At 45.1% G+C, this 57671-nt stretch carries 45 protein-coding genes and 2 pseudogenes (1 of these 47 running past the window's edge); 29 read left to right on the top strand and 18 right to left on the bottom strand.

The features are described from left to right. The 4 genes from nirB to AB4482_RS16440 all read left to right on the top strand — a co-directional run. On the top strand, nt 1–520 hold the end of the coding sequence (gene nirB / locus AB4482_RS16455; RefSeq protein ID WP_048608691.1) for a nitrite reductase large subunit NirB. Its footprint begins 2063 nt before the window's first position; only the last 520 of its 2583 coding nucleotides appear in the window; its start codon lies beyond the left edge, outside the window; its stop codon occupies nt 518–520. 58 nt (nt 521–578) lie between these two features. Beyond that, nucleotides 579–923 carry a nitrite reductase small subunit NirD gene (gene nirD, locus AB4482_RS16450; protein WP_372181219.1) on the top strand — a complete coding sequence of 115 codons (345 nt, stop codon included), beginning with the start codon at nt 579–581 and terminating at the stop codon, nt 921–923. A 142-nt stretch (nt 924–1065) separates the two neighbouring features. Next, the gene (locus tag AB4482_RS16445) at nt 1066–2535 is read left to right on the top strand and encodes a NarK family nitrate/nitrite MFS transporter (RefSeq protein ID WP_372181217.1); all 1470 of its coding nucleotides are present in this window, start codon (nt 1066–1068) and stop codon (nt 2533–2535) included. 167 nt (nt 2536–2702) lie between these two features. After that, nucleotides 2703–4493 carry a bifunctional protein-serine/threonine kinase/phosphatase gene (locus AB4482_RS16440; RefSeq protein WP_136982141.1) on the top strand — a complete coding sequence of 597 codons (1791 nt, stop codon included), beginning with the start codon at nt 2703–2705 and terminating at the stop codon, nt 4491–4493. 33 nt (nt 4494–4526) lie between these two features. On the opposite strand, the gene cra is transcribed toward AB4482_RS16440, so the two are convergent. Next, on the bottom strand, nt 4527–5531 hold the full coding sequence (gene cra / locus AB4482_RS16435) for a catabolite repressor/activator (RefSeq protein ID WP_136982142.1): 1005 nt from the start codon (nt 5529–5531) through the stop codon (nt 4527–4529). A gap of 385 nt (nt 5532–5916) precedes the next feature. Between cra and fruB the strand changes: the two genes are divergently transcribed. The 3 genes from fruB to fruA are packed head-to-tail and all read left to right on the top strand — an operon-like array spanning nt 5917 to nt 9813. Further along, nucleotides 5917–7050 (top strand): fused PTS fructose transporter subunit IIA/HPr protein, encoded by a 1134-nt coding sequence (gene fruB, locus AB4482_RS16430; RefSeq protein WP_017067036.1) that lies wholly within the window; start codon nt 5917–5919, stop codon nt 7048–7050. Nucleotides 7051–7059: 9 nt separating this feature from the next. Beyond that, nucleotides 7060–8037: a 1-phosphofructokinase gene (gene pfkB, locus AB4482_RS16425; RefSeq protein WP_372155165.1), complete on the top strand. Its 978-nt coding sequence runs from the start codon at nt 7060–7062 to the stop codon at nt 8035–8037. 15 nt (nt 8038–8052) lie between these two features. Continuing rightward, nucleotides 8053–9813, top strand: a complete 1761-nt coding sequence (gene fruA / locus AB4482_RS16420) for a PTS fructose transporter subunit IIBC (RefSeq protein ID WP_372181214.1) — start codon at nt 8053–8055, stop codon at nt 9811–9813. Between the two features lie 165 nt (nt 9814–9978). Here fruA and AB4482_RS16415 read toward each other — a convergent pair whose 3' ends face one another. From AB4482_RS16415 to yghU, 3 genes are all read right to left on the bottom strand, one after another. Further along, nucleotides 9979–10302 (bottom strand): DOPA 4,5-dioxygenase family protein, encoded by a 324-nt coding sequence (locus AB4482_RS16415; protein WP_017060873.1) that lies wholly within the window; start codon nt 10300–10302, stop codon nt 9979–9981. Between the two features lie 204 nt (nt 10303–10506). Beyond that, on the bottom strand, nt 10507–14994 hold the full coding sequence (locus AB4482_RS16410) for an SslE/AcfD family lipoprotein zinc metalloprotease (protein ID WP_372181213.1): 4488 nt from the start codon (nt 14992–14994) through the stop codon (nt 10507–10509). A gap of 276 nt (nt 14995–15270) precedes the next feature. Continuing rightward, entirely contained in the window at nt 15271–16128 is an 858-nt protein-coding gene (gene yghU, locus AB4482_RS16405; RefSeq protein WP_372111645.1) for a glutathione-dependent disulfide-bond oxidoreductase, read from the bottom strand. A 284-nt stretch (nt 16129–16412) separates the two neighbouring features. Between yghU and AB4482_RS16400 the strand changes: the two genes are divergently transcribed. Further along, nucleotides 16413–16757: a YajD family HNH nuclease gene (locus tag AB4482_RS16400; protein ID WP_017060876.1), complete on the top strand. Its 345-nt coding sequence runs from the start codon at nt 16413–16415 to the stop codon at nt 16755–16757. Nucleotides 16758–16937: 180 nt separating this feature from the next. Here AB4482_RS16400 and AB4482_RS16395 read toward each other — a convergent pair whose 3' ends face one another. Further along, the gene (locus AB4482_RS16395) at nt 16938–17318 is read right to left on the bottom strand and encodes a hypothetical protein (RefSeq protein WP_017064770.1); all 381 of its coding nucleotides are present in this window, start codon (nt 17316–17318) and stop codon (nt 16938–16940) included. A 594-nt stretch (nt 17319–17912) separates the two neighbouring features. On the opposite strand from AB4482_RS16395, the gene AB4482_RS16390 reads away from it, so the two are divergent. From AB4482_RS16390 to AB4482_RS16380, 3 genes and pseudogenes are all read left to right on the top strand, one after another. Then, the gene (locus tag AB4482_RS16390; protein WP_017067032.1) at nt 17913–19151 is read left to right on the top strand and encodes an OFA family MFS transporter; all 1239 of its coding nucleotides are present in this window, start codon (nt 17913–17915) and stop codon (nt 19149–19151) included. 57 nt (nt 19152–19208) lie between these two features. Next, nucleotides 19209–20872 (top strand): annotated as a pseudogene (locus AB4482_RS16385) (VRR-NUC domain-containing protein). Between the two features lie 208 nt (nt 20873–21080). Then, nucleotides 21081–23435: a fatty acid cis/trans isomerase gene (locus AB4482_RS16380; protein WP_136974411.1), complete on the top strand. Its 2355-nt coding sequence runs from the start codon at nt 21081–21083 to the stop codon at nt 23433–23435. A 101-nt stretch (nt 23436–23536) separates the two neighbouring features. On the opposite strand, the gene AB4482_RS16375 is transcribed toward AB4482_RS16380, so the two are convergent. Further along, nucleotides 23537–24475: a LysR family transcriptional regulator gene (locus AB4482_RS16375; RefSeq protein ID WP_372130778.1), complete on the bottom strand. Its 939-nt coding sequence runs from the start codon at nt 24473–24475 to the stop codon at nt 23537–23539. 93 nt (nt 24476–24568) lie between these two features. Here AB4482_RS16375 and AB4482_RS16370 point away from each other — a divergent pair, with 93 nt between their 5' ends. Genes AB4482_RS16370 through AB4482_RS16360 form a run of 3 tightly spaced genes read left to right on the top strand, consistent with a single transcriptional unit; the run spans nt 24569 to nt 28609 of the window. Then, nucleotides 24569–25894 carry a cytosine permease gene (locus tag AB4482_RS16370; protein WP_017064775.1) on the top strand — a complete coding sequence of 442 codons (1326 nt, stop codon included), beginning with the start codon at nt 24569–24571 and terminating at the stop codon, nt 25892–25894. Nucleotides 25895–25899: 5 nt separating this feature from the next. Next, a complete protein-coding gene (locus AB4482_RS16365; protein ID WP_017064776.1) occupies nt 25900–27024 on the top strand; it encodes a DUF917 domain-containing protein in 1125 nt (374 codons plus the stop codon). A gap of 4 nt (nt 27025–27028) precedes the next feature. Continuing rightward, nucleotides 27029–28609, top strand: coding sequence for a hydantoinase/oxoprolinase N-terminal domain-containing protein (locus tag AB4482_RS16360; RefSeq protein WP_372181211.1), 1581 nt, complete (start codon nt 27029–27031; stop codon nt 28607–28609). A 135-nt stretch (nt 28610–28744) separates the two neighbouring features. On the opposite strand, the gene torS is transcribed toward AB4482_RS16360, so the two are convergent. Beyond that, the gene (gene torS, locus AB4482_RS16355) at nt 28745–31750 is read right to left on the bottom strand and encodes a TMAO reductase system sensor histidine kinase/response regulator TorS (RefSeq protein ID WP_017060885.1); all 3006 of its coding nucleotides are present in this window, start codon (nt 31748–31750) and stop codon (nt 28745–28747) included. Between the two features lie 64 nt (nt 31751–31814). Beyond that, nucleotides 31815–31979: a hypothetical protein gene (locus tag AB4482_RS16350; protein WP_240698147.1), complete on the bottom strand. Its 165-nt coding sequence runs from the start codon at nt 31977–31979 to the stop codon at nt 31815–31817. Between AB4482_RS16350 and torT the strand changes: the two genes are divergently transcribed. Together torT and AB4482_RS16340 are read left to right on the top strand one after the other, a co-directional pair. Next, complete coding sequence (torT, locus tag AB4482_RS16345) at nt 31924–32871, top strand: TMAO reductase system periplasmic protein TorT (protein WP_240698146.1); 948 nt, start codon at nt 31924–31926, stop codon at nt 32869–32871. The genes AB4482_RS16350 and torT overlap by 56 nt on opposite strands. A gap of 60 nt (nt 32872–32931) precedes the next feature. Continuing rightward, the gene (locus tag AB4482_RS16340) at nt 32932–33387 is read left to right on the top strand and encodes a methylglyoxal synthase (RefSeq protein ID WP_017064778.1); all 456 of its coding nucleotides are present in this window, start codon (nt 32932–32934) and stop codon (nt 33385–33387) included. Between the two features lie 120 nt (nt 33388–33507). Here AB4482_RS16340 and AB4482_RS16335 read toward each other — a convergent pair whose 3' ends face one another. Together AB4482_RS16335 and helD are read right to left on the bottom strand one after the other, a co-directional pair. After that, nucleotides 33508–33858, bottom strand: a complete 351-nt coding sequence (locus AB4482_RS16335; protein ID WP_017071128.1) for a VOC family protein — start codon at nt 33856–33858, stop codon at nt 33508–33510. A gap of 87 nt (nt 33859–33945) precedes the next feature. Next, entirely contained in the window at nt 33946–36021 is a 2076-nt protein-coding gene (gene helD, locus AB4482_RS16330; RefSeq protein ID WP_102332912.1) for a DNA helicase IV, read from the bottom strand. Nucleotides 36022–36198: 177 nt separating this feature from the next. On the opposite strand from helD, the gene yccS reads away from it, so the two are divergent. From yccS to AB4482_RS16305, 5 genes are all read left to right on the top strand, one after another. Further along, on the top strand, nt 36199–38382 hold the full coding sequence (gene yccS, locus AB4482_RS16325; protein ID WP_136982148.1) for a YccS family putative transporter: 2184 nt from the start codon (nt 36199–36201) through the stop codon (nt 38380–38382). A gap of 332 nt (nt 38383–38714) precedes the next feature. After that, a complete protein-coding gene (locus AB4482_RS16320) occupies nt 38715–38900 on the top strand; it encodes a hypothetical protein (RefSeq protein ID WP_017064780.1) in 186 nt (61 codons plus the stop codon). Between the two features lie 121 nt (nt 38901–39021). Continuing rightward, nucleotides 39022–39342 carry a hypothetical protein gene (locus tag AB4482_RS16315; RefSeq protein ID WP_102332914.1) on the top strand — a complete coding sequence of 107 codons (321 nt, stop codon included), beginning with the start codon at nt 39022–39024 and terminating at the stop codon, nt 39340–39342. Nucleotides 39343–39503: 161 nt separating this feature from the next. Continuing rightward, nucleotides 39504–40766: a hydroxymethylglutaryl-CoA reductase gene (locus tag AB4482_RS16310; protein WP_372058274.1), complete on the top strand. Its 1263-nt coding sequence runs from the start codon at nt 39504–39506 to the stop codon at nt 40764–40766. 75 nt (nt 40767–40841) lie between these two features. Further along, complete coding sequence (locus tag AB4482_RS16305; protein ID WP_017060895.1) at nt 40842–41753, top strand: LysR family transcriptional regulator; 912 nt, start codon at nt 40842–40844, stop codon at nt 41751–41753. A 58-nt stretch (nt 41754–41811) separates the two neighbouring features. On the opposite strand, the gene AB4482_RS16300 is transcribed toward AB4482_RS16305, so the two are convergent. From AB4482_RS16300 to AB4482_RS16290, 3 genes are all read right to left on the bottom strand, one after another. Then, a complete protein-coding gene (locus AB4482_RS16300; RefSeq protein WP_372181210.1) occupies nt 41812–42726 on the bottom strand; it encodes a YjjW family glycine radical enzyme activase in 915 nt (304 codons plus the stop codon). A gap of 43 nt (nt 42727–42769) precedes the next feature. Further along, nucleotides 42770–44335 (bottom strand): YjjI family glycine radical enzyme, encoded by a 1566-nt coding sequence (locus AB4482_RS16295; protein ID WP_372133251.1) that lies wholly within the window; start codon nt 44333–44335, stop codon nt 42770–42772. A 330-nt stretch (nt 44336–44665) separates the two neighbouring features. Then, nucleotides 44666–45265 (bottom strand): class I SAM-dependent methyltransferase, encoded by a 600-nt coding sequence (locus AB4482_RS16290; RefSeq protein ID WP_372181209.1) that lies wholly within the window; start codon nt 45263–45265, stop codon nt 44666–44668. Nucleotides 45266–45426: 161 nt separating this feature from the next. Between AB4482_RS16290 and AB4482_RS16285 the strand changes: the two genes are divergently transcribed. After that, nucleotides 45427–46305, top strand: a complete 879-nt coding sequence (locus AB4482_RS16285; RefSeq protein WP_016797108.1) for a LysR family transcriptional regulator — start codon at nt 45427–45429, stop codon at nt 46303–46305. A gap of 57 nt (nt 46306–46362) precedes the next feature. On the opposite strand, the gene AB4482_RS16280 is transcribed toward AB4482_RS16285, so the two are convergent. Continuing rightward, the gene (locus tag AB4482_RS16280; RefSeq protein WP_017065904.1) at nt 46363–46713 is read right to left on the bottom strand and encodes a hypothetical protein; all 351 of its coding nucleotides are present in this window, start codon (nt 46711–46713) and stop codon (nt 46363–46365) included. Between the two features lie 289 nt (nt 46714–47002). Between AB4482_RS16280 and AB4482_RS16275 the strand changes: the two genes are divergently transcribed. Further along, a complete protein-coding gene (locus AB4482_RS16275; RefSeq protein WP_102428335.1) occupies nt 47003–47899 on the top strand; it encodes a cation diffusion facilitator family transporter in 897 nt (298 codons plus the stop codon). A 49-nt stretch (nt 47900–47948) separates the two neighbouring features. Here the strand turns inward: AB4482_RS16275 and yddG are convergent, their stop codons facing one another. Together yddG and yjjG are read right to left on the bottom strand one after the other, a co-directional pair. Further along, complete coding sequence (gene yddG, locus AB4482_RS16270) at nt 47949–48881, bottom strand: aromatic amino acid DMT transporter YddG (RefSeq protein ID WP_017060901.1); 933 nt, start codon at nt 48879–48881, stop codon at nt 47949–47951. A 159-nt stretch (nt 48882–49040) separates the two neighbouring features. Further along, nucleotides 49041–49715 (bottom strand): pyrimidine 5'-nucleotidase, encoded by a 675-nt coding sequence (gene yjjG / locus AB4482_RS16265; RefSeq protein WP_372181207.1) that lies wholly within the window; start codon nt 49713–49715, stop codon nt 49041–49043. A gap of 226 nt (nt 49716–49941) precedes the next feature. On the opposite strand from yjjG, the gene AB4482_RS16260 reads away from it, so the two are divergent. The 3 genes and pseudogenes from AB4482_RS16260 to AB4482_RS16250 all read left to right on the top strand — a co-directional run bounded on the left by AB4482_RS16260 (nt 49942) and on the right by AB4482_RS16250 (nt 52621). Then, the gene (locus AB4482_RS16260) at nt 49942–50094 is read left to right on the top strand and encodes a hypothetical protein (protein WP_197275882.1); all 153 of its coding nucleotides are present in this window, start codon (nt 49942–49944) and stop codon (nt 50092–50094) included. A gap of 260 nt (nt 50095–50354) precedes the next feature. Continuing rightward, entirely contained in the window at nt 50355–51503 is a 1149-nt protein-coding gene (yiaY, locus tag AB4482_RS16255; RefSeq protein WP_017064788.1) for an L-threonine dehydrogenase, read from the top strand. A gap of 195 nt (nt 51504–51698) precedes the next feature. After that, nucleotides 51699–52621, top strand: a pseudogene (locus AB4482_RS16250) (hypothetical protein). Between the two features lie 104 nt (nt 52622–52725). Here AB4482_RS16250 and AB4482_RS16245 read toward each other — a convergent pair. Then, nucleotides 52726–53160: a YccF domain-containing protein gene (locus AB4482_RS16245; protein ID WP_004730224.1), complete on the bottom strand. Its 435-nt coding sequence runs from the start codon at nt 53158–53160 to the stop codon at nt 52726–52728. A 247-nt stretch (nt 53161–53407) separates the two neighbouring features. On the opposite strand from AB4482_RS16245, the gene AB4482_RS16240 reads away from it, so the two are divergent. Beyond that, a complete protein-coding gene (locus AB4482_RS16240) occupies nt 53408–53533 on the top strand; it encodes a hypothetical protein (RefSeq protein WP_017060906.1) in 126 nt (41 codons plus the stop codon). Nucleotides 53534–53655: 122 nt separating this feature from the next. Here the strand turns inward: AB4482_RS16240 and AB4482_RS16235 are convergent, their stop codons facing one another. Then, nucleotides 53656–54732: a low specificity L-threonine aldolase gene (locus tag AB4482_RS16235; RefSeq protein ID WP_102319832.1), complete on the bottom strand. Its 1077-nt coding sequence runs from the start codon at nt 54730–54732 to the stop codon at nt 53656–53658. A 302-nt stretch (nt 54733–55034) separates the two neighbouring features. Here AB4482_RS16235 and AB4482_RS16230 point away from each other — a divergent pair, with 302 nt between their 5' ends. Further along, entirely contained in the window at nt 55035–55652 is a 618-nt protein-coding gene (locus AB4482_RS16230; RefSeq protein WP_372181206.1) for an NAD(P)H-dependent oxidoreductase, read from the top strand. Further along, on the top strand, nt 55652–57577 hold the full coding sequence (locus AB4482_RS16225) for a monovalent cation:proton antiporter-2 (CPA2) family protein (RefSeq protein ID WP_372181205.1): 1926 nt from the start codon (nt 55652–55654) through the stop codon (nt 57575–57577). Before AB4482_RS16230 ends, AB4482_RS16225 begins: the two co-directional genes overlap by 1 nt. Nucleotides 57578–57671 lie beyond the last annotated feature (94 nt).

Here is a 57671-nt window from a genome sequence, read left to right as displayed (position 1 = left end):
AGCCCAATCGAAAGACATTGGTGTTATCGCCACCGACAAAGGTTGGAACCTCTACATCTGTGGTAACGGCGGTATGCGTCCTCGTCATGCTGACCTATTCGCCACTGATTTAGACGAAACCACACTCCTTAAATACATCGACCGCGTTTTGATGTTCTACACACGTACCGCAGACCGCTTACAGCGTACATCGGTATGGATGGAGAACCTCGAAGGCGGCATTGAATACCTCAAGCAAGTCGTGATTGAAGACAAGCTCAACGTAGCTGAAGAACTCGAAGCGGACATCGCACTCAACATCGAGAAGTACCAGTGTGAATGGAAAACCACCATTGAAAACCCTGAGAAGATGAAGCGCTTCCAGCACTACATCAACAGTGAAGAAATGGACACTAGCCTCTCTTTCATCAAAGAGCGAGAGCAGCGTTTTCCTAAGCCGAGCTTGAGTGATGCTTCGAATTCAAAACGCGATGAAAAGCTCGCTAAAGCAGACCAAATCGAAGTGACTGAGGTTTCATAAATTTCATCAGGTTCATCAATAAAAAAATAAAAACTCAATTTTAGACTAGGAGAAAGTCATGGAAAATTGGACAACCGTATGCAGCACCAGCGATCTAACCCCAAACGGGGGAATTTGCGCCAAAGTAGACGATAACCAAGTGGCTATTTTTTACTGCAAGCGCAGCGACACGCTTTATGGGCTCTCTAATTACGACCCTATCGGCAAGGCGAATGTGATGTCACGTGGTATAATTGGTTCATTAAGCGGTGAGCCTTACGTAGCCTCACCCTTATACAAGCAGCATTACCACTTAGAAACTGGCGCGTGCCTTGAACAACCTGATCTCAAGCTTGTGAAATTTGAAGTTCGCAAGCAAGGAGAACAGGTTCAGGTTCTCGCACCGCTTGCTATCGCCAGTTAACTAAACGCCGACATCATCATGTAAACGCTTTATCAGCGTGAGCAATTTCGGCACAGGGTTTAGCCACATTAATGCGTTCGAATTTCGGAAGTAACGCACGAGCTAAAGCCGGGTAATTTTCCAGATTTAAAGGATTTAAACCATGGATAACACAAAATTTTCGCTGCTTTCATTTACGGGTAAGATGAAAACCTTACACCTAAGTTGGATGGCCTTTTTTATCACCTTTGTTGTGTGGTTCAACTTTGCCCCACTACTGCAAATGGTAAAAACGTCGCTTGGTCTTTCTACTGAAGAGATCAAAACACTGCTTATTCTCAACGTTGCATTGACCATTCCGGCGCGTGTCGCCATTGGTATGTTAACCGACAGATACGGCCCAAGATTGGTCTACTCTTCGCTACTCGCGGTCTGTTCAATCCCTTGTTTTATGTTTGCTCTGGCAGACTCTTTCATTCAAGCAGCGATTGCTCGTTTCCTACTTGGCTTCATTGGCGCTGGCTTCGTTGTCGGTATTCGCCTTGTGTCTGAGTGGTTCCCACACAATGAACTGGGTACGGCAGAAGGTATTTACGGCGGTTGGGGTAACTTCGGTTCAGCAGCAGCGGCGTTCACACTTCCAACTCTCGCTCTAGCGTTTGGTGGTGAAGACGGCTGGCGTTATGCGGTCGGTATTACCGGCGTAATGAGCTTAGCGTTCTCGTTTATCTTCTACAAAAACGTGTCAGATACACCAAAAGGTTCGACTTACTTCAAGCCTGCTCAAGTAACAGCAATGGAAGTGACATCAAAGGGTGACTTTTTCTTCCTACTTATTATGAAGATCCCTATGTATGCCGCTTTAGCGCTACTGACTTGGAAGCTATCACCAAGCAACATCAACATGTTGTCTGACATGGCGGTTTACTCTGTGTATGCAGGTTTAGCAGCACTTTACGTGTACGAAGTGTCGCAAGTTTGGAAAGTAAACAAGAACGTATTTAAAGAAGAAGTGCCTGAGATTCACCAGTACAAGTTCAAGCAAGTAGCGGTACTTAACGTATTGTACTTCGCAACATTTGGTTCTGAACTGGCTGTGGTTTCTATGCTGCCACTGTTCTTCTCTGAAACCTTTGAATTAACACCGGTTCTTGCAGGTATGGTTGCATCGGCTTATGCCTTTATGAACCTAATGTCTCGCCCAGGTGGTGGTTGGATTTCAGATAAATTCGGTCGTAAACCAACACTGCTTATTCTAACGATTGGTCTTGCTGTGGGTTACTTCGCAATGGGTCAAGTCGACAGCACATGGCCTGTATGGCTAGCGGTTGTTGCGGCGATGGCGTGTTCTTTCTTCGTGCAAGCGGGTGAAGGTGCGGTATTCGCAACTGTTCCTCTAATCAAGCGTCGTATGACAGGTCAAATTGCAGGTATGACGGGCGCTTACGGTAACGTGGGTGCAGTAGTTTACCTAACTGTGTTGTCATTCGTGAGCTACCAAACCTTCTTCTTAGTGATTGCTGCAACAGCGGTACTTGGCTTTGTGACTCTACTGTTCATGGAAGAGCCTAACGGTCAAATCGCCGAAGTAAACGACGATGGCAGTGTCACGCTGATTAATGTTTCAAGCTAGGTCTGTACTATGAAGCATTGATATTATTGAATCGGGAGAAGCACCTTAGCGGATACATCAATGCTAGGTGCTTCGTTCAAAGGCTCTAAGTTCACTAGGGCTTTTGTTCTTCCTAGGATGTTCTGTCAAGGAAGCGGGAAGAAGAACAGTTAAGAAGAAGATCAGTTATGACAATTTCATTCAGCCAAGGGCAAGTCGTCACGCCAGAATCCAACAACCAGTTAACGCTTAAGTTTGGTGGTTATTCGAATAAAGGCATACGTGATGAAAATCAAGACGCCATCATTGTAAAGCACCCCAAAACTCGTACTGAGCAAGAGTTTAAAGGCAGTGTTGCCTGTATTGCAGACGGGGCAAGTTGCAGTGAATACGGCCAGAAAGCCAGTCACACCAGCGTGATGCAGTTTATCGACGACTATTACGCAACTCCCCAAAGCTGGAGCATTCAACGTTCGGCGCAAAAGGTCTTAACGTCCCTCAATTCTTGGCTCTTCAACACGTCTGTTTCTAATATTCATCCCGCACAACAAGTGAACCACAATGCCCTCGTTTCGACGTTCAGCAGCGTGATATTAAAATCAAACACCGCACATATATTCCACGTTGGCGACAGCCGCATTTACTTACTCAGAGATGGAGAATTACGCCAACTGACCCGCGACCACACCCGTAAGAACATGGGACAGAAGCATTACTTAACACGCGCCTTAGGCATGGACAACCAACTCAACGTTGACTATCAAACCCTGCCTATCAAGAAAAACGACTGCTTTATCCTGACATCTGATGGCGTGCACGAGTTTGTCTCTCCCAACACCTTCAAGGAACACATCGACAAACCCGGAGCGGATTTCGAATACGCGGCACAAACCATCTGTAACACGGCTTTAAGCCACAATAGCTCGGATAACGTGAGCTGCTTGATTGTGCAAGTCAGCCATCTGCCTAAACCTTCGCTGATTGAGTTCCATGAGAAGCTGGCTAAACGTGCTATCCCACCCGCTTTAAAGCTCGGGCAAAGTATCGACAACTTCATGGTACTTGAGGTGTTGTATGCAGGATCTAGAAGCCATGTGTATCGTGTGATGCAGAAAGAGACACAAACCGAGTTCGTGCTGAAAGTCCCTTCCGTTCAATATCACGATAGCCCTTCGCAACTCAGAGCTTTCTTTAATGAACAATGGGCGGGGATCTTGTTAAAAAACAAGAGAGTAATGAAGGTTTACCCGACGCCAGAGAACTCGCAATTCTTATACCAAATCTGCGAATGGGTTGAAGGCATCACGCTAAGACAATGGATGTACGACAATCCAAAACCGTCACTCAATGAAGTACGCGACATACTAGAAAAGATCACTCAAGGCATTCGAGTACTGCAACGTGCAGACATGGTGCACCGAGACTTAAAGCCGGAAAACATCATGATTCAACGTGATGGTGAGGTAAAAATCATCGACCTTGGTGCAGTGTTAGTGAGAGGCCTTGAAGAGGGAGAGCTCACTGACAAGGACGACACACCATTAGGCGCGGTCAATTACATTGCACCCGAGACCATCAAGCACAACAGCGCGACCACCAGCTCTGATCTGTTCTCTATCGCTGTAATCGGCTATGAGATGCTAACCGGTGAATTACCCTACTCTGAAATGACCGCACAATCGCTTAAGCAATCTCGTCACCATCAATGGGAATACCAACCCATCACACAGAAACGAGCTGACTTACCAAGCTGGGTGGATTTGGTATTACAAAAAGCCTGCGCGGAATCACCAAGCGAACGTCATCAAGTGTTGGGGGATTTTGTGGCAGACCTTTACACACCAAACCAAAGCTTGGTGAAAAGCAAAGCCAAGCAACCTTTGATAAACCGAAACCCGATCCAGTTTTGGAAAGTGTTGGCTTTGTTGCTCGGCATTGTTGCGGTCGTAGAACTGGGGTTATTGTTAAACCCAAGCTAGATACGTTTACGAATTAGCCTAATATAACCGCGTTTAGCCTCGTTTCACTAAGCTTCTTGGCACGAGTTCAATGCCAGCTTGGTAACGCTTAGCCGATGCATTCAGCGCCAAAGCAAAAGCGCTGTCGGCAATTACTTCAAACTGCTGAGGCAGTGAATGGACTTTAAAAGGCAAGAAGTCGAGCAGTCGGTTATCACCAAAGGTTGCCAGTTTTACTTGATTAATCAGCTCTGGCTTTTCAACCATCACATCCAACACACCCTCTAACAAAGTGTAAGACATAGTCACAATCGCATCAGGCACCGTGCCTTTAGCTATCCAGTCTTCAAAAACCTCGCGCCCTGATTCTCGGTCAAAGTGCTCGCCATAACCGACAACCATCGGCTTGTTTTCGGTTAACCCTGTTTGTTGAGTATGTGCTTTATTCGCCGCTTGAAAACCCAACTGACGTTCACGTGAAATGTTCAGATCAGGCAGTGCACCAATCAAACCAACACTATGAATACTGTCATCAAGAATCGAATGCGTCAGTTCAAATGCAGCCTCGAAATCTTCACTGATCACACAGGCAAAGTGCTCATCATCTAAAGGACGATCTATCGCGATGACTGGCGTGCCTGAGTTTTGCAGTTTCAAGTAGAACTCATTGGCGTCTGGCATTGAGCTCGCCACCAGCAAGGCATCGATACGACGGCTAACAAGCGCTTCCGCAACTTTACGTTCGGTTTCGGCGTCATCATCTGAGCAACCAATCAAAATTTGATAACCCACTTTACGTGAGTTCTGCTCTATCAATTTTGCTAAACGCGCGTAACTGCTGTTTTCCAGATCGGGAATAATCAAACCAAATGAACGGCTATTACCAGCGCGCAGCGACGAAGCAGCATGGTCTGGTCGGTAGTTATACTCTTCCACCACTGCCATGACTTTCTGCTGTGTCTTTTCACTGATTCTGTATTTCTGCGCCTTGCCATTAATCACATAGCTGGCTGTGGTTTTCGACACACCGGCTAGTTTGGCAATCTCATCTAGTGTCATATGGGTGACCTGTATTTTGTGCGTAGGATCATATAACCAATCTTCTGATCCTTGGATTAGTTGAATTATATGCTGAATCGATTCAGTATAAAAGCTGAAAGGATTCAGCAAAATCTGAAAAGTGACTTCAATCATCCTTTTGAATGGATTGAGCGTCATTTGTCGTGATTCAGCTTCTTGTTGTTAACGAAACTGGAATTACGACACGCAGCAAAACTATTTTGAAAACCAAAATCGGCTTTGCTGAATTTTTTTACACTGAATGCTGAACCGATTCAGCTAATGTAAAACAAAGAGTTAAGCAACGAGCCAAGCTCCATAAATCTTGCTCTAGACTGAATCGTAGCGATACACAAATTCTCAAGCGATACGCTAAAGAGGCACCATGCTTAAATTATCAAAATCTGACATCACTCTAGGCCAAACTGCCGAAGACAAATTCAAAGCAATCCAAAACATTGCTGGCGACCTGACAGCTAAAGGCTTAGTTGACTCTGGTTACGTTGAAGGAATGCTGAACCGTGAAAACCAGAACTCTACGTTCCTAGGTAACGGCATCGCGATTCCTCACGGAACAACAGATACTCGTGGCCTAGTGAAAGAGACAGGCGTTGCGGTACACCACTTCCCTGAAGGTATTGATTGGGCAGACGGCAACCGTGTTTACGTTGCGATTGGTATTGCAGCTAAATCTGACGAGCACTTAGGCATTCTTAAGCAGCTAACGAAAGTGCTAGCAGCTGACGGTGTTGAAGAGAAATTAAAGCAAGCGAAATCAGAAGACGAAATCATCGCCCTACTTAACGGCGAAGTTCAGCTAGAAGCAGACCTAGACGCTTCTTTAGTTCAGCTACTATTCCCTGCGAGCGACATGGTTCAAATGTCTGCAGTTGCGGGCGGCCTACTTAAAAACACAGGTTGCACAGACAACGCATTCGTTGCTGACCTGGTAACGAAAACACCAACTCACCTAGGCCAAGGCCTGTGGTTGTTGGGCAGCGACAAAGGTGTAACTCGCACTGGCGTATCTTTCGTTTCAACAGCCAACCATTGTGAATACGAAGGTACACCAGTTAAAGCATTGGTCGCATTTGCTGCTTGTAACAGCGCGCACCAATCTATTCTGGCAAACCTAAGCAAGATGGTTTTCGAAGGTAAACAGCAACAACTGCTAGCCGCTGACGCAGCGCAAGTGATTGGCCTTCTGAAAGGTGAAGCGGTTTCTACAGCCTCTCAAGACGATGACAACTGCGCAGTATTCAAAATCAAAAACGCACACGGCCTACACGCTCGTCCGGGTGCAATGCTAGTTGCTGAAGCGAAGAAGTTTGAATCAACGATCCGCGTTTCAAACCTAGATGGCGACGGAAAAGAAGTGAACGCGAAGAGCTTGATGAAAGTCATCGCGCTTGGCGTTAAACACGGCCACCAGCTTCAGTTTGTTGCTGAAGGTGAAGATGCAGCACAAGCACTTGAATCGATTGGTAAGGCTATCGCTTCAGGCCTTGGCGAAGGTTAAGGAATCGATATGTCTGATAAACAAATCAAAGCCGTTACCGTAACGCTTAACCCTGCTCTAGACCTGACAGGCGCTATCGACGCACTAAATGTAGGTTCAGTTAGCCTAGTAAACAAAGGCTCTCTGCATGCAGCGGGCAAAGGCGTAAACGTCGCAAAAGTTCTTTCAGAGCTTGGCGCGAAAGTGACCGTAACAGGTTTCCTTGGTCGCAATAACGAAGAAGCGTTCTGCCAACTGTTTGAAGAGATGGGCGCAACTGACCGCTTCATCCGTGTTGATGGCGCAACTCGCATTAACGTGAAATTGGTAGAGAATTCAGGCCAAGTAAGCGACATCAACTTCCCAGGTGTTCCTGTTGATGCTGACGCGATTAAAGCGTTCGAAGAAACCCTATTAGAACTTGCTGAAACGCACGATTATTTCGTCATTGCAGGCAGCTTGCCACAAGGCATCTCTCCTGAGCTTTGCGCTTCTTGGGTTCAACGCTTACACGATTTAGGTAAGAAGGTGCTATTTGATAGCAGCCGTGACGCACTTAAAGCCGGTATCAATGCACAGCCTTGGTTAATTAAGCCAAACGATGAAGAGCTTTCTCAGCTATTCAATGCAGAACTGACAACACGTGACCAATGCCAACACGCAGGCCAAGCCCTAAGTGAAAAAGGCATCGATAACATCGTGGTATCACTTGGCGCTGAAGGCGTGATGTGGCTAAACCAAGGTGAATGGTTACATGCTCAACCGCCGCGTATGCAAGTGGTAAGCACGGTAGGCGCAGGTGACACCTTAGTCGCTGGCCTATGTTGGGGTCACATGCAACAGATGCCAAAACCAGAACTTATTAAATTCGCAACCGCCCTATCTGCTCTAGCAGTTTCACAGGTAGGCGTGGGCATCACCAGCCAACAAGAGCTGGATTCAGTACTACAAAATATCCAATTACAGTCGCTTAGTGCTCCAACTAGCCAGTTAGACACAAGCAAATAGGACAAAAGGTTTATTATGAATATTACCATTATCACAGCTTGCCCTAGTGGCGTAGCAAACAGCATCATCGCCGCAGGCTTGTTAGAGCAAGCGACAAAAGCACTGGGTTGGAACGCCGCTATTGAATGTCAATCAAGCGTTCTACCAGACTCAACCGTATCGCAAGACACTATCGACAGCAGCGATGTTGTGGTTATCGCAGCTAACACCAACGTTGATAAAGCGCGCTTTGTCGGTAAGAAAGTGTACCAAGCGGCTATCTCGGAATGCACTGCTGATGCAAAAGCATTTCTAGAGAAAGCGACAACAGAAGCAACAGTACTAGACGCTTCTCAAGTTGAAACTGCAGTTGAAGTTACTGGCACCTCTCCAAACTCTTCTACAACAGCAAGCACAGGCAGCAAAAAAATCGTAGCGATTACGGCTTGCCCAACGGGCGTTGCACACACCTTTATGGCAGCTGAAGCGCTTGAAGCAGAAGGCAAACGCCTAGGTCACCAAATCAAAGTGGAAACTCGCGGCTCTGTAGGTGCGAAAAACCAACTGACAGACCAAGAAATCGCAGACGCTGATCTAGTTATCATCGCAGCAGACATCGACGTTCCTCTGGATCGTTTTAACGGCAAAGCGCTGTACAAAACTACAACAAGCCCTGCTTTGAAGAAAACAAAGCAAGAGATGGAAAAAGCATTCGCAGAAGCTAAACCATACCAACACACAGCGTCTTCAAATTCAGCGCCTGCTGACGAGAAGAAAGGCGTATACAAGCACCTGATGACAGGTGTATCTCACATGCTTCCTGTGGTTGTTGCGGGTGGTTTGATCATCGCACTCTCTTTCGTATTCGGTATCGAAGCGTTTAAAGAAGAAGGCACACTGGCAGCAGCACTGATGACTATCGGTGGTGGTTCTGCATTCGCACTGATGATTCCTGTTCTTGCTGGTTTCATTGCATTCTCGATTGCCGACCGTCCGGGTCTGGCTCCAGGTCTAATTGGCGGTATGCTGGCTAGCTCAACGGGCGCAGGTTTCCTAGGTGGTATCGCGGCAGGTTTCATTGCAGGTTACGCAGCGAAATTCATTGCCGACAAGGTTCAACTTCCACAGTCCATGGAAGCCCTCAAGCCAATCCTGATCATTCCGTTTATCGCGAGTTTGTTCACTGGTCTTGTGATGGTTTACATCGTAGGTGGTCCTGTTTCTGGCGTAATGAGCGCAATGACAGACTTCCTAAACAACATGGGTACGTCTAATGCGATTCTTCTAGGTGTGATTCTAGGCGCAATGATGTGTTTCGACCTTGGTGGTCCGGTAAACAAAGCCGCTTACACATTCGGTGTTGGTCTACTGGCTTCGCAAACTTACGCACCAATGGCGGCTATCATGGCAGCAGGTATGGTTCCAGCTCTAGGTATGGGCCTTGCGACTTTCCTAGTGAAAGACAAGTTTGAAGCAGGCGAGCGTGAAGCAGGTAAAGCATCATTCGTTCTTGGCCTATGTTTCATCTCTGAAGGTGCAATCCCATTCGCAGCGAAAGATCCAATGCGTGTTATCCCAGCTTGTATGGCAGGTGGTGCACTAACAGGTGCTCTATCAATGATGTTTGGTGCACAGCTAATGGCTCCACACGGCGGTCTATTCGTACTACTGATTCCTGGCGCTATCTCTCCAGTACTTATGTACCTAGTAGCGATTGCAGCAGGTACGCTAGTAACAGGCTTTGGCTACGCAGCACTTAAAAAGATGAGCGGCTCTAAAGTAACGGCAGAGGCTTAATCCCCCTACTCTGGTTAACGGTTCAGCCCGATAACCAGAGGCTCTTGATAACCGGTTTCTTGGTAAAACGGCTCCTTAAAACAAAGGCTCCTCATTTGAGGAGCCTTTTTATTGTTCATGTATTTTCCGGTCGGAATGAGTTAAGTGCAATATTGGTATATTTGATTAGCTAGTAAGCGTTTCTTCAAAGACACCCAATTCACGACCAAGCCAGATCGCTCGTACTGTGTGATCCAAAGTTTCTTCACCGCCAGTTACAGGGTGAATAAGCACCGACATATCACCGCGTTCTTGCTCAAGCCATTCAACAATGCCCGACTCTTTGTTCGCAAAGTGAATCTCAAACATTGGCATCTTATGTGGACCAACCAAACGCTGTATTAATGGGAAAACCTCTAATACATCTTTACGTTCCGCTAAAATTTTCTGACGCAGTGTTTCTGCTTGCTCTGCAAATCGCAGAGGGAAATAGATATGACCGTGGTACATGGCACCATCCTTTAGAATTATGATGCGAACAGTTTAACCTGCTTTCTCTAGCAAGGACAGTCAACCAATGGCAGCCGAAGTATTAAACATCATGTAGAAGACTGATCTAGCTGAAATTTCTAGAGCATTCCAACAAAAACGCCACACGTAGTTTCAGTGTGGCGTTTGTTTTTAAGCTATAAAATGCTTTAGCAATAATTAGCGTTAGTAAATTGAATCAACATTCAAAGGACTGTTGTTTGGTTTCTCTAGTTTTAATTGTTCAACCGCACTAAGACCTTTAGAGCTAATTCCGCCACTATAAGACTTCGTGCCATCAGCATTAGTCATGGACGTTTCGCCCACGTTCCAACCTTCAAAGAAGTCACTTAAGTCATAGTTTGAAACATAAGAAGCGCACACCATCATTAGGTCTCCACCAGAAAGCCCAGTCTCGCTAGCACTACAATAGTTCGTATTCGAGTCGCCTTCTCTATCACCTCGAGCTTTACGGTGCATAAGTTTGAACATGTTCCAGCCTTCATCTTCACCATACACATCAGATTGGCTTGCGCCGCGTGTATACCAATCATCAATTGCAAAGTTCGATTTTGCCCAGATTTTTAGCTGACCAAACATAACTAATCGTAAACCTGCATCACCATGTGACCACGCATGTTCATTATTAAGCTCTAGCCATTTAGGTGCTTTCTTAATATCCGATTTAATACGATCCATTTCAGGGTTTGCATTGCGCCCCTCTAACTCCTGCATATACAACGCAAGAAGGTTATTGGTCACTTCTGTACTACCAGCCGCAAGGAAAGGAGCTGATGCTAAGTTGTGACCAACTTCATGCCACAACAACCAATCGTTCACAGGGTTGGTTGGAATGTATGTCCGATTTGCGTTAAAGCTTGAATTCATCACTGGGTAGCCAGAGTGAGCAGCGCCAATCGAAATCTGCACGTCATTCACAAAACGATGGCGGAACGCATTCAGTTCTGGATAAGTGAACCTACGGTGTAAACCAGTGCTTTGTTTCTCATCACGCCCGTAGAAGTCACTTGCCGCTTCAGCGAATCGATTCATATCTGTTGCGAATTGGTTCAAATCAGCGGATTCTAGATTCCTGATTGGTGTAGTGTAAATAAATGAACCCGTATCGATTTCTGCAATTGGCGCGTCTGCCGATTGAATAGTGTTAATCCACTGTCCCTCTTTCCACCAAGCCGCTTTTAACGCGCCATCAATGCTAAACGAGACTTCACCAAGCTCTTTTACTTTCGGTTGAATGTAAATAAGGCCACCATATGGAACCTTGAAAGTTAAGCTCGAACCATTGTAGTCAAAGCTGGTTTGCATACGTGGAGGGCGTTTCAAACTCGTTTCGTGATTCGGCTTACCTGTAAGATCATCCGCGATCATCACAGTAATCGTAGCTGCCACGCCATCTTGAATGGTTACTTCTTGTAATTGAGGTGCCCACTGACCTGTCGATTGATTGTTTCCTGCCGAATACGTCACCGCTTTACCGTTGGTCTGAACCATTACCGTACTTGACGAAGATGCCCCCGAAGTTCGACCCGGATACATTGTGGTATCAACAACGATTTCATGATCCCAGAATGAGCGCCCCAACATAATACGAGTCAGAGGTTTCTCCATGTAATTTAATGGATAGCTAGGATTCAACTGCCCAGATAACTCACCTTCGCCATGAATCATTCCATTAGCGACTAACGACGCTTTTAGGTCAACAGGACACTGTGCATCCATTGTGTCTGTTTGATGTAAGTCTTCGGTATAACAGTTAAGGAACTGAACAGCCTGCTTGAACCCCAACTCATCTTGTATTTCTGTTTCAAAATGGTATGCGTTGTCATTCCACATCCAAACAGACAGGTTATCAAACGCTTGATTCAATTCGCTGTTAGACAGACGCTTACCTTGAGTACCTTTTGTTCTATAGTAAATTTCATGCTCATAAAGCGCCGTAAAGTTAGTGCCCAAGTTCGCCGCTTTAACCATGCTACCAACAACAGCTTCACTTACTTCATAGCGATCAAAGTCTGCGCGATGATAAGCACCACGAACAGTAACACCGTCTCCAGAACGAGTCTCAATACAGTTAAATTCATATTCATAATCGTTTGTACAAAGATCAGTTCCAACAAATGCAGATTGCAGTTCTTTGATCGCCGCTTCACGCTCTTCTGCCGATTCAACAAAGATACGTGCGGATTTTTTCTCCATTACTGTTACACCAGACGCATCAAGCACTGGCTTCCCTTCAGCGTCTAACTTAGTAACCTCATAAGTCGGGATCTCAAACTTAATCTTGGACTCATCTTTGAACCACTCAACCGTACCATCTTGATTTACCGTGAATGGAGGCTCTCCTTGGTTATCTTGAAAACGCTCAAGAACCACCATTTCCTTTTGACTCTTCACGTGAAGATTAGGATAAGGTGCTTGGCAGTAATAAGAGCTACCGCAGAAAGCTTGGTTTGTCGGGGTAACGTTTTCACCACCAAGAGATACACCTACGGCATCTGCCAAGCGTCCAACAGGTTCAGGATTAGTCGTTTGAATCGCATCCATAAACAAGATATTGCCACCGTCATTAACATAGTTAATAAGAGCCGTAATATCGTCTTGGTTTAAGTTCGGGTTATCCAAGTCAGCAACAAACTGGTTAGTCATGCCATCTTGAACCAACTTAGGTGGGTATGCCTGAAGGATCAAAATCGGCGTAGTACTCGCATCTAAACCATCAAAGTCACCTGAACCACGCTTTTCTACTGACGCAAAACCATACTGAGGACTAACAAAAAACGTGTACTGCTTACCCATTGTGGAGTGGTGATAAGCCGAATAGGCTTGGTCAATATTGGTCACTGCATTCATCCCAGCAATAGGCAAACCATTATTGAACCACTCAAACAAGTTCGAGAAAAACAACCTCATGCTGCCTTGGTCATCATGTAGTAGGTTTTCAAACGTCGAAACAGTGCACTGTTGTTTGTTGCTGTCGATATGTAATGTGCGATTAGCCCAATAATTCTCTGGGCATGACAGAATACTTGGATATAAGCCATTGCCCATGAACACGACCTTACCTTTGCCTATCTCGCCTGCAGTAACGAATGGGAAACCATAAGTCGCGTTGTCTTCAGAGACTAAAGGAATCGGAGGCATCGAGATACTTGGGTGTTGTGCGATGTAAGGCTTACCTTCACGAGTCCAAGCCTGTTGCTCACCAAAATAAAGCTGACGGTTTTTATCAGTTCTTGGCATCATCACAGGGAATGCTCTGTTCGATATGTTCAGAGCTCGCATACCACGGGTATACCCCGTCGCACCGTAAAAACTACCATTGTCATTGAAAACATGGAATGTGGTGACGTTGTGGAAGATTTGCTGCAGAGACTCCGTAACATACTGACCAGAATCCATAGATAAAACGGCAGGTTGACGAACATAATCCATAAACTGAGGCGTTTGGCGCAGCTGCTCATCGATTACTGCCGTTAACCCTTGGCTAAACTGACCAACAAACTCATTAGGAAGTTCAAAGTCTGTACCCTCTATTAATCCCCCATTTGGCAGAGTTAGGTTGATCAGTTCATTTATAACGTTAGGGTACTTTGAAAAGGTACCTTGGACTTCTTCAGATATCTCATAATGACTTACATGATCAAGCGCGTAGCGCTCTAGTAATGACTGGATATTCGCTTTCTCAACCACATTATTGGTCACATCAGACAATTTATAAGCAATCTGATTACCCGTAATGGAGCCAAACTCAAACGTATCAATACCAAAAACGATTCTGTCGCCCCACAGGTACTCAAAGACTCCCTCTTCATCCGTCACGCCCGTCGCGTTAGCCGAAAAGAAACTGATCCCAGAAATCGGCGTACCATTAGCGTCTGTAAGCTTACTGCGAGTTAACACCTTACCTTCAACACTTGGCTTATAAGCATAGGTAGACTCCGCGTCTGCAGAAACAAAACCAGCGTTAAGGTTATTGTCCGCATTAGGGTCAACCGCAGGAACAACAGTTGTGTCTACGTGTGAACTAGGAGCCTTACCTACTTCATCTGTAGACTCCTCTTCTTTCGATGAAAAGTACGCATCGACAGCATCTTGATCATCAAGCTGCGAGAACACACCTTCAATATCAAAAGCATCCAGTTCTTTTAAACAGATAGCACTTTCAGTCTCACAAACATCAATTGATTCGAGTACCTTGGTAACGTTGTCTCCATGTAATTCTGTCAACTCAAATGCCGCATGAAGCGCATCATTTGAAATCGTGCTTTCTGTGACTTCGGGGAAAGGAGCCGTGAAATCACCTAAAGTAAGGTGACCCAAGGTACAACTAAAACTCACGCCTTGTTTTACACTGAACGTTCCGTTTTCAAGATGAATGCCGTCACAGTACACATCTCCAGAAACAAACGCCCCGCTCGACAACAGTGAACCGATGTAAGTTGTTGGGGGAATAATATCTGTTGGTGGAATAATGTCAGTCGGCGGAAGAATATCCGTTGGTGGAACAATATCTGTCGGAGGAAGAATGTCCGTTGGTGGTACAATATCTGTTGGAGGAGCCGTATCAGGGCCACCACTATAGCTTAGTGAGTCGTGATTACACCCTAAAAGAGCCGTGGATATGATAGCCAACGCAATTAAGTTTTTTTTCATTGAGCGAAGTTAGTCGTAATTTAAAGTGGACCGTTATCTTATAGATTTACTCCACCTCGATGACTATTGTTTTTTGTCTTAACCACAAAGACCATTACTCATAAGCGATTGAATAAGAAAAACAAAATGATAATTGAGGCTCTCATTCCAATTACAAAACCTCTCCCTACCTTAAAACGGAAAAACGCCATATCTCGATTGAGATATGGCGTTTCAATTAGCCATTAACATTAAGACCGATAGGGTATATCTGCCAAAAACACGTTCAAAAAAGAACTAAGGCTTAAGCTTTAAAACTCGGTCAATGTCTTCTGCAGAGTGGCGCTCTGGTACTTGCTCCCACTCTTCGCCAAATGAACGGTTAACCACTCGGCCGCGTTGGAAGCCTTCGCGCGCTTCTAGTTGCTTCGCCCAGCGCACAACGTTGGTGTATGACTCAACTTGTAGAAACTCGGCCGCATCGTAAATTTTGCCTAGCACAAGGTTGCCATACCAAGGCCAAATCGCGATATCAGCGATGCTTAACTCGTCACCCGCCACAAATGTGTTATTTGCGAGCTGTTTGTCTAACACATCTAGTTGACGCTTAGCTTCCATTGCGAAGCGGTTAATTGGGTACTCTTGCTTTTCATCCGCGTAAGCGTAGAAGTGGCCGAAACCACCGCCTAGGAATGGTGCCGAGCCTTGTGCCCAGAACAACCAGTTAATGGTTTGCGTTCTTGCTGCCCCTTTTTTTGGTAAGAAGTGACCAAATTTTTCTGCTAGATGCATCAAGATAGATGCCGATTCGAATACATTCACGTCTTCGTCACCAGACTTGTCGACAAGTGCTGGTATTTTGGAGTTTGGATTCACGCCAACAAAGCCAGAAGAGAACTGATCAGCCTCACCGATGTTGATCAAGTACGCATCATATTCAGCTTCTTTAACACCCGCCGCTAACAACTCTTCCAGCAAGATAGTGACTTTTTGACCGTTAGGTGTGCCAAGAGAATACAATTGAAAAGCATGGTCACCAACAGGAAGCTCTTTATCAAAGCGAGCTCCAGATTCAGGACTATTGATGTTTGCCCACTTGTTACCACCAGCAGTATCGTTAACCCAAACTTTTGGCGGAGTGTATTGTTCTGACATGATATTTCCTTATTAATATAGGGTCTCACAAACTGATATTAGGTCACATGCCTGCGGTTAAAACCCCTGAATACGATTTATTTTCAAACTGTTAAGCATGGCTTATTCCAGAAAGACATAACCCGCTTAAGCGTTAGTGTGTAGAAGGTAAGTCTGTATTCAAACTTCAATCTAATATCGATAAGTCCACTGCATCATTTAGCAATGATTTTACGAACGACATACCGACAGCTTCAAGAAAGCTGTGATAAAATCGGGATATTACAATTGATAAGGATTTGGCAATGTCTTCTGATTTCACAGGTTCGAGTGCAGCGTATGCTCGCCAAGAGAAAGGCTACCGCGAAAAAGCACTAAAACTGTACCCTTGGGTTTGTGGTAAATGTGCGCGCGAATTTGTTTACTCAAACCTCCGAGAGCTTACCGTTCACCACGTGGATCACGACCATACAAACAACCCTGAAGATGGCAGCAACTGGGAGCTACTGTGCCTGTACTGTCACGATCATGAGCATTCAAAATACACTGACCATGAGCGTTATGGTGTGGATGCAAAAGCGAGTTTAGATGATCATCAGTCAGCGACACACAACCCGTTCGCCGATCTCGCTAAGATGATGAAGAAATAACACACCTTCAGAGTAGTCTTTGGTAGATGGTAACTGCTAGATAATAGATACATAACAAGTAACCCCAGTATGTCACCATACTGGGGTTTCTTTTATCTGCCGTCATAACCAAATAATAGAGTTCAGGTAGGCAGGATCAAAAAAGCCTTCCGAAGAAGGCTTTTTAAGAATCAAATCGAATTATGCTGCCGCTTGCTTGCGAGACTCTTCTACCTTCTTAGCGCGTTGTTTTAGCGTCAATTTATCGCGGTATGCAAACCAAACGTAAGACACAACCACTAAGAAGAACAGGTATGACAATGAGAAAATGAACGGCGATTGAATGATATCGTTCGAGATACCCCAAGAAACACCGATAACAGTCACTGCAATTTTCGCAAAAAAGCCACACATCAATAGCACTAATGCCAACTGTGGGAAACGCGTACTGCGGAATGCAAGCCAGTAGCAACTACCAACTGCTAGAGCCGCAACATAGAAGCCGAATAGGAAAGAGTGAATATGGTCAGCTGCCGCTACACCACCAGAAATTGACATCAATAAAATTAAAAACAGTTTCATAATACTCGCCTCACCATAAGTTGGAAACGCATCCTTTCAAATTTGGAATCTCAGTTTGCATACTATTTTCCCACTTTTTACGGACAACACAACCCCTCCAATCGAACAAAATGTAAGCAAAAGTACTAACAAAAATCGCCCTTAACAATTGCTTAACATTCTGTTTTTAATAAAACTCCGTTACTCCTTGTCTCATATGAACAAAGCGCTGTTACGATTTATTTTGTTACACAAATTTAACCTTGGAAATTAATTAAAATTATTTGTAACTCTGTGATATCCGCACGCAATACGCGTCTATTCAAAAACCATCACCTCAAAATCCCTGAAATAATAAGAAGACAGAGCGAAAAAGAACAAAATAGAGAGGTGTTAAAAACATTTCAAAAACCAATGAAAAACAACTTATTAACAAATTGAATTTAATTTACCAAAAATGGAAAAAGAGATTCCAATCACTTTTTAATTGGTTATAATCCGCGCTCTTTTGCGCTATCTGTTGATAAACGCAAACTAATTTTGAAGAAACAATCACAATAACCCGTCTTTAGTTAAGTGGCTCTCCACTAACCGATGACAAAACTGAGAATAAAAATGAGCAAGATTGATAAAGCAACACGTATCCTGCTAGCAGGCTTCTGTATCAACCTTTGTCTTGGCATCCTGTATGCTTGGAGTGTATTTAACAAAGCGCTAGTAACTGAAGCTGGTTGGAGTGCTGCTGAAGCATCTTCACCTTACGCTATTGCAACTATCACATTCTCTGTTTGTCTTCTTGTTGCGGGCATCCTACAAGACCGTATGGGTCCACGTAAGATCCTTATCCTAGGTACAGCGCTTACAGGCCTAGGTATGATTGCTTCTGGTTTCGCTACAACGCCTATGATGCTGAACATCACGTTCGGTATTATAACAGGTGCAGGTATCGGCTTCGGTTACGCATGTCTGTCTCCATCAGCAATGAAGTGGTTCCACTCTTCTAAGAAAGGTATGGTTAACGGTCTTATCGCAGCAGGCTTCGGTCTTGCGGCTATTTACCTAGCACCAGTAACTTCTGCGCTAATCGACAGCATGGGTATCCAAACTAGCTTTATGATTCTTGGTGTTGGTGTACTTGCAATCGCAGTACCTCTAGCAGCAACAATCAACAACCCACCAGCGGATTACACGCCAGCTGAGCCTAAAGTAAAAGCAGGCCAAGCTCCTAAAGCGGTTAAGAAGACTGAAGACCTTACTTGGAAAGTAATGCTGAAGACTCCTCAGTTCTACTCTCTATGGATCATGTACGCATTCGCTGCATCTGTTGGTCTAATGATCATCGGTAACATCACTACAATTGCTAGCGTTCAAGCTAACCTGCCAAACGCAGTTTACCTAGCGTCTATCCTTGCAGTATTCAACTCAGGCGGCCGTGTTGCTGCGGGTATGCTTGCAGATAAAATCGGTGGCGTACGTACTCTACTTCTAGCGTTCATCCTTCAAGGCGCGAACATGGCTCTATTCGCTACGTTCAACTCTGAATTCACGCTAATCATTGGTACGGCTATCGCAGCGGTTGGTTACGGTACGCTTCTAGCAGTATTCCCAACACTAACTGCTGAGTTCTACGGCCTGAAAAACTACGGTACTAACTACGGCGTGCTTTACACGGCATGGGGTATCGGCGGCGCTATCGGTGCAGCAGTTGTTGGCTTCTCAATGTCAAACGGCGAAGGTTACGGCCTAGCTTACACAATCTCTGCAGTTATGATGGCAGTGTGTATTGTTCTAGCAATCATCACTAAACCAATCTCTGAAGCTAAAGTTGCAGAACTAAAAGCATCACAAGCTTAATCAACAGAAAAGATTGAATTTGTTACTGAAGAGCTTAACCTTAGGGTTAGGCTCTTTTTGTATCAAGCGACTTCTCCATTGACGACCGAAACCACTCTTCAGCTCTCCCCCACTTATTATCTCGACAACTTCAATCGACTGGTTGAACACGCTCAAACGCTCTACCCCGATCTTCTGAGTGATGATGAATGTCGTTGGTTGTCCGCATACAAACGTCTTTATGTTTCAAGCCAATGCCTAATGGTTCGTTTGCTTTCTCGTAAAGGCCGTTGGTTTCGCAGCGATAAACTCAACTATGTTGAGATCCCAGATCTAAAGACCGAACTGCAAGAGCTAAACAGCTCAGGCTTCATTGGGTTGAGTCATCCCGAAGAACAGCATGACCTCGCCATTAGTGAGGTCGAGCTCGGGTTTCACTTGCTCACCAAACCAGAGCTGTTGAGTGTATTCCCCGCCCTTAAGAGCCATAGAAATGCCAAGAAAGACGAGCTGTTGTTACGGCTTGATCAGCAACCTTTTGATCAATTTCAAAACCTCTCTTTCGACTGTATTTACGTCATCGAATCTCAAGTGATTGATGTATTACTGTTGCTGTTCTTTGCCAACACCTATCAAGACTTAAGTCAGTTCGTGTTAAGCGACCTTGGGCTAAACACCTTTGAGAACTACCCATTAAGCAAGCAACACCGCTTCTTCACCTCAGGGATCAGCTCAATCAATTAATCCAGATGCGCGATATTCAACGCTTGTATTCAGAAGGTGACCGCAAAGATGGCGAGTTTCTGGAACTGCTTTTAAATGCGATTCCTGAAGAATCAGAACACAGAAGTATTGCCAGAAAACGATCGCGTTTGATCAATGATATTGCTCGCGATCTTGAAAGGCTTAATCTAAACGACCAAGCTATCTTTTGGTTCAGACAATCTACACTTCCTCCGAGCAGAGAACGACTTGCACGCATCTATGATAAGCAAGGTACGCTAGACTTAATGTGTGACATTGTCACGCAAATGAAAGCTACTCCATCGGATGTGTCAGAGTTGGAAATCGCTATTAAGCTTGAAGACCGGCTGCTACGGAAACAGGGGCACAAAGTTTCACGAACCATAAAGCCGAGCTGCAAAGAGTTAAAACTGGAATTAGACCTCAGCCAAACTCGAGTCGAGCTTGCGGTAAAGCAGCATTTTGAGAACCAAGGTTGGGACGTCTATTTTTCAGAAAACAGTTTTCTGTGTGGCTTGTTTGGTTTGGCTTTCTGGGATGTCATTTTCGCAGACGTTGAAGGCGCCTTTATCAATCGTTACCAACATCGACCATTGGATCTGTACCATTCAGATTTCGTAGACAAGCGAGCCGAACAGATTGAAGCCGTGTTTCAAACGATATCCAGACATGGGCTGAACCATTTTCTTGATACTTACGATGAAAAGCAAGGTATCGCGAACCCCTTTGTTCATTGGAATTATCTTCCTAAAGCACTCATCGAACACGGCATGGCTTCAATTCCAAATGCCTTGGTTGTAGACCTCTTCAAAGTGATATTGAGTGACTTAAAGCTATTTAGAACTGGGATGCCGGATTTGATTGCGTTCAAGGGCGATGAGTTTCATTGGATTGAAGTCAAAGGCCCTGGCGATAAACTGCAAGACAACCAGTGGCGCTGGATCAAAGAGTTTGAGCGATTGCCTGTCCCCTTCTCTGTTTGTTACGTCAATCAATGAGTCTTAGCTCTTAACTCTTAACTGCTAGCTTTTAGCTCTTGGGACTTAAATCTAGCTAAGTCTAAACACCAATTTCTGAGCACTAGCGAGTGACGCGCATCGACAAGTCACTCGTCCCATCAAGATCTTGTCTACAAAATTGTTAGAACATGAGCATTTTCAATCATTTTCGATATAATTATAGAAAATGCCTAATATTTAAATACGTATGAATTTGAAAAAACTCTTCATTTTAGCTTTTGTTAGCGTCTTCTCAGGTTGTGCCGTCTACGCGGGTTTAAACTTCGACGAACTGTTTGGTGAACAACAAGTACGCGATCGCCAAGCACCTATTCTTTCAGCTCAAGCGCAGCACTTCATTGACGAAGTAAAGCCCATCATTGATAACCGATGCGTGGTTTGTCACGCTTGTTATGACGCCCCTTGCCAACTCAAAATGTCTTCAGTGGAAGGTATAGACCGAGGCGCGAGCAAGGCACTCGTTTATCAAGGCACCCGCTTAACGGCATCAGCCCCTACTCGCTTGTTTGAAGATGCGTTAACCACGCAAGAGTGGCGCGATGCGGATTTTCATCCAGTCCTCAATGAGCGTATGCAGAACTCAACGGCTAACCTCGATGCTGGTCTTGTTTCTCGTATGTTGATCCAGAAAGAGAATCACCCTCTGCCCGATCAAACCCAGCTTGAAGGTTTCGACTTTTCAATCGATCGCGACCAACAGTGCCCAACCATTGAAGAATACGCTCAATACGAGAGAGATTACCCAACTTGGGGAATGCCTTATGGGATGCCAAACTTAGACAAAACCGAATACGCGACTTTAATGAGTTGGTTGGAAAATGGCGCGTTAATGAACGACCACATTCCATTGACTGATGCAGAACAAGAGCTCGTTAATGTCTACGAAAGCTTTTTAAACAAGAGTGACAATAAGAGTCAACTTTCAGCACGTTACATCTACGAGCACCTGTTTTTATCTCATGTCTATTTTTCTGATTTAGCTCAGCCAACACGCTTCTTCACTGTTGTTCGCTCTGCAACACCACCAGGTGAAGCGGTACAGCGCATCACGACTCGTCGCCCTTATGACGATCCAAAAGTAGACCGTGTTTACTACCGTCTGATTCCAGAACAAGGCACTATCGTCGACAAAACGCACATGCCTTTCGCACTTAATAAAGAGCGTCTACAAAAGTGGAATACCTGGTTTGTCGACGTAAATTACGAAGTAAAACAACTACCTAGTTACGACATCGATGTTTCAGCTAACCCAATGACTTCGTTTGAAGCACTGCCAGTAAACTCGCGCTTCAACTTCATGTTAGATAACGCGCAAAACACCATCATGGCCTATATCAAAGGACCTGTGTGTCGTGGTCAACTTGCCTTGAACGTAATTAACGACCGTTTTTGGGTTTTCTTCATCGACCCAGAGAAAGCCGATGTTCCGGAAATCAACGCCTTCTACGCAAGTCAAAAGAAAAATTTAAAGCTACCTAGCGAACTAAAAAGTAACACCGTACCTGTGACCAACTGGGTAAGATACGCAAAGCAACAAGCGCAATACCTAAACGCGAAATCAGACTTCACTAACCAATGGTTCGAGAGTGGCGTCCACCTAGACACTGGCATCATTTGGGATGGCGATGGCATCAACCCGAATGCTGCTCTCACCGTCTTTAGGCACTTCGATAGCGCCTCTGTTGTACAAGGGTTAGTTGGCACGCAACCTAAGACTGCGTGGATTCTTGATTATGCTCTTCTAGAGCGTATTCATTATCTTCTCGTTGCAGGCTTCGATGTTTACGGCAACTTTGGCCACCAGCTGATTACACGCATGTTCATGGACTTCTTGCGTCTTGAAGGTGAGAGTAACTTCTTAAGCCTTCTTCCTAAAGACGTTCGTCACATTGAACACTCTAGTTGGTACCAGAACCAAAGCGCACAACTGAGTGACTATTTGCAGCGAAACATTGCACCTTTTGATCAGCCGACCAGCGTGGTTTACAAAACGGCGGATCCGAAACACGAACTGCTTGATATGATCAAAGATAAGCTCGCACCTGTTCTCGATAATCGCTTTGAGATTGTTGAAACAGGTTTTGGTAGGAAGAATGAAGCACTGCTTAACCAAGTGAATTTGATAAAGGGCGAAGGCCTGCGTCATGTGCCTCAATTAGTGATGATCATGATTGAAGGCGAAAACGGCGAAGAGCAACTGTTCACCATGATTCACAATAACGCGCACAGCAACATTTCTAGCTTGTTTAATGAAGAAGGTAACCGTGATTACGCCAATGATGACCTTACCCTCGTACGAGGCGTTGTCGGTAGCTACCCTGCGGCTTACCTATCATTAACCGAGAGCGAGATTCCTACTCTGGTTAAAACGCTGCAAAACTTAAGCACAGAAGAAGACTACGTGGCGCTGCTAGATAAGTTTGCGGTACGACGCAGTTCTAGCGAGTTCTGGCCATTCAGTGATCGCGTGCATCGTTGGTATCAACAAGACCAACCGATCGAGTTCGGATTGTTGGATTACAACCGCTTCGAGAACCGTTAGTTTTCACTCATAAAGCATAAAAGCAAAAATCCTCTGTCTTGGTAGAGGATTTTTTGTATATGAGAAAGTATCTTAAGTGCTATTGAGAAGCGACGAGTTCTCTATATTGAATCCGATGCTTCCGGTTGGTGTAGCTCATCAAAAAACACACGCGCGGCGGGGGAAAGGGAATCTACAGGTTGCTTCAACACCACATAAAACTGACTCTTAAGGCTCCACTTCTCGGGCTGAAGCGGAATCAAGGCTTGGTCATAATGGCCACGGTCGATTAAATGAGACGGTAAAAAACTCAGGTGTGTGCCCGCCAAGGTTAAAATTACACCCGACTCGACATGCCAGCCATCAAAAGGCTTTACGGAATCGTACTGCTCAATATTCAGTAATCGGAACATCTCATCTTTGGCATAGCCGCCCATGTTGATACGACAGCCATCCAATGAGAAATCCTTGTCCATGATCTTCTCAGCCAGATCCTTACGCGCATACAGATAACTGTGCTCTTCAAACAGTGGGTATTTATGTTGAAACGCTGATTTTTGATGTGACCCTAGAACCACTATCATCATATCAATCTGGCTCTTTGCTAACTTCTCATTCAACTGGGTGAAATCCCCGACATCAACACTCACCTCTACACTGTTACTGCGTTGGTAAAACGTCTCGATCGCTTTGGGAAGTGGGTTATAAGGCAAAGTGACGGTGTTATCCAAACATCCAATTCGCACATGCCCAGAGAGTTCCGTCTGTACACCTCGTAACTTATAAGCGAAGTCGGTTAAGGTCGATTTTAGTTGGTTCGCATATTTATACACTTGCTCACCTTCATGAGTCAGCTTAAAACCACGTCGACCACGTTGGCATAATGTTAATTCTAAGCTTTTTTCCAAGGCAATAAGCTGATTACTCAGCACTGGTTGACTAATCCCAGTGCTTGCTACCGCCTGATTGATGCCTCCTTGCTCAACAATTTCACAAAAAAGCTCTAATCTACGTAGGTCTCTTTTATCTAACTTATTGTTTGGATTCACTTTGCCACTCACATTTGTTTTTTGTTATGTTTACATCTGATTATATTCATTTATTAACAATAAATACATCAGTATGCTTTATTCACACTTATGGAATAACAATGCATGGATGGCACTATGGCGGCAGAAGCTTACGTGAATAAACCCGAAGCAACACACAGCCACAAAAAGATAGATGACTTCGAGTTGGAACCCGTTCCCGAGAAGGCCAAACGATCTTGGTGGGTCATCAGCCTTATTTGGTTGGCAATCGGCATCGACATTTCGGGACTGTTTCTCGGCTCGATTCTAAGCAGCGGTATTGGTTTTGAAGACGCACTGCTTGCCACGTTTATTGGTTCAGGCTTATTGGCGATCATCGCGATGCTGTGTGCCAACATTGGCTTTCAAGCTGGCGTGTCTACCCCGCTGGTGAGCAGCGCGGTATTTGGCCGTAACGGCGGTAAAATTCTTGGCTTCATCAACGGCATCTCATTAGTCGGCTGGTTCGCATTCCAGGCTGATTTCTTCGCTTTCATCATGGTCGATGCACTGGCGAAATACGACATCATAATTTCACACCTCACCGCTCTTATTGGCGGCAGTGTGTTAATGATGATGACGGCTATCTATGGCGTTCGTGCTTTAGGCAAACTCAGTACCTATTCTGTTCCATTGATGGTGACGTTGATTACCATCGGTTTGTTTATGGCTGCTGATTATCAAGGTGGCGCAGCGCCATCGATTGAAGATCCTTTGACGCTTGGCCAAGCCATCTCTTTTGTTATGTCTATCTGGATTCTAGCTGCGGTTGCTGCACCTGATATTGCTCGCTACGCCAAAACACGCCGTGATGCGATTTTAGGAGCGGGTATCGGTTTCCTCGTCGGCAACAGTGCCATCATTCTTATCGCATTGATCTTGACCAAAATGACCGGCACCGACGACCTAGTCGAAGTCTTCTTCACCCTAGGTTTAGGCATGGCGGCCATTATAGTACTGGTATTCGCACAATGGACCACCAACAGTAGCAACCTAACCTCTGGCGGCTTATGCATGTCGATGGTTCTACCTAAGATTCCGCGCCCTGTTCTGGTTGTGATCATGACCATCGTCGGCATTGGTATCGCTCAACTCGGCATGGTGAACAAGTTTACCGACTTCTTAATGCTACTCAGCGTAACCATTGCGCCTGCTGCGGGTGTCTACATCGTTCAATATTATGTTTTAGATTCGACAAAAATGAGCTTTGAGAACATCCAACAAGTTCCAGCTTGGATGTTTAAAGGCTTGGCTTCTTGGGCATTTGGTACTGCATTCAGCGCTTGTACTGCACCAGAGTTTTTCAACCTGTTTTCGTTCACCAGCATCTCGGCGTTAGACGGCATTCTTGCCGCTGGTGTGATTTACCTCGCCCTAATGAAGCTTTCTCCTTCAAGTGATAAGGAATAGTAGTTGTGATTATTACTGAACAAATGATTGATGATATCGCGCTGGGTGCGACGGTATTAGGTACTGGCGGCGGCGGTGACCCATACAGCGGTGCCTTGATGGCGAAAGTAGCCATTGCAACGGCAAAGCACCCTGTACGTATGATTCCTTTAGAAGACGTGCAAGACGATTGGATGACAGTGCCCTCTTCAATGATTGGCGCACCAACAGTCGCAGTAGAGAAACTCAATTCGAAAGATCAAATGTTGATTGCTTTCGAAGCGATGGAAAAAGCGCTCGGCACTGAAGTAGCGGCAACGTTTCCTATCGAAGTAGGCGGCTTCAATTCATTGATTCCAATTCTCGTTGCAGCACAAAAGAACATTCCTGTGATCGATTGTGATGCGATGGGACGTGCGTTCCCAGAAGCTCAGATGGTGACCTTCTTTCTTGATGGTCTCCCTTCGGCACCGAACACATTGGCCGATGAGCGTGGCAATGTCGTCACGCTTTATCCGATTGACGGTATTTGGTCTGAAAAGTTTGCGAGGCCGATTACCGAACAGATGGGTGGCTCTGCAGCAATGTGCGATTACCCAATGAACGGTAAGAACCTAAAACGCAGTGCACTGCCTGCGACACTGACCCAAGCAATGAAGATTGGTGAAGCGATTAGACTGGCGAACGACAACAATAAAAGTGGCACACAGGCCGTATTAGACATTGTCGGCGGCCATACCATCATCAGTGGCAAGATTGTTGATATTCAACGTGAAACCGATGGTGGTTTTGCAACAGGTGGTGTCGTGATTGAAAAGCTGGCTCAGTTTGAAGATACCGGCGTCGATAACGTGTTTGTGCAGTTCCAAAACGAATTACTTCTCGCGCACAAAGGTACAAGCCGCGCAGACATGAGTCAAGATAACCTGCTGGCATCAACACCGGATCTTATTTCGATCTTGGATCATGAAACGGGTAAGCCAATCACAACCGAACAACTTCGTTACGGGCAGCGCATCGACCTTATCGCTTACCCTTGCGACCCCAAATGGCGCACTGACAAAGGTATTGAAGTCGCGGGCCCGGGTTACTTTGGCTACACCGTCGAGTATCAAACCATTGAACAACTAAAGTCTGCATTGAAGAGGTAGTCGCATGACAAACATTACGCTTGATTACTGCCGTTTGGGCATTGACGTAGGTGGCACCAATACCGACGGTGTGCTGCTCGACGCAGACTTAAATGTGATTGCCAAAGTAAAAACCGCAACCACACATGATGTTTCAACAGGGATCGACAACGCGATTTCTGCGCTATTAAACCAAGCAAACATTGATGGTCAGCAAGTGAAACACGCGATGCTTGGCACGACTCAATGCACCAACGCAATCGTTGAACGAAAAGGCTTAGACAGAGTCGGCATGATTCGCTTAGCGCTTCCCAGTGGTGATAGCGTCCCGCCCCTTTGTGGTTGGAGTGAAGCGTGGCAAAACCTGCTTGGTCAGCACTTCTACCAAGCACACGGCGGCTATGAATATGACGGCCAGTTGATTGCCGACATTCAAGAGTCTGAGATCCGCGAGCTTTGCCAGAAAATGAAAGGCCAAGTGGATTCCATTGCTATCTGCGGAGTGTTCTCTCCCGTCAACGGCGACCAGGAGCTTCAAGCAGCAGAATGGATTCAACAAGAACTTCCGGGCGTGAACCTATCGTTATCCCATAAAGTGGGCAGTTTAGGGCTTTTAGAGCGTGAGAACGCCACTATCCTCAATGCGGCTCTGCAAGGGACAGCAAAACGATTCGTTGACGGCTTTTGCAGTGCACTCATCAATCATGAAATCCACACCACGCCTTATTTCGGTCAGAACGACGGAACACTGATGTCACAGCAGTTCGCATTGATGTACCCGATTCTTACCGTGGCTTGTGGGCCAACAAACTCGATTCGTGGAGCGAGTCACTTAACTAAGTTAAAAGACGCGATTGTGGTCGATGTGGGCGGCACTACGTCTGATATCGGCGTACTGACTCACGGCTACCCAAGAGAATCGAGCTTAGCAGTAGAAATCGGTGAAGTGAGAACCAACTTCCGTATGCCTGATATTTTGGCGTTAGCCATTGGTGGTGGTACCAAGGTTCGCTTTGAACAGCAGCGTATAGAGCTAGGCCCAGAAAGTGTTGGCCATACCTTAACGCAGGCCGCTCGTAGCTTTGGCGGTGATGAACTTACGCTAACCGATATTGCACTCAAAACAGGTCAAATGCAGTGGCAGGCAGAGCATCAACTGAGTGATGAGATTGGTATATCGAGCGAACAAGCCAGTCAGGTATACCAACAAATGGTCACGGATGTTGAAGAAGGAATCGATAAAATGAAGACGTCAGCTGCGAGCGTACCCGTGATCATGGTTGGCGGCGGCAGTGCCCTATTCCCAGATCATTTTGAAGGTGCAAGCCAAGTGGTTCGACCAGATCACTTTGAAGTAGCGAATGCCATTGGTGTTGCGCTGGGTGAAATATCTGGTCAGTTCGATAAGATCGTTCCGATTGAGCCCGCTTCTCGAGAGGAAACCTTAAAAGGCTTGGAAGAACAATCAAAGCAACTGGCGATTGAAGCTGGCGCATGCAGCGATAATGTCGCGATCATTGAACGCAGCGAGATTCCATTAAGCTACCTACAAGGCAATATGGTTCACGTTAAGATCAAAGCTGCTGGACATATCAAGATGGCTTAGAGCCGTTCCTTGAAAGCCTTACTTAGATTCTTATTCGACAATAAAAAAGCAGGTCACTTCTTCATATTAAAACGGAGAAATAGCCTGCTTTTTGTTTTCTGTTCTTATTTTGGGGCTTTCCGCCCAATAGCCACTCTATAGTTGCTCTCGGAGCGCTGCTAACGAGTCTTTCACCAATTCAGGTAATGAGTCTGCATTATCGCGATATTGAAGTAATGGATCCTCGCTCGCTTCAATGCTCTGGCATAAAGCAAACAGTGCAGATAATCCTAGGCTGCCGGCAGACCCTTTCAGTTTATGAGCTAAAGACTTAATTTCACGAGCGTTGTCAGCGGCACTTGCCACAATCAGTTCATCGAGAGTGACTTGGCTGCTTTGGTCAAACAACCCAACAATCTGCACTATTTTTTCTCGACCGAGAATGGCCAAGTCGTCTTTGATAATCTTAGGGTTAATCATCTGCACAATCGGTTCTCCTTGATTATGTTCCGCGTCTTGGTTTGCTCGTTGTGTCGAGCTTGCAAATGCCAATGCTGATAAGTCTAGCTCGGTTTCCTGAGGTTTAGAGTTTAGCTGACAGCAAACAGCATCTGACGGATCCGGCTGAGGCAGCAACAGCGTGTGACCGTCCAACTGCTCAACAATCAATTCCGATAATGCTTCCTTCTCTAACGGCTTAGGTAAGAATCCATCAAAGCCAGACGACAAATAGCTTTCCACTTCTTCGTTAAACACATGAGCCGATACTGCGATCATTGGGGGTACTTTTCGAATTACGTCTTCTTCACTTTTATGCTGAAGCGCATCGTCTTTGAGTTGTTGAATTAACTCGACGCCATCGCAGTCGGGTAAGTTAATGTCCACCAGCGCAATATCGAACTCTTGCTCACTGAATATGGCTCTCGCTTCTTGTCCGGTTGTCGCAATCACAACCTCGTGCCCCAAGTTATGCAAGAAGCCTTCAGCAACGATGCAGTTTACGGGGTTATCTTCAATCAGAAGTACTTTAGCTCGAATACACGCTTCAATGACCGGTACTTTCGTTTCTATCTTCTCACCGGCTTCAAGTGGCAGTGAGAACCAAAACTGGCTACCCTCGCCTTCTTCAGAATGAACGCCAATATCCCCGTTCATTGCCAACATGATGCTTTTACTGATCGCTAATCCAAGCCCTGTGCCGCCGGTTTTGTTGCGACCGCTATCGGTTTGGGTAAAGGCATCAAACAGACAAGCTTGTTCGCTAGCATCAATACCGACACCTGTATCTGACACTTCAAACATCACTCGATTTTCATCTTCGATATCTAAGCTGATAAAGATATCGACCGAGCCACTTTCCGTAAACTTAATCGCGTTACCGACCAAATTATTCAAGATTTGGCTGATTCGCGTTACGTCACCACGCCAATAGCGTTGCACATCACTTTCAATATGGAAATCAAAGTTCAGCTTCTTCTCAGCGGCACGCCCTTCCATCAATTGGTAGGTATCTTGAACCATCTGATGAAGATCAAACGAAGCAGTGCGGATTTCTAAATGCCCTGCTTCAATCTTTGAGTAATCCAACACGTCATTCAAAATCGCGAGTAGGTTCTTACCGCTGCGGTTAATGATGTCTGCATAGCCGGATTGCAGCGGGTCTAACCCGGTATCTTTGAGCAATCTTGCAGTACCTAATACACCGTTCATCGGCGTTCGTATTTCATGACTCATCGTCGCAAGGAAAGCGGATTTTGCGCGGCTTGCTTGTTCTGCGGCGTTACGAGCCTTAGCGTGGTTCCCTACCTCGATGTTCAGCTTCTCATTGGTCTTTTGCAGCTGGTAGGTTCGGTCTGTGACCAACTCTTCTAAGTGTTCTTTGTGCTCTTCAAGTTCGCGTTTCGCCTTTGCTTCACCCACCGCAACCACTTGTAGCGCCTGCGCGGTGTTTCTGGCAGTGATGATCGCCTCGCCCATATGAGCCAGCTCATCATTACCCTTTACCGAGATATCAATATTCAGGCGACCTTGTGCGATAGACATCAAGGCCGATGAGTATTCAGTAAGACGTTTAACAACCGAGATATACACCACTCGCCACACGATAAATGCAACGATAACCAAACCAATAACCGAAATCACAGACAGTGACCATTGAGCCAAATTCAACGTGCTGGTCAGCTCATCAACCGCTTTTTTGGTACTGCGGTTTGAATCATCAACCAGTTGGTTAACCGTTGTATTCAGCTGAGAGAACAGCTCCAACGTATTTTGCATCAGAAACTCTGACTTTTTGGTGTTCTCATATTGTTCTAATGAAATATCGAACACGACTTGGCGTTTTCTGAGCTCTTCTAGAAGCTGAGACATCTGCGCTGAACGAGTAGGATCTTCGACCGCTTTAACGCGGCGCGCCATGATTCTTAGGTTGGATTCAAATTCTGATTGGATTTGATGAATACGCTCTACGTTGGTAACGGTTTGCGTTTCTTCAATTTGGTTAAGCATTTTGAACGCCAGCAAATGCAATTCGTGTAGGCGCTCAGACAAATCAAGGTCAACCTCTACAAGCGCATCTAAGGCTTGGTAGGCTTTATCCGTTTCTTTGGTTTCTAGCAGGTCATAGATATGCGTGACGTTAGCAACCGCAATGGTAGCCGTGTTCAAAACTTGGGTTCGCGTCAACTGCTCTAGCTCTTCGGCCAATAGGCGCATCTCTTCGACACGAGACGACAACTCTTTGCTTAACCAAAGCTTACGCTCAACCGACACACCCAACTCAGCCAGTGTGTTAATAACGCTTTGAACATTGTTTTCGAGTTTATTGAGGAGCTGAGAATCGAAACTGTCGACACCAAGCTCTTTGATATGTTGAAGAAGCGACTCAAGTTGGTCAAACAGTACGGTGCCAGCCTCTTTTCTTTCGGCCTCGTTTCTCGCATTAGAAAGTGTTTGTACTGACGAAATAATACGGTTACTCAACTCAGAAACCTGACGAGCTTCGATCATGGCAGGAAGCGCCGAATCAACGACGTTTCTTTCCGTTTTTGCTACAAAGCTAAAACCAGAAACACCGATCAATGCAGACAATAGAACCAACAGTGCCATCACTAAGAATGAGGCCAGCAGCTTGCGTCCAATACTCGCTGAAGCTAACAACATAAACTCTAAACCTTAAAACGTTCTTCTTTACCCATGCAGAATACGCTATATTTTGCAGTGTTTCTTATCTAAAACCAATAAAACGGCAATTCATGCTATCTAGACCTTTCGCTTCAATAATTCTTCTCTCACTACTGGCCTCAGTGACCACTGTCGCAGGGGCTAGCGAGCCTTTGAGCCCAATAAAACCAGCCGAAGCCACATCACACAAAGAGAAAATTTGTGCCATTTATCCGCACCTCAAAGACTCTTATTGGTTGTCGGTAAACTATGGAATGATCTCTGAAGCAGAAAAGCAGCAAGTTGAGCTAAGAGTATTGGAAGCTGGCGGTTACCCCAACGTGGCCAAACAAGCCTCGCAACTGGTGCTTTGCACACAATGGGGAGCCGATGCGATTATTTTAGGCACAGTTTCACCCGATGCATACCATGACAACCTTACTGATTGGGTTGGCTCGACGCCTGTATTTGCTACGGTAAATGAGTTAACCGTCAATGAAGAACAACAGAAGGTATTAAAAGGTACGGTCGGTGTCGATTGGTACCAAATGGGATACCAAGTCGGAGATTTTTTGTCGAAACGACACCCGAAAGGATCAGGCGAAACACCTATCGCCCTGTTACTTGGTCCACAAGCAAGTGGCGGCACTAAGCCTGTGGCACTGGGGTTTTATGATGCGATCAAGTCGAGTGATATCAAAATCGCGATCAGCTATTGGGCAGATAACGATAAAGAACTGCAAAGAAATCTAGTACAGCAGGTGATAGAAGAACCTGATATCCAATATATAGTCGGAAGTGCCGTCGCGATTGAAGCAGCGATCAGTGAGCTACGAGCGGCCGATAAAACCGAAGATATTGGGTTAATCTCAAGTTACCTAAGTCACGGAACCTACCGTGGTTTACTCCGTAACAAGGTACTTTTTGCGCCAACAGATAAAATGGTTGAGCAAGGTCGCTTGTCGGTAAAACAAGCCACGAGTTACTTACGCGGTCAACCTTACGAGCAACACAGCGCACCGATTATCGAAGCGCTGACACCTGCAACTCTCAAAGATCAAATTATCGCCGACTCATTGTCACCTTCTGAGTTTCGTCCGGTATTCAGTGTGAATCCATAGTGCTATATTGGCTGAAGAACTCAAAACAATAAAAACGAAACAACAATTTAGGGAACATTCATGCAAAAAACAACGCGCACTATGCCAACACACAAGCATATCGCTTTGGTCGCTCATGACCACTTCAAACCTGAGCTACTAAGATGGGTCAAAGAGAACAAAGAAAAACTACAAAAGCACTTCCTTTACGCAACGGGCACGACTGGTTCTCTACTCAGTAAAGAGACAGGCTTAGCAATCAAGAGCATGATCAGCGGCCCTATGGGCGGTGACCAACAACTTGGCGCGCTTATCTCTGAAGGCAAGATCGATATGCTGATTTTCTTCTGGGATCCACTTAATGCTGTACCACATGACCCAGACGTAAAAGCACTGCTTCGTATCGCAAGTGTTTGGAACATTCCTGTGGCCACTAACCGCGCTACCGCTAATTTCTTGTTTAACTCTTCACTGCTTGAAGAAGAAGTAATCATCGAGATCCCAGACTACGAAGCGTACCTAGCTGAGCGCACGTAATCGCACGTTAAATGTGCTCTCTACTGAACAGACTAAAAAGCCTGCATTTTATCGCAGGCTTTTTTATGTCTCGTTTTCAGACATTAAACAGTTCAATCATAAAACAGTGCGAGAGTCTCTCTATTTATCGCTCCACACTGCCATCTCGTTGCCACTTGGCTCTCTGAAATGGAAACGTCTGCCGCCGGGAAAGCTAAAGATCTCACGGTTTATCTGACCACCAGCATCAATTACATCGCGCTCGGTTTGCTCAAGATCTTGGCTATAAAAAACCATCAGCGCCGCGCCATTATCCGTATTCGACGCCAGATCCGCCAAATAGAAGCCGCCCATTAAGCCTTTGCCTTCAAACGCAGAATACTCAGGGCCATAGTCTTCAAAGCTCCAACCAAACACTTGGCTGAAAAACGCCTTAGTTGCGGCGATATCTTTCGCAGCAAATTCAATGTAGTTAATAGAGCCGTGTTCCATAGCAAATTCCTTATGCTTTATGCGTCTGCCTTGTGATATTAGGGCAGGGATTGAAGATCTAATCTTAGACAATCAAGTCAAGTAACATCACTTTTTACGAACAACTGGGTAATCAGAACCATGCAGCTCCTGCACAAAGCCAGAACCGTCACCGCTGTGCGTGATCCATACTTTCTCTTTTGCCCGCGTCATTGCTACATAGAATAAACGACGCTCTTCAGCATAAGGGAACGCGTCTGATGATTCAGTCAATGCGCCATCAATATGCAGCTGTTTCTTCTTGGTCGGGAACTGTCCTTCGTCAACACAAAGAATAATGACAAAGTCCGCCTCTTTACCTTTACTGCCGTGGCAAGTCATGAACTTGATATCAATGGAAGTGAAGATCTTCTTCCAGTCTTCCAACAACTCTGGCTTGTGGTAATGATTACGTCCAAGTAGCAGCACCAATTTATTGGTTTTGCCTTTGGATTGACGGTTCAGTTGATCAAGAATCTTCTCAACTTCTTTACTTGGCGCACTGTACACCGCCTTCTGCTTCTGTTGCTTGAAGCTGTTCAGTTCTTTCGGAATCTGAATTGGGTTTTCTTGTACAAAGCGATTGGCAACTGCACCTAGCTGATTGTTAAAGCGATAAGTGGTATCTAGGTGATGAATGGTCGAGCTTTCAAAGCGATCCTTAAAGCCCGTGGTCAAATCCACATCCGCACCCGCAAACTGATAAATCGACTGCCAGTCATCGCCTACTGCAAAAATAGAGGCTTGATGCTCGGCTTTAGACTGATTACACAGTGCTTCAACCAAGGCAAGACGATCAGGTGAGATATCTTGGTATTCATCGATCATGATGAACTTCCAAGGTGAGATAAACTTGCCCTTCTCGACATACTGAGTCGCTCGGCTGATCATGATTGAGAAGTCGATATGATTCTGTTCTTTCAGCTCCTTTTGCCACGCGGTTACACATGGCCAACACAGTGAAAGCTCGCTGTTGAGGCGCGCATAGTCTCGGTGATCAATCAGCTGTTGCTGTACTTCTTTTTTGGTTAAACCCGACGCATTCAACTGTTCTAGCTGCTTTTCAAGCCAACCGATCAATTTGAGGTTTGAAACGTGGCTACCAAGCTCATCGTCACCGGTTAAATAAGCGATTGGCCATTTAGACAAATGCTTTTGCCAACGTTTAAAGTTGGTCGGTGTCATCCAGTGCTTCTTCAACCAATCAATGCACCATGCTTGGCGTTGGTTGTCATCGAGCGCTAAAGGAGAAATAACCACACGTTCGGGTTCAACTTGATTCAGTATCTTTAAACCCAACTGGTGGAAAGTGCTGACTTGCACCTTCTCTGCTGATAAACCAATTTTGCTGTCGAGACGTTGCTTCATCTCTTCTGCCGCTTCACGACCAAAAGCGAGCAATAGCAACTCTTCAGCTTGAGCTTGATGGCTTTGCAGTAAATACGCGACGCGAGCCGTTAGAACACTGGTTTTACCCGAGCCTGCACCCGCTAAAATAAGGTTGTGATCATCATTCATCAAAACCGCATATTGCTGCGATAAGTTCAGTGGTGACGACTCACATTGCGCAAACAACACTTCCCAGTTTTTTCGCTCGGTCTCTAGCCATTGCTGGTTTCTTTCAGCTTGCTTGATTTCCGTTTCAGATAACCATGGCTGCATTCTTGCGATGCGGTTTGGCATGCGTTGTGCGGCCTCTTCTAGCGTCATTGTCATACTCTCTAAGCCTGAGTTGACCATATCAACCCAAGTGTTGACCTTAGAATGCGGTAGAAAGGCTGGTAATTGCTCAAGACGTGTTAATTCAGCTTCCCACTGAGGTACGTGTTCAGCCAATTGTTCACATTGAGTGTCGTGCCACTTCTGATAAGCACTAACTGACGCGCGTGCAAATTGACGGCATTGATCCCAAGGTAAGCCTTGTACTAACCAACTGCGCTGTGTTCCATCTTGTTGATTAGCAAAAAATTGTAGCGATCCCCAGAACAATCCGCGCTTTATCGCGATCTTGCCACTCCAAATAGTAAATGGGATACGCTCTTCACTGCCTACTGAAGATAACAGCAAGCGTGGACCATCAAGTTCAACCTGATGATATTCATTTTGAATAAAAAACTGTGCAGTCTTGTTAGCGCTTAGCTGCATTGGAGTGTGCTCTTAATTGGGAATATTGAATTTATATCATGATGCAATGAGAATTAATAATATCTCATATCTTATCGACGCTTTCATGACCACCTACGGGCAATTATGGATAAGTATCAAATTCTTGTGCTTGATTTCTGTTAGGATTATGGTTTTTAGTGTGTCAAGTGAGCGACTGTGGACTTTTCAGCCAAATTACGCCTCTATTGGGCGAATAAAACCATAAATTACAGCGTATTAATTCTCATCACTCTGCTCGGCGTGGTGGTGCCTGCTTGGTATTATGGACAAAACACACTGATCACGCCTTTGATCTTAGGCGTTATTGCTGCGGCTCTTGCGGAAAGTGATGACAGCTTTACCGGGCGCTTGAAAGCACTCACGCTGACCTTTATCTGTTTCGCCGTTGCGGCTTTCTCTATTGAGCTTCTCTTCGATACGCCTTGGCTGTTCGCGATAGGGCTTTTTGTTTCAACCTTCTTTTTTATCATTCTCGGGGCAATTGGCCCTAAATACGCGAGTATCGCGTTTGGTTCTCTCTTGGTTGCCATCTATACCATGCTTGGTGCACACGAGAGCACCAACCTTTGGTTTCAACCGCTTCTACTGTTAACTGGCGCCGCTTGGTACTACTTCATGTCGATGATTTGGCAGATAGTGTGGCCAATGCAACCCGTGCAGCAAAACTTAGCCACGGTATTCGATCAAATCGGTAACTACATCGATTCAAAAGCGGAACTCTTCTACCCCGTTTCTGACTTGATTCCCCAGCCACACCGAATCATTGAAGCCAAACTCAACGCGAGTACCGTTAACGCACTCAACATGTGTAAGGCGACGCTACTTAACCGCTCTAAGCGCGGACACATTGACGGCCCTAGTGACCGATTTCTTAACACCTACTTTATCGCACAAGATATTCATGAACGCGTAAGCTCTAGCCACTATCGCTATCAAGAGCTAGCAAAACACTTTGAACGCTCTGACGTGTTGTTTCGATTTAAGTATCTACTGGAAGCGCAGGCCACTGCGTGTAAAGAAGTGGCGAGCTCGTTGAAAGTTGGCGCTGAATACCAGCATGGTGACAAGTCTGTATTGGCACTCGATGAGCTGATGTCTTCGCTCAATCATCTGCACCAACAGAATAATCCTAAATGGAAATCACTGCTGAACCAGTTGGATTACTTATTCAATAACCTAGCAACCGTTGAAAAACAGCTCTCGAATATCAGCAACCCAGATGCAGAGAAGATTGAAGAAGGTGTATTGAACGATACCAACCCTCATACTTTGACGGCAATGTGGCACAAGATCAAAGCTAACTTGCACACCGATTCTATGCTATTCCGCCACGCGATTCGCATGGCGATCACTTTGACGCTGGGCTACGGGATTATCCAGGGTTTTGATATCGAACGAGGTTATTGGATTCTACTGACGACACTGTTTGTGTGTCAGCCAAACTACAGTGCAACCCGTCAAAAACTGACGGCGCGTGTCATTGGCACGGTCGCAGGCTTATTGATCGGAGTACCGTTACTGACTTTCTTCCCGTCGCAAGAGAGCCAATTAGTGTTCATTGTGATCAGTGGCGTGATGTTCTTTGCGTTTCGAATCAATAACTACGGGTTTGCGACCGGCTTTATCACACTGCTTGTGCTCTTCTGCTTTAACCAATTAGGTGAAGGCTACGCGGTAGTATTGCCAAGGTTAGCGGATACCTTTATTGGTTGTGCTCTCGCCGTGCTTGCTGTCATTTATGTGTTGCCTGATTGGCAATCGAAGCGACTGCACAAAGTGATGGCGGATGCGCTCGATTCCAACAAGAACTATCTCGCTCAGATCATCGGCCAATACCGTGTCGGTAAGAAAGATAGCCTAAACTATCGTATCGCTCGTCGTAGCGCTCATAATAATGACGCAAACCTGACTGCCGCCATCAGTAGCATGTTGGTTGAACCGGGTAAGTACCGTACCTCTGAAGATGAGAGCTTCCGATTCTTAACACTCAATCATGCTCTGCTTAGCTATATCTCGGCTCTGGGTGCTCACAGAACGCGTATTGATGATGAAGCGACACACAAACTGGTGCTAGATGCGCACAGAGTAATCCACCAGCATCTCGACGCTCTAAATGATCAGCTCTATTCTCATAAAGAGCATTGTGAAGTGAAAAACGCTTATGACCCGGAGCTGGATAAACGTTTGAGTGAATGGCGAGAAGAAGATGAGAATTCTGTCAAAATGGTTCTACAACAGCTCCATTTGATCTATCGCATGCTTCCAGAACTGCATACCTTAGCGACCAAGTTTGCAGTTAAGGTTAAGATCGACAAGTCGTTTGAAACAGAAGCTTCTTGAGCAACAAACAAAATACCGTAAAAACAAAAAGATAACGCCAATTGCTTATCTTTTGATCATCACAAATATTTATACATTGCTTTACCCATACCCCTAATTGGGTAGAGAAATTACTTACCTACCCTTGTGCCACAAGGGTTGAAGGCGTTTTTACATTGTAGGAATTTTCTGACTTTGATTGACCAAGCCTTAACTTTTCCTAACATTTCTCGGACAAAAAACGACCACAGGAATTTATAGTTGTCTTAGTTTCAAGAAACTTCAAACATCATTTAAAATTCACTTAATCTTGTTTGATTTCCTGAATCAGTAGGCTATGCTCTAAAGAGCATATGAATTTGAACAAAGGTCACACTATGAATACACAGCAATTTGAAGCATTTAAGCAGCAAATACAGCTTCTTAGCCCACAACAATTAAAAGCACTTCAGGGTGAGATCGACGGCAACCTCGAAACAGAGAAGCCTTCTTTGCTTACTGATGAAGAGTTAAACGCGCTAAATGACCTGTTCAGTTAATAGACAGACATCACTATTTTAGCTTAAGTTCACATTTTTACCGTAAATTTCATCTGTTCATCATTGCGCTCAAAATATCGTCCGCCTAGACTCATTCCATACGTCAATAAAAGGTTCTGATATGTCGATATCTGGTATTCAATCTGGTTACGCCATTATTCAGCAATCCACCAACATGGCTGAAGAAGCCGCAATCGAGCTCAACCAAGCCTCCAAACACGCTCTGGAATCCGACGACACTTTCGAAGCTAGCGATCTCAGCTTTAATCAAATAGAGCCTGAACAAGCCATTTCCTTTAAAGACAAAGAACCTGAACCTGCTTCATCTTCAACCGATTCCTTGATTAAACTGACACAAAGCGCAAGTTATAACCGCGTTGGTGCAAGTGTGGTTGATCGTCAAAACGAAGTCATCGGTAGCCTTCTCGACATTCATATCTAAATTTCGCTCAAATACAGCCTATATTTCGCGAAACTTCGCTGCTTTTTGCTTCAACAACCACACAAACTGTAACTCATTATATCAGGCGCTTGTTTCTGGTTTATTACTCGGTAGAATCAGCGCAAACCAATTTGCTGCACAAACTTTACTTCATACTATTTATGCCAAAACTAAATCTGCATCGCCGTGACTATGTTTCTATTTTAGGAGGCGACATCTCCGCAGACGAATTAGAAAAAAAGCTTCAGCCTCATTTTGAAAAGCCAGTAAATAAGCTGACACCTAGCCCCTACCTGACAGAAAAGAATCTCACACGTCGCTGGACAGCGCTCGATAATGCAGATTCACAGCAAGAACTGCTCGACCCTCATACACAAAGTCAGTTCCAAGCTTATGAGAAAAACATTGAGCACTTTATTGGCACCGTTAAAGTCCCTGTGGGAATATCTGGCCCTTTAAGAGTCAATGGCCTATTTGCTACGGGCGATTACCTCGTACCACTCGCGACCACAGAAGCTGCGCTTGTCGCGTCTTATAACCGTGGTTCTAAGCTGATTACGGCTTGTGGTGGCGCAAGTGCTATGTTGCTCAATGAAGGCGTAACACGTACTCCTGGCTTTGCATTTCAAGGATTAGTTGAAGCCGGACAGTTTGTGGCTTGGGCTGTGACTCAGTATGACCAGTTCAAGATCTTGGCAGAATCAACAACATCACACGGCAAGCTGACCGACATTAATATCAACATCGAAGGTAACCATGTTTACTTGGTGTTCGAATTTCTAACCGGAGACGCTTCTGGTCAGAATATGGTGACCATCGCAACCAATGCCGTGTTTGAGTACATCATCGAAAATACGCCAGTTAAGCCTGACCACGCTTTCCTTGATGGCAACTTGTCAGGCGATAAGAAAGCCAATACCCAAACCTTGCGCAGCGTTCGTGGCAAAAAGGTAACTGCTGAGGTTAATATCCCTGCAGAGCTTGTCGCGAAGTACCTACACACGACACCAGAGAAGATGGTCCAGTTTGGCCAAATGACCACAGTCGGTGGCGCTTTGAGTGGTACTATCGGTATCAATGCCCATTATGCGAATGCGTTGGCGGCACTCTATATCGCTTGTGGCCAAGACGCGGCCTGTGTCGCTGAGTCAGCGATTGGTATGACGCGTATGGAACTCAACAAAGAAGGCGGTTTATACGCTAGCGTGACACTGCCTAACTTAATGGTTGGGACTGTCGGCGGTGGTACCGGCTTGCCAAGTCAAAAAGCCTGTTTAGATTTACTTGGGCTGCATGGTAACGGTAAATCACAAGCACTCGCTGAAGTTTGTGCTGTACTGTGTTTAGCGGGTGAACTATCGATTGTGGGCGCATTTTGCGCAGGCCACTTTTCACGAGCGCACCATAAGCTAGCTCGTAAATAACCTTTATCCAATTTGGCTTGTTCGATTTTGTCGTTCATGCAAAATCACAAGCCAATCTGAATGCGTGAGTCATAAATGGATTACTTACACTTATCTAGGGTGAGCCTTAAGCACCTCACTGCGCTTCATATTATGCTGAACACCCACAGCGTCACTCAGACCTCAGAGCAACTCTGTGTCAGCCCTTCGAGTGTAAGCAAAACCCTGTCTCAGTTGCGTGACATCCTGAATGATGAGCTTTTCTATCGAGATGGTACCAAGCTTATCCCGACTCCCTTTGCTCTGAAGATAGCGCCCACTGTTCACGCAATTCTTTCAAGCATGAATGGACTGCTTCATCAAAAGAGTTTTACCCCTCAAGAGTACCAAGGCAGTTTTTCACTTTCGATGCGTGAAAGTACCTTCGAAGTATTTGCCTCTAAGATAAGTAAAATCACTACTGAACTGGCGCCAAACGCGAAGCTCAACATCTATTCGAAACAACAGCTCGGCTTCGATGCTTTACTCAGTGGCAAGGTCAATTTGATCTTGTTGCCTCATGATATATCTCAGCCGCCGACCGATAACAAAGAGCTGGTTTGGGAAACAATTCTTCCAGATGAAATGGTTTGTTTGATGGGCGCACACCACCCTCTCGCTCAGCAAGAACTGACGGTAGAAGGCTACTTAGATTACAAGCACATTGGGATTTTAGATAACGAACTGTCTCAGCCTTACTTTGAACAAAACTTGGTTCAATGCCACCAACCAAGAGAGATGGCAATATCGGTCGCGGACTTCGGCGCTGCGGCTGTGTTGTGTCACCACACACCTTTCCTGTTCACTTGCTCTAAACAGTGGGCTGAGCATGCTAAACAAGCTCAGGGCTTAGTGAGCAAGCCCTTGCCTTTTGATTACGGTAAGGTGGCGTATAGCTTGGTGTGGAACAAGCCCAACATGAATGATCAAGCGATCAAGTGGTTGTGTGACCTGTTTTTAGAAGCTTAATATTTTTAGAAACTTAACGTTCTTAGAAGCCGGATTGACCGCCTAAGAAACTTAAAGACTAGGTATAAACCTCAGGGGTTTGCATCGGTCTTTGAACTATGTTGTAGAGCTTATCGTGAAAGCTCTGCATCTGTTTTTCGGTGCATTTCGGCCAATCTAACGCGTCGCCAATGACACCATGATGCTGAAACGCATTCAGCCGAATTCGAATATCACTTGGTAGAGTCTTCAAGTAACGCCCCACTTGTTCAATTTCGTCCTCAAGATCGCTTTTATTTGGGATATGTAGCAACCTAACTTCGTGCAGTTTTCCTTTATCTGCTAAGTAGTTAATGGTTTCAAATACTCGATGGTTTCCTCTACCTACTAGCCATTGGTGTGTTTCAGATTGCCATGATTTTAGGTCAATCATCGCGCCATCAAGGTAAGGTAATACTCGCTCCCACCCTTGTTGAGGCAACGAGCCGTTACTGTCAATAAAACACGTTAAGTGTGCCAATTGCGGATCGCTTTTAATCGCTTGAAATAGCTCGATGATAAACGGCAATTGCATGGTCGCCTCACCACCTGAAACGGTGATACCACTCAGGAAGAACTGATTATGCCTAACCAGTTCAAGTACCTCGGATACCGTCATCGTGGTGATTTTGGGGCTCGACTTATGATCACAAATATCGACGCACTGATCGCAGTTGGTACACGCGACCGAATCCCACTTCACCTTACCATCTACAGAGCTTAATGCGCCGCTTGGACACCCACTTATGCAGTCTCCGCAATGGTTACAGTGATTAATAGTGTGTGGGTTATGGCAGGTTATACAATCGAAATTGCACCCTTGTAGAAACAGCACTAGGCGATTTCCCGGTCCATCAACACAAGAAAAGGTCAGCACACGGCTGACCTTCGCTTGTTTTTCTGTCTTATTATTTTTAACCCTAGCCATTTGAGTTGTTAGATCAGAAATTTTCATAATTCACATTGTTCGTATTCGAAACGCACAACACACGTTAAAGCTATTCGTATGTCGGCGACATCTCTAAACTCGCCACGCGTGGTTTACGCTCTAATATGCCCGTGTTCTTCGCAGCTTCGGCACCTAAAAAGGTGGTATTGGTGCGTGAGCCTTGCTCGTCATATTTGGCAATGTCAGATAGCTTAATCATGTAACCCGTGACACGAACCAAATCATTTGATGCAACGTTAGCCGTGAACTCTCGGTAACCCGCTTGAATCGCGCCTTTACACAGGTTAAACATCGCTTCAGGGTTAGATTTCACTGTTTCGTCGATGGTCAGAATGTCACTGATGCCCGAGGTGTAGAACTTATGGTGACCCGCGGTTGCACGAACGTAAGAGACAGGATCCGGTTCGGTACCATAAGGAATACGGACACCCGGCGTCACATCTTCATCTAAGCTAATACCGCCTTGAGCATGCAGCAGAGCTTTACCTTCTAACCCATACTTCACGTCAGAGCGTTCAACGATCTCAGCCAGCTTTTCAGAGATACGATGACCAAGCTGATTCGCCAGTTCATCGTGACCATAACGCCCTGCTTGACCTTCTTTCTCCAACAAGATGTTGACTGCTTCCGCCATGCCGTAAATACCAAACATTGGCGCAAAGCGATCCTCTTCGATCAAACCTTCTTTGGTTAAGAAGCCTTCGAAGAAGTTAGACTCTTCATGCAAGAAGCGGCTTCGAACGTTCATCAACTCAACCATGATGCCACTGTAGTTCGGCAATACTTGTTGTAAGAAATCAGCACTGTCCTCAGACTTCAACGCCACTTGCTTAAGGTTCATACGCACCAAGGTGTTTGAACCACCCGCTAACGGCAGAGAGTTGTAGCAGCTCACAATACCAAAACGCTTATCGCCGTAAGCCTCGGCATGCGCTGGATAGTTTGCAATATGTGGTTTACTGCATTCACAGATGTTGCTCGCCGCATGACGAAGTAGATCATCAGGTGTCACGGCTGGGTCGTACATAAAGGTTAAGTTTGGCGCGATCTGCTTCAATTCAGCGTCTACACGTAAAATCGTACGGCAGATAATGTTGTCTGTCGGGCCGATATTCACATGCATAAAGGCGTCTGGCAGTGTGCGATCCAACATGATCCAGAACAGCTTAATCTTTTGGTATACCTGCTCTTCTGTTAAGTCGCCCACGAAAGGCATCAACACATCATCCAACTGACCTAGGTAAACCGGAATTGAAGTGACAGACGGAACATGGTGGTAAAGGATGGTAAGCATGTTCAATGCTTCATCGAAGTTGGTTGCCGCGCTAAGCTCTAAATACTCTGAGCCTTGATGTAAGTATTTAGAATAATCTGGAAGTACATAGCGCGGCTTAAATGGGGCGTGCCCTTCAAACATGTCACACAGCACACCTTGTTGTAAGGCTTGCTCTACTTCTTTGCTTACCGGCATATACGGTAAGCTGGCTTCAGCTTCTAAGGCAAGATAGCTCGACTTCTGTTTTGGTGACAGGTTGGCATCTGAAATGATATTGCTAAAGCGTTGTTGTTGCTCTGAAAGTGGTGAAGAAGTAGATGACGCAGATTGGTGGCTCATGATTAAACCCTTAGTGTTGTTATGGGCTTATTTTATATCTCACCGTTATATTTCCACTAATGAAATGTATGCAAGACTACATTTCCAAAATGGAAATAAATAATTTGTAAATTAGCGGTGTTGAGTTTTCTATGAGCGAGATGAGAAACAGAGAAATAGAGAAATAGAGAAACCAGAGTTAGTAGTGAAGAAATGAGAAAGCGCTAATTCGTTCTGTTTAAAACGATAGCGCCAAAAAGAGAAAACCCACATAACTGACGTTAGAGTCGTTAATGTGGGTTTAGTAGTTTAAATGAGCATTCTGAATGCTAGCTCAAGGCATACACACGATTACAGATCTGGAAGCGCTTGTTTACGTCCAATACCCATTAATACCTTTAACTCTCCTTGTGGAGTGTCAATCGAGAACGGTGTAGAGACTTCAACTACTGCAAAGCCCGCTGCACTCAATACATTTTCTGAGCGCTGTTGGCTTACACCGTAGTCTTCACTGTCGCTTTCCAAGTACCAATCCCAGTGTACAAACGTACCGTCGTTTTCAAGCAGCGTGTAAATCAGACTGACTGTGTCTTGTAGGTTCGGGATAAAACCACACACCGAAGAGGCTACCACTAGGTCAAACTGGTTTCTGAATGCTGGATGCTGCGCTGCAAGTCCGCGCGATAAAATATCAACTACCGGTTCAACGTTAGGTAACTCTTTCTTATCTAACTCTTCAATCATCCCTTCAGAGATATCAAGTGCGATGATCTCTTTTGCTAAAGGAGATATTTTCTGGCTGAGTAGTCCTGTACCACAACCAAAATCAAGGACACGGGTTCCGTTTAAATCAACGAGCTGTGTTAACTGGTCAAATACGGATTGTGCGAATACTGCAGTTGCGGGATCTTTATCCCAATCAACGGCGTATTCGTCCCATTGTTTCGCCATCATGGCCTCCATCTTTACTTCTTGTAGGTTCGGAACTTCCCCAGAGTAAACCAAATTAGTCAATTCGTCATAGAGTTATCATGCAAAGATGGACTATTTCTAAGATAGTCAGCACAATATTCAGATAATATGCACCAACCCCCGCTCAATATGGAAATAAAATGAACCTTTCTCAAGTCCAAGCCTTTTGTTCCGTTGCTGATTTAGGATCAGTTTCTGAAGCTGCACGCCAGTTAGAATGCAACCGAACCAAACTCAGCATGTCGATTAAAGCATTGGAAAAAGAGTTAGATGTCGAGCTGTTCGTCCGCAGCGGAAACCACGTTGAGCTTTCAGAAGCGGGTAAAGCGATTTACAAAGATTGCGAAGGCATGTTGGTGACAGCCGCGCGTATTAAACAAACCTGCTTGCATGTTTCGGGCGAATTCAACGCAGAAATTTGGATAGCACGAGATGACTCCCTACCCGATGAAATGTGGCAGGACTTATCTCACGCCTTAAATAACAAGTACCCTTCTACCTCATTCAACTTCGTTCTCGCATCGAGCGGTGACTTAGCTAACCTAGTTGAAACTCAGCAAGTCGACTTCGCATTTGGTGTCGATTACGAACGCGTCGATGACCCAAGAATTATCTACAACCCGCTTGGTAAGATTCGAATGATGTCTGTATGTAAGAAAGGACATGATTTGAGTGCGATGCGACGAGTGTCTGATGAAGTACTGAGAAATTCGATGCAAGCAACCATGGTTTATCTTAATGAAAAGGATAATCCTGAGCTTGAGCCCTTCTCGCGTCGTTACATTGGCTTCTCTAGCTTCGACTTTATGTTGGATACGATTCTACGTGAAGAAGCATGGGGCGTAATGCCTGAGCCATTGATTCGCCATTTACTGCGTGAACAAGAGCTTGCCGTGATCAAACACACCTACGGTTTAACACAAGAAGACTACTGTATGTTTACCGCGGCTGGCATGGCAGAGCACCCAGGAATGAATTGGTTGGCCGACCAGCTTAGTGATTATTTGTTTGATTTCTAGTTCGCGCTTATTGCTTATCGTCGATAACAAAGGGAAAAACCACAAACAGCACTACTCCTAAAAGACCATCACGTGATCCACTAAATAGCGTCCGTCTTCTTCAACCAATACCATTTCAGCGACAAACTCACCTTTGGCGATGGTGTAAGCTTGTTTCCACACAAAGGCGATGGAGTCTGAACGTCTAAATAAAGTAACTTGCTCACGCTCAGCAAAAAAGCCATTACTGTGCTGATAATGGTGACACACCTTTTCTAAATATTCTGGCGTAACAATGTCTTTCATCCTTTGAGTAAAATCTCGACAGTGCTGTTCATGATCAACCTTAGTTGAACCATCCATCAGATTATCCATGATCGGGTTAGCAATCGCCCACAACTCATTATCACTGATATCGTCAAACTTCATATTGATTCACTCCTTGTCCATCGCAGTCGCAGTCAAATCTAGAAGACCAATAAGACCTTAGCGACTAATGTGTTTTATTAATCATAAACGATCCTATTTCAGTTGCACACCATCACCAAAAAAACACTCAACGTCAACTTTATTGACACCACACCCTGATCTTAAGTCACTGAATTTTATTGATTTATATGTTCGAATTAAATAAGACATATAAACATCATCAGATAAAGTTTGTAAAGTTAGCTCATTATTAGAACAATGAAGTTATCAAAAACATCTGGAAAATATTATGTGTGACAGGAAAAGCCAAAACGAAAATCGAGTACTATTGTTCTCAGCCCTTTTAGCATCGGGCTTCGCAATTGGCGGATTGGTGTTGGGTCTTCTCGTTGGCTCTCTGGTCATAGTATTTGACGGTGTCTATTCTCTTATCAGCTTACTGTTAACTTTATTGTCACTAGCTGCCTCGAAATACATCAATCGCCCTTCGGACACTGAGTTCCCGTTTGGTCGAGCTATCATCGAGCCGATTGTGATTGCGATTAAAGCCGTTGTGATTCTTCTTGTGGTTGGTTATTCACTTTACTCTGCGATTGGTGCCCTAATGACGGGTGGCCGTGAAGTTGATGCTTCTATCGCAACTCTGTTTGGTATTTTCAACGTACTGGGTTGTGGTTACGCTTGGTGGTACATCGCGAATAAGAGTAAACGTATTTCTTCAGGTCTGATTCAGGCTGAGTCTAAACAGTGGCAAATGGATACGCTACTGAGTGTAGCGGTAACCGCGGGTTTCGTAGCGGCTTGGTTAATTACTTTTTCTCCGCTTGCAGAATACGCAGTGTATGCCGACCCAATGATGATGTTGCTAATGTCTTTCTACTTCATCAAAGTGCCTTTCGACATGTTACGTGAGGCGATGCGCGAACTGCTTATGATGTCGGCAAACAAAGATATTTGTGATGCGGTAGATAAGAACGTTGTCGCGGTAGACAAAGAAGCGGATCAAGATTTAGAGCTAATGGGCGTGACTAAGGTTGGTCCTGAGCTAAGAATCAACGTTGATATTCATACCAATGACCAAGATGCAATTGCGGTTGATGATATTGAACGTACGCGCCGCCAACTTAAGCGACGCTTATCGAAGATGCCTTATGAGCTCCAATTGAATCTCAATATCGCGAGTTAAGAATCGAGAGTTAAAAAAAACAAGAATTAACCCATCAACCTCTGGTTAACTAAGACTCTGATTGAACCTTTTTAGAAGCCGACGCCGTAACCGTCGGCTTTTTGTCTCTGGTTACCCACCAGCAAGCTAAAGAGCCAATCGTCACCATACAAACGCCTTGCCAAAACGTCATGCTCAGTGACAAACCCAAAATCATAGAAGACAGTAAGGTCGCAAAAATAGGCGTGAAATAAGACATGGTCGCTAGGAAGACCATATTGCCGCCAAGTATCGCGGTATTCCAAAGTGCGTAACCTGCGCCCATACACACACCGGCTAACACTAAGTCAATTGCAGCACTGGTTGTCATCACCATGCCGGTTTCGTTACTCAATGCGTATTTGATCCACAAGGTGATTGCAGTCGCGATAAAGAACAGCACGATCGCATTCTGTCCTTTCGCCACTTTCTGAGTGTAATTACAGTAGACCGCCCAAATAATCGCGCCGAAAAACGCCATTGAATAGGTTTTAGGGTTGGTGGCAATATTGGCAGCGATTTGATCAACAGAAAGCCCCTGATCGCCACTGATACTCCAAGCCACACCAAAGAAGGCTAAGAAAATACTTGGGTAAACCAACCAGTTAATCTTTTTATCGCTGAGCAATACCGCGAACAACACCGTCAATGCAGGCCATAAGTAGTTGATAACGGCCATTTCCAAGGCTTGATGTCGGTTGTTTGCCATCCCTAAAGCCAGAGCTAAGAAGATCTCATAACAAACGAACAGAGCACCACCAATCAACAGGTATGACTTAGAAAACCGCGACAGCTTAGGTAACCCCATAACACAGACCAACAACAGTGAGCTCACTGTATAAAGACTGGCGGCGCCACCAATTGGGCCCAGTTGTTCTGATACGCTACGAGACAGCGCGATTAAGCAGCTCCAAAGTAAAATGGCAGCAATGCCGTAGCAGCTATGGCGATGAGATTTTAGCACGCCTCTTCCTTATTTTTATTGTAATGGGGTAATCAAAGCGAGCTTAAAACAAAGGTAGGCTTAAACGCCACTATCGATAACTTACAGTAAGTAAAAATAAGTAGCCGAGCACATAACTGTACTCGGCTATCAATCATTCACTCAAAAATCTAAAAGCAATTATGCCAATAACAGAGCTTGCAGGTCAGCCAGAGACTTAACCTGATAATGAGGGTTAATTCCGGCTGGCGTTGCCTTTTCTTGACTATTTAACCAACAGGTTTCAATACCAAAATCTAATCCGCCTAGAATATCGGAATGTGGGTTATCTCCGACCATCAATACTCGTTGTTTTGCTGGTAACCCGATCAGCTTATGGGCATATTCAAAAATTTGTGCATCCGGTTTGGCTACCCCAACCTCTTCAGAAATGATCACGTGATCAAAGTAATCCGTCATTCCTGTGCGTTCTAAACGGATTGACTGCAGCTCTGTAAAACCGTTAGTGATGATACCCATGTTCACTTTGCCTTTTAAAGACTCCACCAACTCTTGTGCACCCGGTAATAAAGAACAGATGTCCGCCATCGCCGTTAAAAATGCGCTGTTCAAAGCAGCAGTCGTTGTCTCTAGTTTCTCAGCCCAGCTTTCGAAGCGCGTGTGTTTCAGTTGGTCGGCGGTAATGCGACCATCTTGATAATCAACCCAAAGCGGCAAATTAACCTTTTGATAAGCCGAATAATCCTGTTCGCTGAAGTCCACACCAAAACGAGAAAACATCAGCTTCATTCCCTGATAAGCATCAAAATGGAACAAGGTTTCGTCTGCATCAAAGAATATCCAATCGTACTTCATTTTATTTCCTATTATTCGCGCTGTTGAGCACTGCCTACACTGTTTTTTTCGTTGTTCTTATCGCGGCCTAAAACGGCGAGGCATCACTTTACTCTCAAATTTGTGAGCCTGTATATAAATCTAATAATTTATAGAAAACAAGTCGCAAGTCATGATGTATCGCAAATTTTGCCACATATTAAACCAATACCATACAAGAAACACACGTACTGTACCGGGAGGTATTATGAAGCACTTTTTACCGTCATCTGTCATGCTCACCCCTTTTCTTGTCAAATACTATGATGAGGAGCCAGAAGACACCCTTGATTCTGAAGAGTCGCAAGATCCTCAAATTGAATGCAGTGATGACTCCGATAAAAAATCGACACCTGCCTAACCAGATCAACTTTCAGTGACAAATCTTAATTTTCATTGTTATAGAGCACCATTCTGCTCTTAGTGGAGCCCAGTTATCACGATCCATTAATGACAAAGAACACAGCCAAAAACCATGGAAACGATTGCTATATGAGCCCTATCACAACGACTAGTCACAAAGTGGTAGTTCGGAATCAAAGTTGTTCCAGATCAATGGTCGACCACTTGAATGCCGACAACATGTAGGAAATTAAAAATCATAATTAACGGAGTTTTCCAATGTCTACTGCATTTTACATCCCTACAATCAACTTCATGGGTACTGGCTGTCTGAAGGATGCTGCTGATAGCATTCAGTCTCAAGGCTTTAAAAAAGGTCTGATCGTTACTGATAAGATCCTGAATCAAATTGGCGTAGTTAAGCAGGTACAAGACCTTCTTAGCCAGCGTGGCGTAGACGCAGTTGTATTCGACGGCACTCAACCAAACCCAACCATCACTAACGTGAACGATGGTCTAGAATTGCTGACTGACAACGATTGTGATTTTGTTGTTTCTCTAGGTGGCGGTTCTCCACACGACTGTGCAAAAGGTATCGCTCTGGTTGCTTCTAACGGCGGCAAGATCGCAGATTACGAAGGCGTAGACCAATCTGAAAAGCCAATGATGCCATTGATTGCTATCAACACCACAGCTGGTACAGCATCTGAGATGACTCGTTTCTGCATCATTACTGACGAAGCTCGTCACATTAAGATGGCTATCGTTGATAAGCACACAACACCGCTTATCTCAGTAAACGATCCTGAGTTGATGCTTGCTAAACCTGCATCATTAACTGCTGCAACGGGCATGGACGCGTTAACGCACGCTATTGAAGCTTACGTTTCAATCGCAGCAACGCCAATTACCGACGCTGTAGCAATTAAAGCAATCGAACTTGTGCAAGCGCACCTAAGAACAGCAGTAACGCACGGCGAAGACATTGAAGCTCGCGAGCAGATGGCTTACGCACAGTTCATGGCGGGTATGGCATTCAACAACGCTTCTCTTGGTTATGTTCACGCAATGGCGCACCAACTGGGTGGTTTCTACGATCTTCCACACGGTGTATGTAACGCTATCTTGCTTCCACACGTTCAACGCTACAACGCGCAAGTTTGTCCTGAGCGTCTACGTGATGTTGCAAAAGCAATGGGCGTGAATGTTGAAGGCATGACAGCAGAACAAGGCGCAGAAGCGGCTATCAACGCGATTGTTCAACTAGCAAACGACGTGAACATCCCAACAGGTATCGCGCAACTTGGTGCGAAGCTTGAAGACATCCCTACTCTGTCTGACAACGCACTGAAAGATGCTTGTGGTTTCACTAACCCTAAACAAGCAACTCACGAAGAGATCTCAGCGATCTTCGAAGCGGCAATGTAATCTGCCATTAAGTCACTTATAAACTTATCGACAAACAGGCTCACCTACTGAGCCCGTTTTCTTTACCTGCCATATGTTATTCAAGTCTCTGTTTTGAATAGCCACTGATTAAGATAAATCTCTTTAAAAGTCGCATTGTCATAACTGCTTAGTTATAGTCAAACTATTGATACATAGAATGACAAACAGGTTCCATTGAGTCGTTGGATAGTTAACTCCTCATTATTAGCATCGCTCGTTTCCCACTCTGCCTTCGCGGAGGAACAGGATGAGTGTCACAGCCAACCGTTAGAAGACACGCGCGTCGAAAAAGCTGACCACTACCTAAACAGCAAGTTTTGTCAGCCCGCAATATGGTTCGATAACTTCTTTGTGGATGACCGTATTACCGAGGACGCCAGAGCCGGAACCTCTGTACGTTGGTATAATGATTTCATCTATTCTGAGGGCGGTGACGTGGATTATTCCACCAAGCTCAACGCACGCCTGCATTTACCCTTTGTCAGCAAAAGGCTTAAGCTAATCTACGAGTCTGTTGGCGATGAAGAATTCTTAGACTTCTTCCCACAAGATTCTGAAGAGTTAGAAAATGCACTTGGCCTTCGTTATGACGCCTATGCCAAGGGTTACAGTAGTTTCAATATCAAAGCGACATTACGCCCAAGAATAGAGGCTCGCTATCGTTTTACCTACCCGCTCACCACAGATGCAGTATTCCGGCTAACCCAACGTGTGTATCAAGAGAAGAAAGAGACGGGAGAGATCACTGATATCGATTTTGACCTCTCTTTGAGTGACGATTTCTTAGCGCGTTGGTCTAACTTTGCTGGCTATAACGATGACCTCAAAGGCTGGGAGTATGGTACGGGCATTACCTTGTACCATTACCTTTCTCAAGACCAAGCTCTGTAATACAGCGCCACGATAACCGCGACCAGCGAACCGTATAACCACAACGAATATTCGCAAGTGTCGGTAACGTATAGAGAAAATGTATGGAAGGAATGGCTGTTTTACGAGGTCACCCCGCGTTACCAGTGGGAACGAGAGCCTTACGAGAAACACACGGAGAAGCCAACATCACCCTTAGGCTTGAAGTCTTGTTCAACAATGTCTAGTGAGTGTTTGTGAGATTGGGGCATCGTTAGATAGAAAACGAGGCACAAAAAAGCACATCATGTGATGTGCTTTTTCAGTTCTATATAAGGCTTAAACTGTAGTCTTAACCTTTGTAATTTCTTACTCGCGCCGCTTCTGCTTCACGTTTATCGACAACCGTCTTACCGATTGGCGCCAGCGAGATAACCGCTAATTTAAGGTGCTGAATCGCGAACGGAATACCGATGATGGTAATGAAACACGCCACAGCTGACATGATGTGACCAATCGCTAGCCAGATACCCGCAAATAAGAACCAAATCACGTTACCAATCACGCCTAGCGGGCTCGTGCCGATGTCCATTTCATTGGTTAGCTCGTCACGCGAAATCGCTTCCTGACCAAATGGGAAGAATGAGAAGTTACCCATAACGAAACACGCTCTACCCCATGGAATACCAACGATGGTTAGGAATGCGAGCAGTCCGAAGAACCACCAAGCTAGTCCCATAAATACGCCACCGAACAGAAACCAAATGATGTTTCCTATTGTTTTCATTCTGTATTCTCCAAATCTTTAAATGCTGTTTATTTGATATGCCGAGTAAGGCAATGCTTGTTCTAATAGGTTCATTATTGTTGAACCTTTATGAACCGTTTATGAATCACTTACATTTTATGTGATTGATATACACCACGGTTCTCTAAATCTACATAGGGCTAAACCCATTTATTTGATACCATACACTTAGATTTTTAGTACCAAAAAGCTAAACAGACTCAACAACGAATTTAAGGCCGAATTTATGAATAACACTGAGCAACCTAAAAAGAAAATGAAAAACTGGGTGCCAATCGTCTTCTTCGGACTTCTCAGTACGGTTCCAGTGTTCATGTTCTTAGTTGATGTGTACATCAACCAGTATATGTAACAGAGCCGGACATCCTAGCTATATAAATGGATATAAGAACCCTTTCCTGTATCCATTTCAGTTCCAATTAGATCAGTTCTTCTGCAGTCAGCTCTTCTGTAATCAAATCAACTTTTCCGTAATCAAATCAGCTCTTCGTTAATAAAATCAAGAATGTCGATCAGCTCATGATCAGGCAGATTCAGTAAATTATCCCCTACATACCATTCAATCTTACATTGATTTGGCAGTTCGCTGATCGCTGGGTTTCCTATCCAAACCTTGTGTTTCTTCGCGATGTTATCTCTCACGATAATGCCGTCTTCGTAACTCACAGGTAAATAGAGATGAAGCATGTTGACCTGCGGTTGTTGTGGGTTAACCGTAAACTGAGGGTAATCTTGTAAGATTTGATAAACCTGTTTGGTTCGTTCGTATAAAGCAGGCATCAGCTCTAATCGCTCATCAAACTGCATTGCCGCTGAAACCACATAAGGCGTTCGGTGATAAACATTGCCACCTTGGCGCTTCATCCACGCCGATGCTTTCGCGACAAAGGCTTTATCGCCCAACAATAACGAACCACCAAGGCCATTGAGACCTTTGTACAGCGAAACATAAGCACTATCGAAGCCCTGAGCAATCTCGCTGTATGGCTTTTGATAATACGCGCCGCATTCCCACAAACGTGCACCGTCCATATGAAGGTGAATCGATTGTTCTTTGCAGTATTGCTTTATAGCTTCAAGCTCTTCCCACTCTGGCAATTGACCGCCAATTTCGCGCATCGGTAATTCATAAAGAGCGGCTGCAATCTCATCAGGCCATGCCTTTAAGTCATCAACATTCCAAGTGCGAAATACATTGCCGACCGGAAGCACGTTGAAACGATTTTGGAGCTGATACCCTTGGCGTTCATGGCGAATGATATGACTCGACTCATGCATCGCTACTACCGGGTTTCTTTTCTCTTGGCAGGCAATTTCTAATGCTGTGGGTTGATTCATGGTGCCGGTAATAACAAACACGGCGGCTTCATAACCAAGCAGCTCTGCGACCTTATTTTCAAAGCTCTCGATAAACTCGCCATCACCGTAGCTATCATGGCTCACATTGTGTGTTTCACACCATTCAGCCATCTGAGCGAATGTTTGTGCTGGTGTCGGTTCTAGATGACCAGAAAGCAACAAATCACATTGTTGACGCAAGTCCATGCTCATAGTTTTTCCTTTATTCATTATCGTTCTATGTAGGGTTATTGGATTATTTACGTTACCCGCCAACGGTGACATAAAATGCCCATATTCGCTTTTACTATTCGTGAATAATTAGTTTTACTCAGTCATCGGCTACTTGCGCCTGAAAGACACAAAATAACTGGTGTCTTATAGAATTAAACGCAGAAAGCACACGTATCTAAACAAAGAAGTATGGGCTAATTCGTTGTTGTTCAACCATTCTTCTATTATTGTATAACTATAATTCCAATAAATATTATTCGTTAATGGACAAAGAGGGCTATATGTCGAAAAATCGAGTCTTGGTGCTATTCGCCCACCCTTCTCAACATCGTTCTGAAGCAAACAAACCCTTATTTGAACAAGCCAAACGCGTTGACGGTGTTACCTGTGTCGATCTCTATGCCGAGTATCCGACATTTAAAATCAACATCGACCGTGAACAGAAACGCCTGTTAGACCATGACATCATCATTTTTCAGTTCCCTTTGTATTGGTACTCAACACCGGCAATTCTTAAAGAGTGGCAAGACCTTGTTCTCGAATACGGCTTCGCCTACGGCGCCGATGGCAATGAACTACAGGGTAAAAACTTATTATGTAGCATTACTGCAGGTGGCAAGAAAGACGCCTACCAAAGTGATGGTTACAACCATTTCACTATTAGAGAGCTGCTTCATCCAATCGAACAAACCGCTTCTCTGTGTGGGATGAACTATCTCGCGCCCTTTGCGTTATTTGGCTCGCGTACCGCTTTGGAAGAAAATCGCATCCAAGAGCATGTCGATAGCTATAAAGTGCTGCTAGAGGCGTTGGTTGCCGGCAAGATCAATATCAAGAAAGCCGGCAAAGCAGAAAAACTCAACCACTACGTAGAAGAACTAATGGCAGAGGTTAAATAATGACGGGATATTTTCTACAAGCGTTTATCTACTTAGTCGCAGCAGTTATTGCCGTGCCTATTGCCAAAAGGCTTGGTCTTGGTTCTGTATTGGGTTATCTCATTGCTGGTGTTGTGATTGGCCCAATCATAGGTTTAGTGGGTGAAGAGACCACAACCATCCAACACTTTGCCGAGTTCGGCGTGGTTATGATGCTGTTCTTGGTTGGCCTTGAACTTGAACCTAAGATGCTTTGGGCAATGAGAAACCGACTTATGGGGCTGGGTGGCCTGCAAGTTGGTGGTACGACCGCGATTGTAATGGGTATCGCCCTTTTCTTCGGACAACCTTGGACCATTGCGCTGACTATCGGTTTGATCTTCGCACTGTCATCTACCGCGATTGTTCTCCAAACCTTTAACGAAAAAGGGCTATCCAAAACAGAAGGCGGCAAGAACGCTTTCTCTGTTCTGCTTTTCCAAGATATTGCCGTCATCCCTATGTTGGCGTTCATTCCTCTATTAGCGTTGCCAGAATTAATTGAAGCTGCACAAAGCGCGGTCGCTTCGGCTTCTGATCACCATGAAGAGTTAAGCCTTGTTGCTGGCCTACCCGGTTGGGCTTATGGACTTGTGATCACAGCATCTATTGCGATTGTTGTGGTCGGCGGACACTTCTTGAGTCGTCCACTGTTCCGCTTCGTGGCAAGCTCAGGCCTGCGTGAAATCTTTACTGCAACCGCACTGATGTTGGTGATTGGTATTGCTGCACTGATGAGCCTAGTCGGCCTATCACCCGCTTTGGGTACCTTCCTTGCGGGAGTGGTTTTAGCGAACAGTGAATTCCGCCACGAGCTTGAGTCTAATATCGACCCGTTTAAAGGGCTACTACTTGGTTTGTTCTTCATTACCGTTGGTGCTGGCATCAATTTTGATGTTCTATTCAACGACTTTGGTTTGATCATTGGCCTCACCCTTGGCGTTATGCTTCTTAAAGCCTTAGTCCTGTTTACGTTGGCATTAATCTTCAAAATCAAAAACAGTGACCGTTGGTTGTTTACATTGAGCTTGGCACAAGCCGGTGAGTTTGGTTTTGTACTACTGAGCTTCTCAGCTCAAAACCACGTATTACCTGCAGACATCGTCCAAACATTGTCGCTGGTTGTGGCACTTTCAATGTTCCTAACACCAGGGCTGTTCATTCTATTTGATAAAGTGATTCTGCCGCGTTACGAACAAAAATCTAACGACCGCGAAGAAGATACCATCGAAGAGAAAGGTACCGTTATCATTGCGGGCATTGGTCGATTCGGTCAAATCGTTAACCGCTTGCTGGTGTCGAACGATGTCAATACGGTGGTTCTGGATCACCAAGCGAACCAAGTAGACTTGCTGCGCTCTATCAATATCAAATCTTACTTTGGTGATGCGACTCGTCACGACTTATTGCATACCGCCGGAATCGAAGAAGCCGCGATGCTAGTAGTGGCAATCGACAACCAAGACTCAAGCGTTGAATTAGTGAAATACGTTAAACACACCTACCCTAAAGTGAAAATCTTAGCCCGCGCATTCGACCGAGGTCATAGTTATCGCCTAAGAGAAGCGGGGGCAGACTTTGTTGAATCAGAGACCTACCATTCTGCTCTTGAAATGGGCGCTGAAGCCTTGCGTTCTTTGGGTCATCACCCATTCTTCGTCGAGCAGCAAAAATCGACTTATCAACGCGTTGAGAGCCGTAAGTCTGAAAAGCTTTACCAAGCTTGGTCTGAAGCGGAAGAGAACCCACGCTACGACAACAACTACCGACAAATCTTCATTCACCTTGAAGAAGCAATGAAAGAAGATATGAAAAAAGACCGTTCGGATAAGCACTCTCGCTCTGAACGTGGTTGGACCCCTCCGCCGAAGGGCTATGCTGATGGCTTTGAGGAAGACGAGTCTTAAACAGAAGTCTAAGCTACAGCTTTAGATGACCATGCTATTCAACCATCAAAAGCGGCTATTTAAGCCGCTTTTTCTTGGTTCATCGCGGATTAGC

Source organism: Vibrio sp. 10N.222.55.C7 (genome assembly GCF_041473335.1).
Classification (GTDB): Bacteria; Pseudomonadota; Gammaproteobacteria; order Enterobacterales; family Vibrionaceae; genus Vibrio; species Vibrio crassostreae_C.
This window is presented reverse-complemented; position numbering and strand designations above follow the sequence as displayed.

Coding starts and splice junctions, on each gene's coding strand:
- fruB (WP_017067036.1), top strand. CDS start 5,917: ATGCTTAAATTATCAAAATCTGACATCACTCTAGGCCAAACTGCCGAA.
- AB4482_RS16300 (WP_372181210.1), bottom strand. CDS start 42,726: ATGAAAATTTCTGATCTAACAACTCAAATGGCTAGGGTTAAAAATAAT.
- AB4482_RS16295 (WP_372133251.1), bottom strand. CDS start 44,335: ATGAGCCACCAATCTGCGTCATCTACTTCTTCACCACTTTCAGAGCAA.
- helD (WP_102332912.1), bottom strand. CDS start 36,021: ATGCAGCTAAGCGCTAACAAGACTGCACAGTTTTTTATTCAAAATGAA.
- AB4482_RS16335 (WP_017071128.1), bottom strand. CDS start 33,858: ATGGAACACGGCTCTATTAACTACATTGAATTTGCTGCGAAAGATATC.
- AB4482_RS16230 (WP_372181206.1), top strand. CDS start 55,035: ATGTCGAAAAATCGAGTCTTGGTGCTATTCGCCCACCCTTCTCAACAT.
- AB4482_RS16260 (WP_197275882.1), top strand. CDS start 49,942: ATGAAGCACTTTTTACCGTCATCTGTCATGCTCACCCCTTTTCTTGTC.
- cra (WP_136982142.1), bottom strand. CDS start 5,531: ATGACACTAGATGAGATTGCCAAACTAGCCGGTGTGTCGAAAACCACA.
- AB4482_RS16245 (WP_004730224.1), bottom strand. CDS start 53,160: ATGAAAACAATAGGAAACATCATTTGGTTTCTGTTCGGTGGCGTATTT.
- yjjG (WP_372181207.1), bottom strand. CDS start 49,715: ATGAAGTACGATTGGATATTCTTTGATGCAGACGAAACCTTGTTCCAT.
- AB4482_RS16410 (WP_372181213.1), bottom strand. CDS start 14,994: ATGAAAAAAAACTTAATTGCGTTGGCTATCATATCCACGGCTCTTTTA.
- AB4482_RS16320 (WP_017064780.1), top strand. CDS start 38,715: ATGAATTTGAACAAAGGTCACACTATGAATACACAGCAATTTGAAGCA.
- AB4482_RS16235 (WP_102319832.1), bottom strand. CDS start 54,732: ATGAGCATGGACTTGCGTCAACAATGTGATTTGTTGCTTTCTGGTCAT.
- AB4482_RS16310 (WP_372058274.1), top strand. CDS start 39,504: ATGCCAAAACTAAATCTGCATCGCCGTGACTATGTTTCTATTTTAGGA.
- nirD (WP_372181219.1), top strand. CDS start 579: ATGGAAAATTGGACAACCGTATGCAGCACCAGCGATCTAACCCCAAAC.
- AB4482_RS16445 (WP_372181217.1), top strand. CDS start 1,066: ATGGATAACACAAAATTTTCGCTGCTTTCATTTACGGGTAAGATGAAA.
- AB4482_RS16350 (WP_240698147.1), bottom strand. CDS start 31,979: ATGGCACAAATTTTCTCTTTGTGTGATGTGGCTTCGGCTGGTTTTATT.
- pfkB (WP_372155165.1), top strand. CDS start 7,060: ATGTCTGATAAACAAATCAAAGCCGTTACCGTAACGCTTAACCCTGCT.
- yiaY (WP_017064788.1), top strand. CDS start 50,355: ATGTCTACTGCATTTTACATCCCTACAATCAACTTCATGGGTACTGGC.
- AB4482_RS16440 (WP_136982141.1), top strand. CDS start 2,703: ATGACAATTTCATTCAGCCAAGGGCAAGTCGTCACGCCAGAATCCAAC.
- AB4482_RS16315 (WP_102332914.1), top strand. CDS start 39,022: ATGTCGATATCTGGTATTCAATCTGGTTACGCCATTATTCAGCAATCC.
- yghU (WP_372111645.1), bottom strand. CDS start 16,128: ATGTCAGAACAATACACTCCGCCAAAAGTTTGGGTTAACGATACTGCT.
- AB4482_RS16280 (WP_017065904.1), bottom strand. CDS start 46,713: ATGAAGTTTGACGATATCAGTGATAATGAGTTGTGGGCGATTGCTAAC.
- AB4482_RS16370 (WP_017064775.1), top strand. CDS start 24,569: ATGGATGGCACTATGGCGGCAGAAGCTTACGTGAATAAACCCGAAGCA.
- AB4482_RS16390 (WP_017067032.1), top strand. CDS start 17,913: ATGAGCAAGATTGATAAAGCAACACGTATCCTGCTAGCAGGCTTCTGT.
- fruA (WP_372181214.1), top strand. CDS start 8,053: ATGAATATTACCATTATCACAGCTTGCCCTAGTGGCGTAGCAAACAGC.
- AB4482_RS16240 (WP_017060906.1), top strand. CDS start 53,408: ATGAATAACACTGAGCAACCTAAAAAGAAAATGAAAAACTGGGTGCCA.
- AB4482_RS16340 (WP_017064778.1), top strand. CDS start 32,932: ATGCAAAAAACAACGCGCACTATGCCAACACACAAGCATATCGCTTTG.
- AB4482_RS16285 (WP_016797108.1), top strand. CDS start 45,427: ATGAACCTTTCTCAAGTCCAAGCCTTTTGTTCCGTTGCTGATTTAGGA.
- AB4482_RS16305 (WP_017060895.1), top strand. CDS start 40,842: ATGGATTACTTACACTTATCTAGGGTGAGCCTTAAGCACCTCACTGCG.
- AB4482_RS16415 (WP_017060873.1), bottom strand. CDS start 10,302: ATGTACCACGGTCATATCTATTTCCCTCTGCGATTTGCAGAGCAAGCA.
- AB4482_RS16225 (WP_372181205.1), top strand. CDS start 55,652: ATGACGGGATATTTTCTACAAGCGTTTATCTACTTAGTCGCAGCAGTT.
- AB4482_RS16275 (WP_102428335.1), top strand. CDS start 47,003: ATGTGTGACAGGAAAAGCCAAAACGAAAATCGAGTACTATTGTTCTCA.
- AB4482_RS16290 (WP_372181209.1), bottom strand. CDS start 45,265: ATGGCGAAACAATGGGACGAATACGCCGTTGATTGGGATAAAGATCCC.
- torS (WP_017060885.1), bottom strand. CDS start 31,750: ATGTTGTTAGCTTCAGCGAGTATTGGACGCAAGCTGCTGGCCTCATTC.
- AB4482_RS16400 (WP_017060876.1), top strand. CDS start 16,413: ATGTCTTCTGATTTCACAGGTTCGAGTGCAGCGTATGCTCGCCAAGAG.
- AB4482_RS16395 (WP_017064770.1), bottom strand. CDS start 17,318: ATGAAACTGTTTTTAATTTTATTGATGTCAATTTCTGGTGGTGTAGCG.
- AB4482_RS16380 (WP_136974411.1), top strand. CDS start 21,081: ATGAATTTGAAAAAACTCTTCATTTTAGCTTTTGTTAGCGTCTTCTCA.
- AB4482_RS16360 (WP_372181211.1), top strand. CDS start 27,029: ATGACAAACATTACGCTTGATTACTGCCGTTTGGGCATTGACGTAGGT.